The organism is Paraburkholderia sp. CI2 (assembly GCF_014201055.1).
Lineage (GTDB): Bacteria > Pseudomonadota > Gammaproteobacteria > Burkholderiales > Burkholderiaceae > Paraburkholderia > Paraburkholderia tuberum.
This window is the reverse complement of the sequence record NZ_JACHDL010000010.1, coordinates 113,359-170,324: the sequence shown is the minus strand read 5'-3', so window position 1 is coordinate 170,324 and position 56,966 is coordinate 113,359. Positions and strand designations below refer to the sequence as shown.

General features: G+C 64.6%; 50 protein-coding genes, 1 tRNA gene and 2 pseudogenes (1 of these 53 running past the window's edge). 22 read left to right on the top strand and 31 right to left on the bottom strand.

Annotated features, from left to right (window positions below):
* Positions 1–1,175: the 3' portion of a methionine adenosyltransferase gene (gene metK, locus HDG32_RS16365; protein ID WP_184068878.1), read on the top strand. The gene continues 16 nt to the left of window position 1, outside the view; 1,175 of the gene's 1,191 nt are visible here — the last part of the coding sequence; its start codon lies beyond the left edge, outside the window; it ends in the stop codon at positions 1,173–1,175.
* 233 nt (positions 1,176–1,408) lie between these two features.
* Here metK and HDG32_RS16360 read toward each other — a convergent pair whose 3' ends face one another.
* Positions 1,409–1,777, bottom strand: coding sequence for a hypothetical protein (locus HDG32_RS16360; protein ID WP_184068875.1), 369 nt, complete (start codon positions 1,775–1,777; stop codon positions 1,409–1,411).
* Positions 1,778–2,348: 571 nt separating this feature from the next.
* On the opposite strand from HDG32_RS16360, the gene HDG32_RS16355 reads away from it, so the two are divergent.
* Positions 2,349–3,110 (top strand): phytanoyl-CoA dioxygenase family protein, encoded by a 762-nt coding sequence (locus tag HDG32_RS16355; protein ID WP_184068872.1) that lies wholly within the window; start codon positions 2,349–2,351, stop codon positions 3,108–3,110.
* A gap of 31 nt (positions 3,111–3,141) precedes the next feature.
* Here HDG32_RS16355 and HDG32_RS16350 read toward each other — a convergent pair whose 3' ends face one another.
* Positions 3,142–3,348: a DUF3185 family protein gene (locus HDG32_RS16350; protein WP_018419114.1), complete on the bottom strand. Its 207-nt coding sequence runs from the start codon at positions 3,346–3,348 to the stop codon at positions 3,142–3,144.
* Between the two features lie 228 nt (positions 3,349–3,576).
* Between HDG32_RS16350 and mgrA the strand changes: the two genes are divergently transcribed.
* Positions 3,577–4,620 (top strand): L-glyceraldehyde 3-phosphate reductase, encoded by a 1,044-nt coding sequence (mgrA, locus tag HDG32_RS16345; RefSeq protein WP_184025953.1) that lies wholly within the window; start codon positions 3,577–3,579, stop codon positions 4,618–4,620.
* A 100-nt stretch (positions 4,621–4,720) separates the two neighbouring features.
* Here mgrA and HDG32_RS16340 read toward each other — a convergent pair whose 3' ends face one another.
* From HDG32_RS16340 to HDG32_RS16330, 3 genes and pseudogenes are all read right to left on the bottom strand, one after another.
* Entirely contained in the window at positions 4,721–4,903 is a 183-nt protein-coding gene (locus HDG32_RS16340; protein WP_090805541.1) for a hypothetical protein, read from the bottom strand.
* Between the two features lie 326 nt (positions 4,904–5,229).
* Positions 5,230–6,507 (bottom strand): MFS transporter, encoded by a 1,278-nt coding sequence (locus HDG32_RS16335; protein ID WP_184068869.1) that lies wholly within the window; start codon positions 6,505–6,507, stop codon positions 5,230–5,232.
* Between the two features lie 341 nt (positions 6,508–6,848).
* A pseudogene (locus HDG32_RS16330) lies at positions 6,849–8,450 on the bottom strand (efflux RND transporter permease subunit); the annotation flags it as partial.
* Positions 8,451–8,788: 338 nt separating this feature from the next.
* On the opposite strand from HDG32_RS16330, the gene HDG32_RS16325 reads away from it, so the two are divergent.
* Entirely contained in the window at positions 8,789–9,001 is a 213-nt protein-coding gene (locus tag HDG32_RS16325) for a hypothetical protein (protein ID WP_018419122.1), read from the top strand.
* A 218-nt stretch (positions 9,002–9,219) separates the two neighbouring features.
* Entirely contained in the window at positions 9,220–10,257 is a 1,038-nt protein-coding gene (locus HDG32_RS16320; protein ID WP_184068865.1) for a serine/threonine protein kinase, read from the top strand.
* Between the two features lie 11 nt (positions 10,258–10,268).
* On the opposite strand, the gene HDG32_RS16315 is transcribed toward HDG32_RS16320, so the two are convergent.
* From HDG32_RS16315 to HDG32_RS16260, 12 genes are all read right to left on the bottom strand, one after another.
* Positions 10,269–12,167, bottom strand: a complete 1,899-nt coding sequence (locus tag HDG32_RS16315) for a DUF3857 and transglutaminase domain-containing protein (protein WP_184068862.1) — start codon at positions 12,165–12,167, stop codon at positions 10,269–10,271.
* Between the two features lie 9 nt (positions 12,168–12,176).
* On the bottom strand, positions 12,177–13,199 hold the full coding sequence (locus HDG32_RS16310) for an XdhC family protein (protein WP_184002850.1): 1,023 nt from the start codon (positions 13,197–13,199) through the stop codon (positions 12,177–12,179).
* Positions 13,172–13,786, bottom strand: a complete 615-nt coding sequence (locus HDG32_RS16305) for a CoxG family protein (protein ID WP_184068859.1) — start codon at positions 13,784–13,786, stop codon at positions 13,172–13,174. Before HDG32_RS16305 ends, HDG32_RS16310 begins: the two co-directional genes overlap by 28 nt.
* Positions 13,777–15,042: a VWA domain-containing protein gene (locus HDG32_RS16300; RefSeq protein ID WP_184068856.1), complete on the bottom strand. Its 1,266-nt coding sequence runs from the start codon at positions 15,040–15,042 to the stop codon at positions 13,777–13,779. Before HDG32_RS16300 ends, HDG32_RS16305 begins: the two co-directional genes overlap by 10 nt.
* Before the next feature lie 11 nt (positions 15,043–15,053).
* Complete coding sequence (locus HDG32_RS16295) at positions 15,054–15,935, bottom strand: MoxR family ATPase (RefSeq protein WP_184068853.1); 882 nt, start codon at positions 15,933–15,935, stop codon at positions 15,054–15,056.
* Between the two features lie 168 nt (positions 15,936–16,103).
* Complete coding sequence (locus tag HDG32_RS16290) at positions 16,104–16,901, bottom strand: xanthine dehydrogenase family protein subunit M (RefSeq protein WP_184068850.1); 798 nt, start codon at positions 16,899–16,901, stop codon at positions 16,104–16,106.
* 28 nt (positions 16,902–16,929) lie between these two features.
* On the bottom strand, positions 16,930–19,311 hold the full coding sequence (locus HDG32_RS16285) for a xanthine dehydrogenase family protein molybdopterin-binding subunit (RefSeq protein WP_184068847.1): 2,382 nt from the start codon (positions 19,309–19,311) through the stop codon (positions 16,930–16,932).
* Between the two features lie 10 nt (positions 19,312–19,321).
* Positions 19,322–19,843 carry a (2Fe-2S)-binding protein gene (locus HDG32_RS16280; RefSeq protein WP_184068844.1) on the bottom strand — a complete coding sequence of 174 codons (522 nt, stop codon included), beginning with the start codon at positions 19,841–19,843 and terminating at the stop codon, positions 19,322–19,324.
* Positions 19,844–20,311: 468 nt separating this feature from the next.
* Entirely contained in the window at positions 20,312–21,703 is a 1,392-nt protein-coding gene (locus HDG32_RS16275) for an amino acid permease (RefSeq protein WP_184068842.1), read from the bottom strand.
* Positions 21,704–22,001: 298 nt separating this feature from the next.
* Positions 22,002–22,658 carry a response regulator transcription factor RqpR gene (gene rqpR, locus HDG32_RS16270; RefSeq protein WP_184068839.1) on the bottom strand — a complete coding sequence of 219 codons (657 nt, stop codon included), beginning with the start codon at positions 22,656–22,658 and terminating at the stop codon, positions 22,002–22,004.
* A 10-nt stretch (positions 22,659–22,668) separates the two neighbouring features.
* Positions 22,669–23,556, bottom strand: coding sequence for a sensor histidine kinase (locus HDG32_RS16265; RefSeq protein ID WP_184068836.1), 888 nt, complete (start codon positions 23,554–23,556; stop codon positions 22,669–22,671).
* A gap of 405 nt (positions 23,557–23,961) precedes the next feature.
* Positions 23,962–24,732, bottom strand: coding sequence for a ferredoxin--NADP reductase (locus tag HDG32_RS16260; RefSeq protein ID WP_018419136.1), 771 nt, complete (start codon positions 24,730–24,732; stop codon positions 23,962–23,964).
* Between the two features lie 548 nt (positions 24,733–25,280).
* Here HDG32_RS16260 and HDG32_RS16255 point away from each other — a divergent pair.
* A pseudogene (locus tag HDG32_RS16255) lies at positions 25,281–25,751 on the top strand (hypothetical protein); the annotation flags it as partial.
* A 196-nt stretch (positions 25,752–25,947) separates the two neighbouring features.
* Here HDG32_RS16255 and HDG32_RS16250 read toward each other — a convergent pair.
* From HDG32_RS16250 to HDG32_RS16230, 5 genes are all read right to left on the bottom strand, one after another.
* Positions 25,948–26,904, bottom strand: a complete 957-nt coding sequence (locus HDG32_RS16250) for an ABC transporter permease (RefSeq protein ID WP_184068833.1) — start codon at positions 26,902–26,904, stop codon at positions 25,948–25,950.
* A gap of 57 nt (positions 26,905–26,961) precedes the next feature.
* A complete protein-coding gene (locus HDG32_RS16245; protein ID WP_409340036.1) occupies positions 26,962–27,942 on the bottom strand; it encodes an ABC transporter permease in 981 nt (326 codons plus the stop codon).
* 64 nt (positions 27,943–28,006) lie between these two features.
* Entirely contained in the window at positions 28,007–29,572 is a 1,566-nt protein-coding gene (locus HDG32_RS16240) for a sugar ABC transporter ATP-binding protein (protein WP_221307764.1), read from the bottom strand.
* 150 nt (positions 29,573–29,722) lie between these two features.
* On the bottom strand, positions 29,723–30,742 hold the full coding sequence (locus HDG32_RS16235) for an ABC transporter substrate-binding protein (RefSeq protein WP_184068824.1): 1,020 nt from the start codon (positions 30,740–30,742) through the stop codon (positions 29,723–29,725).
* Positions 30,743–30,924: 182 nt separating this feature from the next.
* Complete coding sequence (locus HDG32_RS16230; RefSeq protein WP_184068821.1) at positions 30,925–31,977, bottom strand: LacI family DNA-binding transcriptional regulator; 1,053 nt, start codon at positions 31,975–31,977, stop codon at positions 30,925–30,927.
* 340 nt (positions 31,978–32,317) lie between these two features.
* Between HDG32_RS16230 and HDG32_RS16225 the strand changes: the two genes are divergently transcribed.
* Entirely contained in the window at positions 32,318–33,322 is a 1,005-nt protein-coding gene (locus tag HDG32_RS16225; protein ID WP_184068818.1) for an aldose 1-epimerase, read from the top strand.
* A gap of 45 nt (positions 33,323–33,367) precedes the next feature.
* Here the strand turns inward: HDG32_RS16225 and HDG32_RS16220 are convergent, their stop codons facing one another.
* Both HDG32_RS16220 and HDG32_RS16215 read right to left on the bottom strand, forming a co-directional pair.
* The gene (locus HDG32_RS16220; RefSeq protein WP_184068815.1) at positions 33,368–34,165 is read right to left on the bottom strand and encodes an endonuclease/exonuclease/phosphatase family protein; all 798 of its coding nucleotides are present in this window, start codon (positions 34,163–34,165) and stop codon (positions 33,368–33,370) included.
* A gap of 54 nt (positions 34,166–34,219) precedes the next feature.
* On the bottom strand, positions 34,220–34,780 hold the full coding sequence (locus HDG32_RS16215; protein WP_184068812.1) for a hypothetical protein: 561 nt from the start codon (positions 34,778–34,780) through the stop codon (positions 34,220–34,222).
* A gap of 270 nt (positions 34,781–35,050) precedes the next feature.
* Here HDG32_RS16215 and HDG32_RS16210 point away from each other — a divergent pair, with 270 nt between their 5' ends.
* From HDG32_RS16210 to HDG32_RS16200, 3 genes are all read left to right on the top strand, one after another.
* Positions 35,051–36,028, top strand: coding sequence for an AAA family ATPase (locus tag HDG32_RS16210; RefSeq protein ID WP_184060843.1), 978 nt, complete (start codon positions 35,051–35,053; stop codon positions 36,026–36,028).
* A gap of 355 nt (positions 36,029–36,383) precedes the next feature.
* Positions 36,384–37,490: an NAD(P)/FAD-dependent oxidoreductase gene (locus HDG32_RS16205; RefSeq protein WP_184068809.1), complete on the top strand. Its 1,107-nt coding sequence runs from the start codon at positions 36,384–36,386 to the stop codon at positions 37,488–37,490.
* Positions 37,491–37,623: 133 nt separating this feature from the next.
* Positions 37,624–37,935 carry a high-potential iron-sulfur protein gene (locus tag HDG32_RS16200; protein ID WP_184026020.1) on the top strand — a complete coding sequence of 104 codons (312 nt, stop codon included), beginning with the start codon at positions 37,624–37,626 and terminating at the stop codon, positions 37,933–37,935.
* A gap of 108 nt (positions 37,936–38,043) precedes the next feature.
* Here HDG32_RS16200 and HDG32_RS16195 read toward each other — a convergent pair whose 3' ends face one another.
* Both HDG32_RS16195 and HDG32_RS16190 read right to left on the bottom strand, forming a co-directional pair.
* The gene (locus HDG32_RS16195; RefSeq protein ID WP_221307759.1) at positions 38,044–39,600 is read right to left on the bottom strand and encodes an amidase; all 1,557 of its coding nucleotides are present in this window, start codon (positions 39,598–39,600) and stop codon (positions 38,044–38,046) included.
* Between the two features lie 241 nt (positions 39,601–39,841).
* A complete protein-coding gene (locus HDG32_RS16190) occupies positions 39,842–40,540 on the bottom strand; it encodes a dienelactone hydrolase family protein (RefSeq protein ID WP_018419150.1) in 699 nt (232 codons plus the stop codon).
* A 321-nt stretch (positions 40,541–40,861) separates the two neighbouring features.
* Between HDG32_RS16190 and HDG32_RS16185 the strand changes: the two genes are divergently transcribed.
* Together HDG32_RS16185 and HDG32_RS16180 are read left to right on the top strand one after the other, a co-directional pair.
* Complete coding sequence (locus HDG32_RS16185; RefSeq protein ID WP_184068806.1) at positions 40,862–41,965, top strand: nitronate monooxygenase family protein; 1,104 nt, start codon at positions 40,862–40,864, stop codon at positions 41,963–41,965.
* A gap of 451 nt (positions 41,966–42,416) precedes the next feature.
* Entirely contained in the window at positions 42,417–43,562 is a 1,146-nt protein-coding gene (locus tag HDG32_RS16180) for a branched-chain amino acid ABC transporter substrate-binding protein (protein WP_184026037.1), read from the top strand.
* Between the two features lie 106 nt (positions 43,563–43,668).
* On the opposite strand, the gene HDG32_RS16175 is transcribed toward HDG32_RS16180, so the two are convergent.
* Positions 43,669–44,883, bottom strand: coding sequence for an MFS transporter (locus HDG32_RS16175; RefSeq protein ID WP_184068803.1), 1,215 nt, complete (start codon positions 44,881–44,883; stop codon positions 43,669–43,671).
* A gap of 250 nt (positions 44,884–45,133) precedes the next feature.
* Here HDG32_RS16175 and HDG32_RS16170 point away from each other — a divergent pair, with 250 nt between their 5' ends.
* From HDG32_RS16170 to HDG32_RS16160, 3 genes are all read left to right on the top strand, one after another.
* Positions 45,134–45,796, top strand: coding sequence for a HugZ family protein (locus HDG32_RS16170; RefSeq protein ID WP_184068800.1), 663 nt, complete (start codon positions 45,134–45,136; stop codon positions 45,794–45,796).
* Between the two features lie 402 nt (positions 45,797–46,198).
* Positions 46,199–46,501, top strand: a complete 303-nt coding sequence (locus HDG32_RS16165) for an H-NS family nucleoid-associated regulatory protein (RefSeq protein ID WP_008921239.1) — start codon at positions 46,199–46,201, stop codon at positions 46,499–46,501.
* A 284-nt stretch (positions 46,502–46,785) separates the two neighbouring features.
* Positions 46,786–48,069 (top strand): cation diffusion facilitator family transporter, encoded by a 1,284-nt coding sequence (locus HDG32_RS16160; protein ID WP_184069045.1) that lies wholly within the window; start codon positions 46,786–46,788, stop codon positions 48,067–48,069.
* Between the two features lie 63 nt (positions 48,070–48,132).
* Here the strand turns inward: HDG32_RS16160 and HDG32_RS16155 are convergent, their stop codons facing one another.
* From HDG32_RS16155 to HDG32_RS16145, 3 genes are all read right to left on the bottom strand, one after another.
* On the bottom strand, positions 48,133–48,591 hold the full coding sequence (locus HDG32_RS16155) for an Lrp/AsnC family transcriptional regulator (RefSeq protein WP_012431468.1): 459 nt from the start codon (positions 48,589–48,591) through the stop codon (positions 48,133–48,135).
* A gap of 90 nt (positions 48,592–48,681) precedes the next feature.
* Positions 48,682–49,314: an exonuclease gene (locus HDG32_RS16150; protein ID WP_090802665.1), complete on the bottom strand. Its 633-nt coding sequence runs from the start codon at positions 49,312–49,314 to the stop codon at positions 48,682–48,684.
* On the bottom strand, positions 49,311–49,955 hold the full coding sequence (locus tag HDG32_RS16145) for an MBL fold metallo-hydrolase (protein ID WP_184068797.1): 645 nt from the start codon (positions 49,953–49,955) through the stop codon (positions 49,311–49,313). Before HDG32_RS16145 ends, HDG32_RS16150 begins: the two co-directional genes overlap by 4 nt.
* A gap of 649 nt (positions 49,956–50,604) precedes the next feature.
* Between HDG32_RS16145 and HDG32_RS16140 the strand changes: the two genes are divergently transcribed.
* Positions 50,605–51,210 carry a septal ring lytic transglycosylase RlpA family protein gene (locus tag HDG32_RS16140; protein WP_184026050.1) on the top strand — a complete coding sequence of 202 codons (606 nt, stop codon included), beginning with the start codon at positions 50,605–50,607 and terminating at the stop codon, positions 51,208–51,210.
* 120 nt (positions 51,211–51,330) lie between these two features.
* Here HDG32_RS16140 and rsmI read toward each other — a convergent pair whose 3' ends face one another.
* On the bottom strand, positions 51,331–52,215 hold the full coding sequence (rsmI, locus tag HDG32_RS16135) for a 16S rRNA (cytidine(1402)-2'-O)-methyltransferase (RefSeq protein WP_184068794.1): 885 nt from the start codon (positions 52,213–52,215) through the stop codon (positions 51,331–51,333).
* Positions 52,216–52,303: 88 nt separating this feature from the next.
* Between rsmI and HDG32_RS16130 the strand changes: the two genes are divergently transcribed.
* The 6 genes from HDG32_RS16130 (at position 52,304) to HDG32_RS16105 (ending at position 56,865) form a co-directional block, all read left to right on the top strand.
* Positions 52,304–52,726 (top strand): YraN family protein, encoded by a 423-nt coding sequence (locus HDG32_RS16130; RefSeq protein WP_260336494.1) that lies wholly within the window; start codon positions 52,304–52,306, stop codon positions 52,724–52,726.
* Positions 52,727–52,868: 142 nt separating this feature from the next.
* Complete coding sequence (locus tag HDG32_RS16125; RefSeq protein WP_184068788.1) at positions 52,869–53,456, top strand: phosphoheptose isomerase; 588 nt, start codon at positions 52,869–52,871, stop codon at positions 53,454–53,456.
* Positions 53,457–53,482: 26 nt separating this feature from the next.
* Positions 53,483–54,274, top strand: a complete 792-nt coding sequence (locus HDG32_RS16120; RefSeq protein ID WP_184026067.1) for a BON domain-containing protein — start codon at positions 53,483–53,485, stop codon at positions 54,272–54,274.
* Positions 54,274–54,627, top strand: a complete 354-nt coding sequence (locus HDG32_RS16115) for a c-type cytochrome (RefSeq protein ID WP_184068785.1) — start codon at positions 54,274–54,276, stop codon at positions 54,625–54,627. The genes HDG32_RS16120 and HDG32_RS16115 overlap by 1 nt, the downstream gene beginning before the upstream one ends.
* A 62-nt stretch (positions 54,628–54,689) precedes the next feature.
* Positions 54,690–54,765: transfer RNA gene (locus HDG32_RS16110), tRNA-Ala, on the top strand.
* 951 nt (positions 54,766–55,716) lie between these two features.
* The gene (locus tag HDG32_RS16105) at positions 55,717–56,865 is read left to right on the top strand and encodes a hypothetical protein (RefSeq protein WP_184068782.1); all 1,149 of its coding nucleotides are present in this window, start codon (positions 55,717–55,719) and stop codon (positions 56,863–56,865) included.
* The last annotated feature ends 101 nt before the right edge of the window (positions 56,866–56,966 follow it).

The window sequence follows — 56,966 nt, the reverse complement described above, 5'->3', positions numbered from 1 at the left end:
TCTTCACTTCCGAATCCGTTTCCGAAGGCCATCCCGACAAAGTCGCGGACCAGATCTCGGACGCGATCCTCGACGCCATCCTCGCTCAAGACAAGTACTCGCGTGTCGCGGCCGAAACGCTGTGCAACACGGGTCTCGTCGTGCTGGCCGGTGAAATCACCACCACCGCGAACGTCGACTACATCCAGATCGCGCGCAACACGATCAAGCGCATCGGCTACGACAACACCGACTACGGCATCGACTACCGCGGCTGCGCGGTGCTCGTCGCCTACGACAAGCAGTCGCCGGACATCGCCCAGGGCGTGGACCGCGCGCACGACAACAACCTCGATCAAGGCGCGGGCGACCAGGGCCTGATGTTCGGTTACGCGTGCGAGGAAACGCCGGAACTGATGCCGCTGCCGATCCACCTGTCGCACCGCCTCGTCGAGCGTCAGGCGAATCTGCGCCGCGACGGCCGTCTGCCCTGGCTGCGTCCGGATGCGAAGTCGCAGGTCACTGTGCGTTACGTTGACGGCAAGCCGCATGCGATCGACACCGTCGTACTGTCCACCCAGCATTCGCCGGACATCGAGCTCGACACGCTGCGCGAAGCGGTGATCGAGGAAGTGATCAAGCCGACGCTGCCGGCCGAGCTGATCAAGGGTGAGATCAAGTTCCTCGTGAACCCGACCGGTCGTTTCGTGATCGGCGGTCCGCAGGGCGATTGCGGTCTGACGGGCCGCAAGATCATCGTCGATACGTACGGCGGCGCGGCGCCGCACGGCGGCGGCGCATTCTCGGGCAAGGATCCGTCGAAGGTGGACCGCTCGGCAGCGTACGCCGGCCGTTACGTCGCCAAGAACATCGTGGCCGCGGGCCTCGCGTCGCGCTGCCTGATCCAGGTGTCGTACGCGATCGGCGTCGCCCAGCCGACCTCGGTGATGGTCAACACGTTCGGCACCGGCCGCGTGTCGGATGCGACGATCACGGAACTCGTGCGTCAGCATTTCGACCTGCGTCCGAAGGGCATCATCCAGATGCTCGACCTGCTGCGCCCGGTCTACGAGAAGAGCGCGGCGTATGGTCATTTCGGCCGCGAAGAGCCGGAATTCACGTGGGAAGCCACCGACAAGGCGCTCGCACTCGCCGAAGCGGCAGGCACTGAGCCGGTCGCGGCGCTTGCCGAATAAGGGCGAGCCGATCGCCGCTTGAAAGCAAACAAACCCCGCCGGCGTGAGCCGGCGGGGTTTTTTCCTTTGTCTATCGATGGCGTAGCGATGCCGCCGCGCGAAGCACGTCGTCGAGGCGGCGCGCTCGAAGTCTTTCGGTGCTCGAAGTCAGCCCAGCGGTGAACGGCCAGCCGGTCGGCAGATCAGCGGTCTAGCCACTCAACGCGCAACTGCAACTCACCGGCCCAGCAATCTCACCGGCTCGCAAACGCAAACGCAAACGCGAACCACCCGCCGCTGCTCGCCGACAGGCGACGCGGTCGGCGGCTCGCAGGCGTGGGCATCGCCGGCGCGCGTTTCGCGACCGCGAGGCGCAACGGTGTCGGTTTGCGCAGCAGCGTGCGCAGCGACAGACGGCGCGTGCCGCTCTGCTGGCGTAGCGCCGAGAAGAACGTATGGAACCAGGTGCGAAAGCCGTCGATGGCCTTCGCGTCGCGCCACTGCTCGCCGAGCGCGCGGGTGCGCGCGGCATGATGGCGCAGCGCCCGCATCATATGGCGGCGCGCGGGACGCGCCGCTTTCAGCGCGGCGCGGGTAAGACGGGTGCTCAAAAGAGTATGCATGGCTTCACATTTAGGCAATGAACCGCACGTCGGCGCGTGCACCGGATGTGCACGGACAAACAGCACCATATGTGCCAATGACGGGGTTGCGATGAACGGCCTGAAAGCGGGAAATTCGGTGCGGGTCGTGGCGCGGGAGATTGCGACGCGAAACACGGCGCACAGCGCAGCGAAGGTACAACGCGGAGAAACCGACGGCACGGGCCCTGACGGCCTGCGCACAACAGAAAACTGCGTAAGCGACGATCGACATGCGAGCAGGCTACATGGGAATCATGACGTCAGAAAGTCGGTTATTACCCTGCGAGACCGGATTTCTCCGCGGATCGAATCGTCGCGGATGCCAGTCTGCTGTCACCCTTTACGGGCGATTTGCGTGCGCGTTTGCCCAGCGAATGTGCGGTGCGGGCGCGCCGCGCGCCTGAAACCGGTGCATTGGCGCGCCGCGAAAAGCGAAGGCGACCGGCGCAAAAGATCAGCAGGACGCAGGAGCCTCTCGCGGTGAACCAACGCATCCCGATCGCGCCCGTTTTACAATCGAACATCAGTTAGTCGACGGTAACGGAACGCCATGTCACTCCATTCGAAGAAAGAGCAGATTCAAACGTTGCGGGAGCAGGGTTTTGTCGTCGTGCCTGGACTCGTGTCGCCCGAGCGTTGCGACGAGCTGAAGCGGATCGCGCAGCGGCAGCTGCAGGAAGCGGCGGCGCCGATCGAATTCGAAGCGGATTTGCAGTATCCGGGCGCGCCGTCATCGAAGGATGCTCTGGGCGGACATACGGTGCGGCGCCTGCTCGACGCGTACGGTCGTCACCCCGCGTTCGCGCAATGGGCGACCGCGTCCGAAATCCGTGGCTGGATGGAGCTGTATTTTGGCGAGGAGCCGCGTCTGTCGCGCGCGCATCACAACTGCATGATGACCAAGCACCCCGCGTACGGCAGTCTGACCGGCTGGCATCGCGACGTGCGCTACTGGTCGTTCGAGCGCGACGATCTGGTGTCGGTGTGGCTCGCGGTCGGCCCGGAAACCGTCGATAACGGCGCGCTGTGGTTCGTGCCGCAATCGCACGGCGCCGCGTTCACATCGGACCGCTTCGACGAAGCGAAGTTTTTCCGCGCGGATCTCGCCGAGAACGAGGCCGCGATCCGCACGGCGGTGTCGCCCGAGCTGAAGACCGGCGACGTGGTGTTCTTTCACTGCAACACTCTGCACTCGGCCGGCAAGAATCTGAGCGACCAGGTGAAGTTCTCGCTGGTGTTCACCTATCACGGCGCAAGCAATGTGCCGCTGCCCGGCACGCGCTCGGCCGCGAAGCCTGAGATCGCGTTCTAGATTATTTTGCTCGCGGGCCTCGCGCCGACGCTCAGCGCTTGCGCCCCGACATCGCGATTCCCGTCAGCCCGGCGAGCGTCGCCACCACGCCCGCGACGATCAGCACGATCGCCTTGTTGCTCGGCGAGCCGGTAAAGAAGCGCGACACGTCGCTGCTCACCGAATTGAATGCCTGCCCGCCGAAATACAGCAGCACGATACCGCCGACAATCAGCGCGATCGAAATCGCTTTCGTCATCTGCACCTCCCATCAACCTGAACCGGCCAGAGTGTAGGTGAGGCGTGCGTGCTCGTCCATCCCGCATACTGGTTGCGCTGCAAGCGCCGCGTCGATTGGCTAACATAGCGGTCTGGCCGCACCGCGGCGACACCACAACAACAAATCTCCCCAGCAGCACGCCTCCCGCAACGCGCGAATCCTCACGCCCGCCATCCTCGGGCGATCTCATCGACAAGGACACTAGCAATGGCTTACGAAGCAGCTTCAGAACGCTATTCGGACATGCAATACCGCGTCTGCGGCAAGTCGGGTCTCAAACTGCCGGCGCTGTCGCTCGGCCTGTGGCACAACTTCGGCGACACCACGCCGATCTCGACGCAGCGTGACATTCTGCGCACGGCCTTCGACCTCGGCATCACGCACTTCGATCTGGCGAACAACTACGGCCCGCCGTACGGCAGCGCGGAAACCAATTTCGGCCGTCTGTTCAAGGACGATTTCAAACCGTATCGCGACGAGTTGCTGATTTCGTCGAAGGCCGGTTGGGATATGTGGCCCGGTCCGTACGGCCAGGGCGGCGGCTCGCGCAAATATGTGCTCGCGAGTCTCGATCAGAGCCTGAGGCGCATGGGCCTCGATTACGTCGACATCTTCTATTCGCATCGCTTCGACGCGCACACGCCGCTCGAGGAAACCGCGGGCGCGCTCGCGAGCGCGGTGCAGCAGGGCAAGGCGCTGTATATCGGCATCTCGTCGTACTCGTCGGCGAAGACGCGCGAAATGGCGAAGCTGCTCGCCGAATACAAGGTGCCGCTGTTGATCCATCAGCCGTCGTACAACATGCTGAACCGCTGGATCGAACACGACCTGCTCGATACGCTCGATGAAGTCGGCGCGGGCACGATCGCGTTCACGCCGCTCGCGCAGGGATTGTTGACCGGCAAGTACCTGAACGGCGTGCCGGAAGATGCGCGCGTCAACAAGCCGGGCGGCGGTTCGCTCAAAGACGAGCATCTGAGCCCGCGGAACATCGAGCACGTGCGGAAGCTCAACGACATCGCGCAGCGCCGTGGTCAGAGCCTCGCGCAGATGGCGCTCGCGTGGGCGTTGCGCGATCCACGCGTGACCTCGGTGCTGATCGGCGCGAGCCGCGCGGAGCAGGTGCGCGAGAACGTCGGCGCGCTGAAGAAGCTCGCATTCTCGGCCGACGAACTCGCCGAAATCGATCGCTATGCGACCGAAGGCGGGATCAATCTGTGGGAAAAGCCGTCGACGGATCAGGCGATCTGATCGCGTGAGGAGCCGTCCGCGCAACAGGCGGGCGGACGCAAGGGCAAAACGAAGCCGCACGCTCAGCGTGCGGCTTTTCTGCAGGTATTTCGCCGCGCCGCTACACGAGCGCCGGCAGACCCTCGACCAGCGCCACCGCGCACATCACACCGATCAGTGCGCCCAGCACACGCAGCCCGTTGTGTCGCAACTCGGTCTTGCAGGGCAGCGCGCCGACGAATAGCGCGCCCGCCAATGCCATCGGAATGACCAGGATGAAATCGCCGATCGTAAAGTAGGTCATCTTCGTCTCCTCCCATGCGGGATGGTTGCTGTGTCGTTCCGGCAGAGGCCGCGGCTTCGAAATCATGCCGCGCCATTGCACGAATCGAGTATAGGAGACCGATCGAGCGGCGCGACGGCGCAAGCTCGCGCCTCGGCGCTTATTCGTAAGCTGCTGAACCCAGGCGCGGCGCGGCCCGCGGCGATTGGCGCGGCGCAACAAAACGCGGCGGAAAATATCAAACGTTCGCTTACGCAAGCCTTTCGTTTTGCCGCCGATCCATGCGGGTTGGCTGATTGCGGCCGGCTCGCGGTGCCCGCACCGCGCAACGCGACCGATGCGCCGGGCTATTCGCGCCCGCGCAGGCGGCTCGCCGCGATCAAGCCGATCACGAGCAGCGCACCGACTAGCCCGACGACGCCGTTCCAGCCATGACCGGCCCACACATGGCCGCCATACGAACCGACCAGGCTCGAGCCGATGTAGTACGCGAGCAGATACAGCGCAGCGGCCTGGCCTTTCGCGTCTTTCGCCAGACGCCCGACCCAGCCGCTCGCGACCGAATGCCCGGCAAAGAACCCGAACGTCACGCAGGCGATACCGGTCGCGATCGCCGCGAGCGGATGCAGCATCGTCAGCGCGAGGCCGAACACCATCAGCAGCAGGCTCCCGATCAGCACGCGTGCACGGCCGAACGTGTCGGCCATGCGCCCGGACCATGGCGACGCGACCACGCCAACCAGATAGACGATGAAAATCGCGCCGATCTCCGTCTGACTCAACCGATACGGCGGCGCGAGCAGCCGGTAGCCGATGTAGTTGTACAGCGTGACGAAGCTGCCCATCAGCACGAAGCCGAGCAGGAACAGCAGCGGCAGACCCGGTCGTGTGAACTGGCGCAACAGCAGCGTGCGGTGATGCGCGAAGCCGAGCCCGCGGCGCGGCACGAAATGGCGCGACGGTGGCAGCAGCGCGCGGAACGCGAGCATCGACAGCAGGCCGAGCACGCCGATCGTGCCGATCGCGACGCGCCACGAAAACAGATCCGCGACCACGCCGGTGATGACTCGCCCGGCCATGCCGCCGATCGCCGTGCCGCCGACGTACAGGCCCATCGCGAGGCCGAGGCCGTCGGGATGCACTTCCTCGGCGAGATAAGCCATCGCGACCGCCGGCACGCCGCCGAGCGCGAGCCCTTCGAGCGTACGCAGCACGAGCAGCTGGTGCCAGTGCGGCGCGACCGATACGCCAATCGTCAGCACCGACGACACCGTCAGCGACAGCGTCATCAGCTTGTGCCGGCTCCAACCCTCGGAGACGAAACCGGCGACGAAAATCGCGAGCGCGAGCGCAGCAGTGGATAGTGACAACGACAGACTGCTTTGCGCCGGCGTTACGTTGAACGCTTCGGAGAACGACGGCAGCAGCGGCTGCACGCAGTAGAGCAGCGAGAACGTCGCGTAGCCGGCGAACAGCAGCGCGAGGCTGGCACGCCAGTACGCGCGCGAGCCGCGTTCGAGATACGGGATGTCCGACACGGTGGTGGTGCTTGCGGGAGCAGCTGAAGCTGCGCCGCGGGAGGGAACGGCAGATGCGGTCCGCTGGGATTGCGGCGGCAGGGTCACAACAAAACTCCTTGGGTCACACGGAAACGCGCAAAAGTGTTAAGGATACGCTGAAAACGCATTTCAAGCCGGCGTCGCGGCCAACGCGGCGTGCCAATGGTGACCCGCAGCGCTCCATCCGCAGCACGTTGCGCGCCTATCTCCCGGCGCTAGCCGTGCGCCCCGGCTTCACTGCCCGGCGCCGGCGCCCGCGTCGGCCCCGAAGTCGCCGTCGACGGATGCACGAGCGCGTCGTCGCCCGGCAGTCTCGAGGTATCCCAGCCGCCGCCGAGCGCCTTCACCAGCGCGACGCTCGCGGCCATCCGGCGGCGCGCGATCGCGACCGCGTTGCGCTCGTTGGTCAGCGCGATCGTGCCGGCATCGACGGCGGGGAAAAAGTCGCGGCCGATGAACGGCAGCAACAGCAGCGACGCGCAACAGCACGCGAGAAACAGCGTGACGAACAGTCCCAATCGCGCGACTCGCGCTTCGAGATGTAAATCCGCGGGCTTGTGGTGATAGCGCAGCAGATACTTCGCGAGCGTCGGCACGAGCGTACGCGAGAAGAAGTACGACGCGAGCATCGCGAAAACCACCGCTTCGGCAAGCGGAATGAACAGATAGTGCGCGACACCGGTGAGCAGAAACATCGGCACGAACACGATACAGATCGCCAGCGTCGACACCAGCGTCGGAATCGCGATCTGATGCGCGCCGTCGAGAATCGCCTGTTCTAGCCTCTTGCCCTGTTCGAGCTGATGGCTGATGTTTTCGATCGCGACGGTCGCATCGTCGACGAGAATCCCGACCGCGAGCGCGAGCCCGCCGAGCGTCATGATGTTGATCGTCTGACCGAGCGCGGACAACGCGATGATCGACGTGATCATCGACAACGGAATCGATACTGCGATGATCAGCGTCGCGCGCCAGTTGCCGAGGAACAGCAGAATCATCAGGCCCGTCAGGCACGCGGCGATCAGCGCTTCACGCAATACGCCCTGCACGGATGCACGCACGAACAGCGATTGGTCGGCGACGGGATCGATATTCAGCGACGGCGGCACCAGATTGCGCAGCGTCGGCATCATCGTCTTGATGCGGTCGACGATATCGAGCGTGGACGTGTTGCCGCTTTTGCTGATCGTCAGCAGTGCGGCGCGCTGGCCGCTCACGCGCACGACGTTGGTCTGTGGCTGGTAGCCGTCGCGCACGTGCGCGACGTCGCGGATATAGATGGTGCCGTTTGCCGTGGTGCGGATCGGAATGTTGTTCAGGCCCGCGAGGGAATCGGGGCTGCCGTTCATTTCCACCGAGTACTCGGTCGAGCCGATCTTCGTGGTACCCGAGGGCAGGATCAGATTTTGCGCGGAGACTGCGTTGACCACGTCGATCGGCGACAGATTGCGCTCCTGCAGCTCGCGCGAATCGATGTCGACCATGATCTGCCGCTGCTTGCCGCCATACGGCAGCGGCGCGGATGCGCCCGGCACGGTGGCGAGTTGCGTCTTCAGGAAGTTATTGCCGAAGTCGTAGAGTTCCTGCTCGGTCAGCGACGCGGACGACAACGCGAGCCGCAAGATCGGCACCGTCGACGCGTTGTAGCGCGGGATGATCGGCGGCGTGATGCCGGGCGGCAGCGAGCGCACTTGTGATTGCGACAGCGCGGTGACCTGGGCGAGCGCTTCGTCGATATTCGCGCCCGGCTGGAAAAAGATCTTGATGACGGCGATGCCGTTCAGCGATGTCGATTCCGTGTGTTCGATATCGTTGACCGCCACCGACAAGCCGCGCTCGTAGTTCAGCGCGATGCGCCGCTCCATTTCGTCGGCGGGCAGGCCGTTATACGACCAGATGACCGAGAGCACCGGAATATCGATGTTCGGAAAGATGTCGGTGGGCGTGCGCAGAATGGTCAAGCGCCGCGCGGATCGGAAACGCAGGCGCACACCTCGGCGCGAAGGCAGGTGCGAAGCCGCGCGGCGCCCGCATCTGGCAGATCGTTCCGGCAGTGCACGTTTTTGATGTCTCCCCCCGCAGGGTTTATGATGGTCTGCATTACGACGTCTGACGCCGAGATCATCGGCTGTGCGCAGCGTAATGGGAATAGGGCGAAACGACGGGTGAAAGCCTTCTGTTCGCCTTCCCAAAGCCCCGCAAAGCGGGAACAATGACTCGAACCTCTTACGCGCCATGCGCGCGACAGATTAAGTGCGCACGCAACGTCAAATGCGAAGCGGCGTTTTTATCATCACCTCGACCGGCGTGAAATCATAAAGCCGGCTAAGGGAAGCGGGGAATTATCATGGAAGTCGGTTCCATTGTCCGATCGGTACATATCGCCGTGCCGCAAGGCGCGCGCGGAATCGTCATGCGCATTCTTGGCGACATGGCGATGGTGGCGTGGTACGCCGGCGAGCCCGGCGCCTCGCAGCAACTCAATACCGAACCCTTTTTCCTGGAAGATCTGATCGATACCGGCGACCTGATACGTCCGGCCGGCGCGCAGACGCATTGAACGAGAGGCTTACCGGTTGCTCATTGCCGTTGTGTGACCCGCAGGTGCGGGCTGTAGTGATGCTGTAAGCTGAGATCGGCTCGCCAGCATCGCCGTGGGCCGATGCGCGCGTCGATTCACGGCGCGTCCCAAATCAGCCCGTATTTCTAGCGATGCCACGCACGCATTGTGAGTCGTCGCCCTCGTCTTTACCCGCGGCGCGGCGCACAATGCGGGGCATGAACGACACCATTCCCGACAATTCCTATCCCGAGGCCGGCGCCGATGGCGCCGTGCCATTCGCGCGGCTCACGCCGGAAACCGTGCTCGACGCGATCGACGGCGTGCTCGCAACGAGCGGCGTGCGTACCGACGGCCGTCTGCTGCCGCTCAACAGCTACGAAAATCGCGTGTATCAGGTCGGCGTCGAAGACGGTCCGCCCGTGGTCGCGAAGTTCTATCGTCCCGAGCGCTGGAGCGACGCGGGGATTCTCGAAGAGCACGCGTTCGTCGCCGAACTCGTCGCGCGCGAGATCCCAGCCGTGCCCGCGCGCGTGCTCGATGGCCGCACGCTGCACAGCTTCGACGGATTCCGCTTCTCGGTCTTCGAGCGACGCGGCGGTCGCGCGCCGGATCTCGACCGGCGCGACACGCTGGAATGGCTGGGGCGTTTCATCGGACGCATTCATGCGATCGGGCAGACCCAGGACTACGTAGAACGTCCCACGCTAAACATCGACACTTTCGGCTACGAGCCGCGCGACTTCCTGCTCGCGCACCGTTTCGTGCCCGACGATCTGCGCACCGCGTGGGAAACCGTCGTGAATCTCGCGCTCGAAGGCGTCGCGGGTGCGTTCGAGCGGGCTGGCGAGATTCGCAGGCTGCGTCTGCACGGCGACTGTCATCCGAGCAACGTGCTGTGGACCGACGCGGGCCCGCATTTCGTCGATTTCGACGACAGCCGCATGGGGCCCGCGATTCAGGATTTGTGGCTACTGTTGCCGGGCGAGCGTGCGGAGGCGTCGCGCGCGCTGGCCGATCTGCTCGCCGGTTACGAGGATTTCTGCGAATTCGATCCGCGTGAGTTGTATCTGATCGAAGCGCTGCGCACGTTGCGGCTGATTCACTATCAGGCATGGCTCGCGCGCCGCTGGAACGATCCGGCGTTTCCGGCCGCGTTTCCGTGGTTCAACACGCAGCGCTACTGGGAAGATCGCATCCTCGAGATGCGCGAGCAGATCGGCGCGATGCAGGAAGGGCCGTTGTGGCCGGTTTGACGTGTTGACGGTCAGGGCGCCTGCGACGCCACATTCGACGACTCCACCAACGTCGATCTGACGATCACCTCCGCGCGCACGTCCCGCCCAATCGCTTCGATCGCGGGACGCATGCGCGTGAAATCGTCGGGCGTGCAGACGTCGCTGTCGAAATGGGTGGCGCCGTCGCGCGTCATCGTGACCACGTTGCTGCGCGGGTCGAACGCGTACTGCGACGTGAAATCGACGAAGCGGTCCTGCGTGCGTTGCGCCTCCGGCATGTCGAGCACGCGAAAATTGGCCGGCAGTTCGATGCGCGCGCGTTCGTGGATCGCGAGGTTGTGGCACACGAACGGCTGCGTGCGCTTGCGTTCGCCGAGCCAGTAGCGCGTGTCGGCTTCGACGCCGCCGCCGAGGCTCGTCAAGGCCGGAATCGAGGCCGTCATGCCGGTCACCACGAGACTCTCGAGCGTGCCTTTCATCGTCAGCGTGAGCGGGCCGTCGGCCGCGCTGAGGTCGCTCGTCGTCAGCGTCGCGGTGCCGCGCAGATTCGCGTTGCGTAACTCGGTCTGAATCGATTCCTCGCGTTGCGCGGGCGTTTGCGTGCGCAGCCGCGCGCGGGCCTGCTCGGCGTACGGCCCGGCATCCTGCAGCCGATACGTGAAGCTCGCCGAGCCATCCGGTTCGATCTTGATCGCGAGATCGGTGCTGCGCGACATCTGCGCGGTGGCCGGCGTTTGCGCGAGTACGCCGTCGCCGATCAGCACGGTAGGACGGTCCATGTCGGACGAAGGCAGAAAACCGAATTCGACGTTCGACGCGGTCGAATCCGCGTACATCTGCAAATCGGGCAGCCACGTGATCGCATGATTGATGACGCCGTAGCCCGGGACGCTCGGCAGCGTGTAGATCGTGCCGCTGCTGATCAACGCCGGCTCGTTGCGCACGCCGACCGCGTCGAGCAGCGCGCCGTAGAGCGCGACGTGGTCCTTGCAGTCGCCATAGCGGTTCGCGAGAATCGCGCTTGCGCTGTGCGGCACGACGGCGCCACGTCCGACGTAGATCGCGACATAGCGGATATTGCGGCGAACCCAGTCGTACAGCGTTTTGGCTTTGTCGTGTGGGGTGTGATCGTGCGCGGTCAGCTGCTGAGCGAACTGGGTGATCGCGACGTCGTGCGCGCCCGGGTCGGCCGCGGAGCTGCGATAGGAGGCGGCGAACGCGGCATAGCTCGGGAAGGTCGACACCATCAGCCGATCACCGTACGACACGTACGCGACCGAGCCGCGTTCGAGCCGGTCGAAGTGTGCCTTGTCATAGCGGAATTCGTAACGCGTGCGGCCGTCGCGCGTGACCGGTGTCACTGCGCTGAAGCCGCGCGCGTCCGCATACAGCGGCTTGTCGGCGGGCAGGTCGTAGATCAGGCGGAAGTTGCGGGTCGGCGCGAGATCGGGCGGCGTGAAGTGGCTGAATTCGCCCGGCACTATCGGTTGACGCTGCGTCTTGCGGTACGTCAGATGCACGCGCGCGCCGGGTTCGACCGCGGGGAACACGATCACCTTTTCCTGGATGTCCTGGAACATCGGCGCGTCGAACGAGCGGACTTCCTGCACGTCGCGGATCTGCTCGGGCGCAACATCGTGACGCTTGCCGTCGGCGGTGACCGTGTAGGCCTCGAGGATCTGCACGTCGGCCATGTTGCGGTTGAACCAGACGTATTGCTGAGCGACCCGCTCGACGCCGGCTTCGTTGTTCACGCGCAGCGTCATCGAATCGAGCTTCGCATACGAGCCGTCAGCGTTGACGGCGAAGGTCTGCGTCTCGCCTTCGTTGGTGTAGGGATCGTCCAGGTTGAGCGGCGCGCTCGCGCTCGCGGCGTGAATGCCGGCCAGCCAGCCGGCGGAGGCAAGGACCACGAGGCAGAGTCGCATGACGGCGGGCTACACGCTGCAAGCGGCGCCACCCGACGCCGCGATCTCCCGCGCGGCCTTCGCGCCTTCGACCTGCAATAGCGTCGGCAGCGACACGCCATTTTTCGCCGCCGTCACCTCCGCCAGAATCGACACTGCGATCTCGGGCGGCGTCCTGCTGCCGATATAAATGCCGACAGGTCCATGCAAGCGGGCCAGTTCGGCTTCGTTCAGATCGAACTCCTTCAGGCGCTCGCGTCGCGCGTGATTGTTCCTGCGCGAGCCGAGCGCGCCGACATAAAACGCCGGCGTCTTCAATGCTTCCATCAGCGCGAGATCGTCGAGCTTCGGATCGTGCGTGAGCGCGATCACCGCGCAGCGCTCGTCGAGCTTCATGTCGATCACGGTATCGTCCGGCATCGTGCGCACGATCTTCGTGCCAGGCACGTCCCATTCCTCGGTGTATTCCTCGCGCGGATCGCAGACCGTCACCTGATAATCGAGCCCCACCGCGATATGGCACAGGTAGCGAGACAACTGCCCGGCGCCGATCACTAGCATCCGGTAGCGCGGGCCGTGGATCGTCAACAGACGCTCACCATCGAAATGCACGCCGTCGGTCGCCTGCGCGTTGTCGAGCCGCACCGCGCCCGTCGTCATGTCGAGTTCGCGCGCGACGAGCCGGCCATTTTCGACCGCGTGACACAGCTCGGCGATGCCGCTTTGCCGCGTCAACGGTTCGAGCACGAGCTGGATCGTGCCGCCGCACGGCAGGCCGAAGCGATGCGCTTCCTCGGCCGTGATGCCGTACTTCACCGCCTCCGGATGTGTCTGCTCGATGCCCCGTTGCCGCACGCGATCGATCAGATCGTCTTCGATGCAGCCGCCCGACACCGAGCCCACCACGAGGCCGTCGTCGCGCACCGCGAGCATCGCGCCCTCGGGACGCGGCGACGAGCCCCACGTCTTCACGACCGTCACGAGGAGCGCGCGATGTCCGTCCGCGAGCCAGCGGGCGCTGGTTTTCAGAACTTCGAGATCCACGCTGTCCATGATTTCTTCCCTTTCTTTGCTTCGCCGCCGGACTCGCCGTCCGCGGCCTCGTTCGATTCCGTTTGCCCGGAGGCGGATGCGGCTTCGGCTTCGGTTTCGGTATGCACCGGGGCGTCGCCTTCCGCTGTTTCATGAGCGCTATTGTCTCCCGAGAGCTGGGCGCTCAAGCGCTTGAAAAACTCCCCCGCAATCTTGCGCGCCGCACCGTCGACGAGCCGCGAGCCGATCTGCGCGAGCTTGCCGCCGACCTGCGCATTGGCGGTGTAGGAGAGCTTCGTCGCGGCATCGCCGTCGGCTTCGAGCGAGACCTGCGTGTTGCCCTTGGCAAAACCCGCGGCGCCGCCCTGGCCTTCGAACACAATGGTGTAGCTGTTCGGCGCGTCGATCTCGGTCAGTTGCATGCGCCCCTTGAAGCGCGCCTTGACCGGGCCGACCGCCGCGACCAGCGTGACCAGGTACGCACTTTCGCCGTCCGGTTCGATGCTTTCGCAGCCGGGGATGCAAGCGCGCAGAATCTCGGTGTCGTTCAACGCGTCCCACGTTTGCTGCTGCGCGACCGGCAGCGTATGAGTTTCGCTCAATTCCATGACGTTGCTCCTGCGAGTGTCGTCGCGGCGACGGCGTGGCGAGGCGCGCGCGTCAGTTGCGCGAGATCGTGGCCGAACGCTGCGAGACTGTCTAGATTATGAACCGGACGATGCGCGTCGACATACGGCAGGATCGCCTGCACGCCGCGCGCCTTCGGAGTAAACCCGCTGAACCGCAGCAGCGGATTGAGCCACACGATGCGATGCGCGAAGCGTGCGAGGCGCGCCATTTCGGTATCGAGCACGTCGATCGCTTCGTGATCGAGACCGTCGGTGACGAGCAGCACCGTCGCACGACCTGTGAGCACGCGGCGCGCCCAGCGTCGGTTGAACTCGGCGAGCGCCGCGCCGATGCGCGTGCCGCCCGACCAGTCGACCACCTGATCGCTGAGCGTCGCGATCGCGACGTCCGGATCGCGTTCGCGCAATGCGCGCGTCGCGTTCGTGAGCCGCGTGCCGAACAGAAACACCTGCAGACGTTCGCGCGACTGCAACAACGCGTGGCAAAAGTAGAGCACCGCGCGCGAGTAGTTGCTCATCGAGCCGGAAATGTCGAGCAGCAGCACGAGCGGCGGCTTGCGCTCCACCCTCGCGCGATACTTCCACACGGTCCAGTCGCCACCGGCGCGCACCGCATGCCGCGCGCTCGCGCGCAAGTCCGCATGCGTGCCGTGCGATGCCGCCTTCAGGCGCCGCGTCGATTCGGTTGCGAGCGGCAGCCGCTGGCCGCGAATCAGATGCCGCAGCGTGCGCCATTCGTCGGCGTTCAGCGTGTCGAAATCGCGATGACGCAGCCGCTCTTCGGCGCTGAACGTCAACTGCGCATGCAACTCGTGCTGCTCGGTTTCCTGCGGCGCATTCAGATGCGGCGAGGGTGGCATGCGCACCGCGAGCGCATCGGCGAGACGGTTGTTGCGCTTCGGCGGTGGCAGCCCGTCGCGCACTTTCGGCAGCAGCAGTGCGCGCAGCTTGCCTTCCCAATCGGGGTCGCGCCAGAACAGATCGAACGCGGCATTGAAGAGTTCGCGTTCGTCGGGCGCGGTGACGAGCAGCGCGGCAAGCGCGGCGTGCACGTCGTCGCGGCGGCCGAGGTCGATCCACTGCAACGCGTCGAGTGCGTCGACTGCTTGTGCGGGCGACATCGGCAAGCCGGCGCCGCGCAGCACGCGCACGAAATGGACGACGTTGCGCGCGAGCGTGGGCGCAGTGTGCTGGTTCGTGTCGTCGAGCCTGCCTGAGCCGGTTCCGTTCGTCATGCCAACGACCCTCACCCGGACAGACACTGCGCGATCTGCGCGGCATCCACACGCGCGAGATCGTCCTGATACTTGAGCAGCACGCCGAGCGTGTTCTGCACCGATTGTGGATCGAGCTCCGTGACCGACAGCGCTTCGAGCGCGCGGCACCAATCGATCGTCTCGGCGATGCCGGGCGCCTTGAACAGATCCATGCCGCGCAGCCGATGCACGAAGTCGACCGCGCGCCGCTGCAATTGCGCCGACGTTTGCGGCGCGCGCGCGGCGACGATCTCCAGTTCGCGATCGCGGTCCGGATAGCCGATCCATTGATACAGACAGCGGCGCTTCAACGCGTCGTGCACTTCGCGCGTGCGGTTCGACGTCATGATGACGAGCGGCGGCTGCGTCGCGCGCACGGTGCCGTATTCGGGAATCGATACCTGGAAGTCGGACAGGAGTTCGAGCAGGAATGCCTCGAACGGTTCGTCGGCGCGGTCGATTTCGTCGATCAGCAGCACGCGCCGCGCGCCGGGATGGTTTTCGTCGGGCATCAACGCCTGCAGAAGCGGACGCTTCAGCAGGAATTCGCCACGATATAGCGTGTCGTTGTCGGGGCGCTCGCCGCTCGCTTCGGCAAGCCGCAGCGCCATGATCTGGCGCGGGTAGTCCCACTCATACAGCGCGCTCGCGGTGTCGAGGCCTTCATAGCATTGCAGGCGCAGCAACGTGGTGCCGAGCATGCCCGCCGCCGCTTTCGCGAGCTCGGTTTTGCCGACACCCGGCTCGCCTTCGACGAACAACGGCCGCTCCATGCGCAGCGCGAGATACAGTGCGGTCGCGAGCTCGCGGCTCGCGAAATAGCGTTGGGCGGCGAGTTGGGTGAGGGTGTCGTCGATCGAAGCCGGCTGCATGGTGATCCTGAATCTGCGCGACAGGCCATGGCAAAGCGTGGCGCGAGTGAAGAACGCAATGGCCGCGAGCCCGGCGTCGAACTGTCGCGCCGGCTCGCGAAGTGAACGAAGCCGGCTTGCGCGCACCGTGGTGAAGGCGCGGCAAGCCGGGGCGCCTGGCGAGGATCGCTAGGCATTTGCCTTCGTGACCGCGCGCGCGGCGAGCACCGGAATCAGATGCGCGCGATACGCGGCGCTCGCGTGCATGTCGTCGTTCAGCTCGTCGGGCGACACGCTCACTGCACGTGCCGCCTCGGGCGTGAAGTTCGTCGACAGCGCGCTTTCGAGCTCGGCCACGCGAAACACCGATGATGCCGCCCCCGTTACCGCGACGCGCACGCCGCTCGCGGACTTCGCGACGAACACGCCGACCAGCGCGAAATGCGAGGCCGGATTGCGGAATTTCTCGTATGCGGCACGCTCAGGCACCGGAAACTCGACGGCGACGATCAGCTCGTCGGGCGCGAGCGCGGTCTCGTACATGCCGACGAAGAAATCGGCCGAAGCGATGCGCCGCCGGTCCGTGACGATCGTCGCATCGAGGCCCATCGCCGCCGCCGGGTAGCACGCGGCCGGGTCGTTGTTCGCGAGCGAGCCGCCGATCGTGCCGAGCGCGCGCACCTGGCGATCGCCGATATTCGCGGCCAGCTCCGCGAGCGCGGGCAACACGCGCCGCACGTCCGCGTGTTCGGCGACGTCCGCGTGACAGACGGCTGCGCCGATCGTCACCGTGCTGGCGTCGACGGTGATCGTCCTGAGCGCGGGAATTCGCGTCACGTCGATCAGTTGCGACGGCTGCGCGAGACGCAGGCGCATCGTCGGCAGAAGGCTCTGGCCGCCGGCGAGGAACTTCGCGTCGCTGTCGGCGGTGAGGGCTGCGGCGGCCGCTTGCGGATCCGTCGCGCGTTGATACTCGAATGAATACATGTCGAATGCTCCGCTCAGGATCGTTGGGTCAGGCTTGCTTCGCGGCTTGAATCGCGGACCAGACGCGATGCGGCGTGGCCGGCATCTGCAGATTGGTCACGCCAAGCGGCGCGAGCGCGTCGATAATCGCGTTGATCACGGCCGGCGGTGAGCCGATCGCGCCCGCTTCGCCGCAGCCTTTGACGCCGAGCGGATTGTGCGTGCACGGCGTGCCCTTCGACGTTTCGACCGTGAAGTCGGGCAGGTCGGACGCATGCGGCATCGCGTAGTCCATGTAAGAGCCGGACAGCAACTGGCCGCTGTCGTTGTCGTACACGCAGCGCTCGAGCATCGCCTGACCGATGCCTTGCCCGAGCCCGCCATGCACCTGACCTTCGACGATCATCGGATTGATCACGTTGCCAAAATCGTCGACCGCGGTGAACTGCTGGATGCGGGAGACGCCGGTGTCCGGATCGACTTCGATCTCGCAGATATACGCGCCCGACGGATACGTGAAGTTGGTCGGATCGTAGAACGCGCTTTCTTCGAGCCCCGGTTCGAGCACGTCGAGCGGATAGTTGTGCGGCACGTACGCGGCGAGCGAGATCTCCGCGAACGCCTTGGTGCGGTCGGTGCCCGCGACGCGGAACACACCGTTCCTGAACTCGATGTCTTCAGCCGACGCTTCGAGCAGATGCGCGGCGATCTTCTTCGCCTTTGCTTCGATCTTGTCGAGCGCCTTCGAGATGGCCGAGCCGCCGACCGCGATCGAACGCGAACCGTACGTGCCCATGCCGAACGCGATGCGGCCGGTGTCGCCGTGCACGATCTCGACGCTTTCGAGCGGAATGCCGAGGCGGTCCGCGACGACTTGTGCGAAGGTCGTCTCATGCCCCTGGCCGTGACTGTGCGAGCCCGTGAACACGGTGACCGAGCCGGTCGGGTGCACGCGAATCTGGCCGACTTCGAACAGGCCCGCGCGCGCGCCGAGCGCGCCCGCGATGTTCGACGGCGCGAGACCGCATGCCTCGATGTAGCACGAGTAGCCGAGGCCGCGGCGCTTGCCGTTCTGTTCGGATTCCTGCCGGCGTGCGGCGAAGCCCTCGACGTCCGCGAGCGTGAGCGCGCGCGAGAGGATCGCGTTGTAGTCGCCGGTGTCGTAGGTGAGGCCGACCGGCGTCGCGTACGGGAATTGCGTGATGAAATTGCGGCGGCGGATTTCCGCGGGGTCGAGTTTCATCTCGCGCGCCGCGGCTTCCACCAGGCGCTCGACGACGAACGTCGCTTCCGGCCGGCCCGCGCCGCGATACGCATCGACGGGAACGGTGTTGGTGAAGACCGCCTGCACTTCGGCGTAGATCGCGGGCGTTGCGTATTGGCCGGCGAGCAGCGTCGCGTACAGGATCGTCGGCACGCTCGACGCGAACGTCGACAGATACGCGCCCATGTTGGCGATCGTATGCACGCGCATGGCGAGGAACTTGCCGTCGGCGTCCAGCGCAAGCTCGGCTTTGGTCACGTGATCGCGGCCGTGCGCATCGGAAAGGAACGCCTCGGAGCGCTCGGCGGTCCATTTGACCGGCCGGCCGATCTTCTTCGACGCCCAGGTGAGCGCGACGTCTTCGGCGTACAGGAAGATCTTCGAGCCGAAGCCGCCGCCGACGTCCGGCGCGATCACGCGCAGCTTCGATTCGGGCAGCGACAGCACGAACGCGGCCATCAGCAGCCGCTCGACGTGCGGGTTCTGATTCGCGACGTACAGCGTGTAGCTGTCGTCCTGCGCCGAAAAGTTCGCGTTGACCGCGCGCGGTTCGATCGCGTTCGGCACGAGGCGGTTGTTGACGATGTCGAGCGTGGTCACGTGTGCGGCTTTCGCGAACGCGGCGTCGGTCGCGGCCTTGTCGCCGTGGCCCCAGTTGTAGCAGACGTTGTCGGGCACTTCGTCGTGCACGGCCGCTTGACCCGGGTCGGCCGCATGCGCGGTATCGACGACGGCCGGCAGTTCTTCGTAATCGACTTCGATCAGTTCGGCCGCATCTTTCGCCGCCTTGATCGATTCAGCGATCACGAGCGCGACCTGATCGCCCACGTGCCGTGCTTTCGTATGCGCGATCACCGGATGCGGCGGCTCGTTCATCGGCTTGCCGTCGGTGCTGTGGATCAGCCAGCCGCACGGCAATCCGCCGACGTTGTCGGCGGCGAGATCCGCGCCGGTGAAGATCGCGATCACGCCCGGCGACTGTTTGGCCGCGCTCGTGTCGATGCTTGTGATCTTCGCGTGCGCGTGCGGTGAGCGCAGGAACACCGCGTAGGTTTGCTGCGGCAGCACGATGTCGTCGGTGTACTGGCCTTTGCCGGTCAGGAAGCGATAGTCTTCCTTGCGTTCGACGGCGGCGCCAATCAGGCTCTGTGTATCGGGTGCGTTCATCGTCGGCTCCTCAGGCGGCGGTTGCGCCGGCGGCATTCGCGCCGGCAGATGCGCTCAATGCGGCGGACTTCATACCCGCGGCGCCTTCGAGCACGGCCTTGACGATGTTGTGATAGCCCGTACAGCGGCATAGGTTGCCGTCGAGCTGCTCGCGCACCTCGTCGCCGGTCAGATCGGGTTGACGCTGCACCAGCGACACCGCGTTCATCACCATGCCCGGCGTGCAGAAGCCGCATTGCAGACCGTGGCAGTGCTTGAAGGCGGCCTGCATCGGATGCAGCGCGCCGTTGTGCGCGAGCCCTTCGATGGTCGTGACTTCCGCGCCATCGGCTTGCACGGCGAGGATGTTGCAGGACTTGATCGCGCGGCCGTTCAGATGCACGGTGCAGGCGCCGCATTGCGCCGTATCGCAGCCGACATGGGTGCCGGTCAGACGGAGTTGATCGCGCAGGAACTGGACAAGCAGGGTGCCAGGGTCGACTGAGGCGCTCACGGGCGCGCCATTGACCGTCAGACTGATGCTGATCGCCATGAAGCTGTCTCCTTTGTCGACCGCAGTTAGCGCTTCAGCGCTTACTGCGGTCCCATGCGTTTATCGCGGTCGATCGGAGCGAGCGCGTTGGCGTATCGATCCCTGCCTCGGCGCAGACCACGATCCCATGCAAGATAGTTGCTGTGGGTGAGACCGGACCTGTGATTGTTATTGCCCCCTGCTTTGCTTCGACTGCGTGCTGACTTCGATTCGCCAGGTCCGATGAGGGTACTACGGGTTTTACAAATCTGCCGAAAAGTAAAGCACAAATCGCGCGGGCGCGCTATGAGGGGAAGTGTGTCGGCGCACGCGAGCGCAGGAAGAGAACATGGCGGCCACGGAATGGGACGCCGCAAAGACAAGCGCCCCGTCTGCGGAGCATGACGGGGCGCATCGATAGATCAGCGGAAAGCGAGGCCACGCTCGCGAGCATTCAGCTCATTGGCGTGGCTTCATCGAAACGGCGCATTACTTTGCCAGTTTCGAATGACGGCGCGAGTAGCCGAAATAGATGAACATGCCGATCAGCAGCCAGATCACGAACGCGCCCCACGTGATGCCTTGCAGATTCAGCATCAGGAACAGGCACGATGCGACCGCGAGCACCGGCACGACCGGCACGCCAGGGCAACGGAACGCGCGCGGCAGCTCTGGGTGCGTCTTGCGCAGCACGAGCACCGCGATCGACACCATCGAGAACGCCGCGAGCGTGCCGATATTGATCAGCTCAGCCAACACATTGAGCGGCACCAACGCGCCGATCAGGCCGAAGAAGATGCCGACGAGCCACGTCGTGAAGAACGGCGTCGCGAAACGCGGATGCACTTTCGACAGCTTCGCGGGCAGCAGGCCGTCGCGCGACATCGCGAAGATCACCCGCGTCTGACCGTAGGCCATCACGAGAATCACGGTCAGCATGCCGAGCACGGCGCCGAGGTCGATGAAGCCCGCGACCCAGTTCTGCCCCGCGAGTTGCAGCGCGTACGACACCGGGTGCGAAATGCCCATGAACTTCCCGGACGGCACGATGCCGGTGACGACCGCGGCCACGGCCACATACAGCACCGCGCACACGCCGAGCGACGCGATGATGCCGATCGGGAGGTCGCCCTTCGGATTCTTCACTTCTTCGGCCGCCGACGACACCGAGTCGAAGCCGATGAACGCGAAGAACATCACCGCGGCCGCGCCGAACACGCCGCTCCAGCCGTGAGGCATGAACGGGTGCCAGTTGGCCGGCGTGACGTGAAACACGCCGACGCCGATCACGAGCAGCACGACGACGACCTTGATCGCAACCATGATGTTGTTGATTCGCGCGGATTCGCGCACGCCGAGCGACAGCAGCGTGGTGATCGCCATCATCACGAGGAAGGCGGGCAGGTTGAACAGCGTTTCGTGTCCGGGCACGGCGCCGGGGGCTGCGCTCAGCGCCATCGGCAGCGATACGCCGAAGCCCGACAGCAACGACTGCAGATAGCCGGACCAGCCGACCGACACCGCCGAGGTCGCGAGCCCGTACTCGAGCATCAGGTCCCAGCCGATGATCCACGCGGCCAGCTCGCCGAGCGTCGCATACGAGTACGTGTAGATCGAACCGGCGACCGGAATCGTCGATGCGAATTCAGCGTAGGCGAGCGCGGCGAAGCCGCAGGCGATCGCCGCGATCAGGAACGAGATCATCAGCGCGGGACCGGCCTGTAAGGCGCCCGTGCCGGTCAGCACGAAGATGCCGGTGCCGATGATGGCGCCGACGCCGAGGAAAGTCAGGTCGAGCGCGCCCAGCGCCTTTTTCAGGCCGGCGGTCTGAGCGCTCGCCGCAAGCATGTGCTCGACGCTCTTTTTGCGAAACAGGGACATTGGCGTGGATCTCCAGTGGTGCACGCTTGTTGCGCGCCGAATGTCGGGAAAACCCGCGATTCTAGCGGATGCGTGTCGCCGGGCTGGTTCGCGCGGCCCTTTCCGGGCCAAGGCGATGGGCGGAAACTTCTGCCAGGAGGTGATTTCGAGGAGGTCTTGCGGTGCCGGAAGCGGGGCGGCGGTGAAGCTATTTACTGAATAGTCAATTGATGAGGATGCAATCTCTCCGATTGCGCCGGCGCCACGATCGGACGACCGCGGCGCAACGCCGCAGGCACGGCTGGCGGCGCCTGCTGGGCTAGCCCGCCATCGCGGGATTCAGATCGACGAGGCGGTTGCTCATTACATAGAAGGTCAGCTCGGCGTTGTTGCGCAGCTTCATCTTGTCGAGCAGCCGCGTGCGGTACACGCTGACCGTCTTCACCGACAGCGACAGCGCGGCCGCGATATCGGTGAGACGTTTGCCGGACGCGAGCATGCACAGCGTCTGGTACTCCCGATCGGACAGCTTTTCGTGCGGCAACTGCTCGCCGTCGAACGACACGTAGTCGGCGAGCGCCTCGGCCATCTCGGGGCTCACGTACTTGCGGCCCGCCGCGACCTGCTGGATCGCGCCGATCATCTGCGCGGCATCGACCGTCTTCGACAGATAGCCGGACGCGCCGGCTTTGAGCGCGCGCACCGCGTACTGGTCCTCGCGGTACATCGAGAACATCAGCACCGCCACGCGCGGTGCCTTGCGCTTCAGACGCTTGAGCACCTCGACGCCATTCATGTCGGGCAGCGAAATGTCGAGCAGCACGACGTCGAAGCTCTGGTGGACGACCCGGTCGAGCGCTTCGGAGCCGCTTTGCGCCTCGGCGACCTCGCGCGCGACGCCGCGATCGAGCAGCAGATGGCGAACGCCCTGGCGGACCACCGCGTGATCTTCGACGATCAGGATGCGCAGGCTCATGGTCGCGGGCTCACGATTGCAGCGCGCGCCGGGCGGCGCGCGGCGTTGGGGCGGCCGCGAGCAGCGCGTGCCACGCGAAGCGGGCCTGGACCAGAGTGCCGCGCGGGGTGATGGCGGCGTTGCTGCCAGTGCCGCTGTCCTCGCCACGACCGACGCTCGTGCGCCTCGCGCTGATTCGCAGCGTGCCGTCGAATGCGGCGCAGCGCGCCTGCATGCCGGCGAGGCCGAAATGACCGCCGGTTTTTTTCTGGCCACCGCGTTCGCGCGCGCCGCGCGGCAGGCCGATGCCATCGTCGCTGACGAGGAGCCTCAGATGACGCGCACCGGTTTCGACGCGCAGGTCGGCGCAGGTCGCGCGCGCGTGCTTCGCGACGTTGTTCAGCGCTTCCTGCGCGACGCGGAACATGGCGAGCGCGGCATCGGCGGGCAGGCGCGCGAGCCGCGCGTCGCCGCTGCAGGTGAAGGTGATGCGCAAGCCGGTGCGCATGGAGAAGTCGCGGGCCCAGCACTGCAGCGCGCCGGCGAGGCCTGTCTCGAACGACGGCGCGTGCAGTTGCGCGATGGCGTCGCGATTTGCCGCCTGCACGGCGTCGAGCGAACGATTCGCGACCGCGAGCGCGGCCGCGCATTGCGGCGGCGCGTCGGCGGGCAGCCAGGTTTCGATGCCGGCGAGCGCGAAGCGCGTCGCAGTCAGCTCGGCGCCGACGCCGTCGTGCAGCTCGCGCGCGACGTGACGGCGCACGCTTTCCTGCGCGTCGACCAATTCGGCCGACAGCTCGCGTACCCGCGCGCGCAGCCGCTCGATCTCGCGCACGGCGAGCGATGGCATGTCGAAGCCATCACGCTGCGCGGACGAAGCCAGCGCAGCGTTGAACGGGACGGCAGTCGACGTATCCATGAATTTCCCTCTCAGGAGGCGGAGTGGACGGCGAAGCGGGCACGCGCAGACGGAATCAAAGCCTGCGAATCACGAGGTTTCGCGTCGGACGAAACACGATGGCCCAACGTAACGAAATTTACATTCAGTAACAACTCTGGTGGACGACGATCGGTGCATGAATTCGTCTGATCTCGCGGCGCGATGATATCTCAAAAAGATTAAAAAAGCAGTCGCACCAAGGCTTAGCGCAGAGTCTTCAGAGATTGCATGATGTTTACAGCGGACTCGTGCTGTCAGAGGAATTCTGACAGCGAAGGTGACGCAACGCGCTCCAATTTGTAACGGAGCAACAAAAAAAGGAGCCCGGAGGCTCCTTTTTTGGAATTCGCGGCGCGCGGGCCGCGAAGAAGAATGCCGGCCGGCTTAGCCGACGAAGGCCTTTTCGACCACGTAATGGCCCGGCTCGTTGTTGCTGCCTTCCTTGAAGCCCGCGTCTTCGAGCAGCTTGCGCGTGTCGCGCAGCATGTGCGGGCTTCCGCACAGCATGACGCGGTCGTCCTCGAGCGAGAAACCCGGCACGCCGAGGTCGGCGAACAGCTTTTCGGTTTCGATCAGCTCGGTGATGCGGCCGCGGTTCTGGAACGCTTCGCGCGTGACGGTCGGGTAGTACAGCAGCTTTTCCTGTACGAACTCGCCGAGGTGTTCATGCGCCGGCAGGTGCTCGGTGATGTATTCCTTGTACGCGAGTTCGTCGACGAAACGGCAGGTATGCGTGAGGACCACGCGCTCGTAGCGGTCGTAAATGTCCGGATCCTTGATGATCGACATGAACGGCGCGAGGCCCGTGCCGGTGGACAACAGCCACAGCGTCTTGCCCGGCAGCAGGTTGTCGGCCACCAGCGTGCCGACCGGCTTCTTGCCGATCAGCACTTCGTCGCCGACCTTCAGGTGCTGCAGACGCGATGTGAGCGGGCCGTCCTGCACCTTGATGCTGAGGAATTCGAGATGTTCTTCGTAGTTCGCACTGGCGAGGCTGTATGCGCGCAGCAGCGGCTTGCCCTCGACCTGCAGGCCCACCATTGTGAACTGGCCGTTTTCGAAACGGAACGACGGATCGCGCGTGCAGGTGAAGCTGAAAAGCGTATCGGTCCAGTGATGGACGCTCAGGACGGTTTGTGAATTCAGGTTGCTCATGGCTTCTTGGATAGTGCGAAAACAAAGGCGGCCAGTCGTCTGAGCCGGCCGGCACGGCAAGGGGCGATGCTGCGCTGACCCGTGGTCGGGACTCCCGCGCAATCCGTCATTTTACCGTGCCCGCCGGGGCGGGGCCGCGGCGCGGCGGTCGAGCGTGGTAAAGCGGGTTGCCAAACCGGGAAGCGGCGGCGCCGGCATGCTGGCGCCGCGAAGTACGTTGGCGTGAGTGCGGCCGTGCTTCAGCGGAGTACGGCGATTCGGCGAACGCCGCGAAGGGCGGCTGCCATTGGTTGCCCGGCAGGCGCGAAAGCGACGCGCCGCAAGGGCAACATTGTCAGGATGATACCGAAAGGCGGCGTGCGCCGCAGCATTGACCCTGCTGATAAAACTGGCAAATGGGGCGGAACCCTGCCGGCGCCATCGAGATCGCCTCGCTTTCGACTATCGTTTGCGCGCCGCGATTTTTTGGGGAATACGCCCGACGTTGCCTCGTTTACGCAGGACGCGAGTCGCGCGAAGCCAGGCGGTGCGGTGGGTGGCCGGCCGGCGTGCCGTCCTGGAGCACGCTCAAACCCGGCGATGTGGTGGTGTCGAATTTCAATGCGAAGTCGAATCTGCAGGGAACCGGTACGACGATCGTCAAGCTCGTGTCCAACAGCGATCCGGTGACGTTCTTCCAGGGAAGCAATCTCGGTCTCACGACGGCGCTCGCCGTGCTGGGAGGCGGCTTCGTGCTGGTGGGCAATGTGCCGACCACGGATGGCAAGAACGTCGTCGCGCCGGGCTCGCTGCTCGTCACCAATCTTCAGGGCGGGCTCGTCAAGGAACTGAAAGATCCCAACCTGCTGGACGGCCCCTGGGATCTCACCGTGATCGACGGGGGGCGATTCGTCCGGGTCTTCGTCTCGGATGTGTTGAACGGAAAGGTCGCGCGGATCGATCTTGCCATCGGCGAGGATGGCGTTCAGATGCTGCCTGGCTCCACGAATACGGCGACCGTCTGGACGTTGCGCACCGACAGTCAATAAGGAAACCGGGGACGACGATCGGGGACGTCGTGACGCGTCGGGGACGCGTCACGGTCACACGGTTTCGCGGCGAGTCTAACGGTACACAGAGATGGGCCGGGGGCGGCGATTGTGGCGGCAAGCCTCGGCCAAGTAAGGAAATTCTGTCCGATGGAATTGATGACGCCAATTCGCGGGTGCCGCTTGCTCACACCGCCGGCACCCGCTTTTTTCCGCGCTGTTTCAACACGCGCGCCTGCAGCACGATCACGAGTAGCAGGAACACGCCGCGAATCACCGATTGCCAGTACGCGGACAGACTGATGAACCCGAGCCCGTTCTCGAAGTTCAGCAGATTGAACACGAGCCCGAGCAGCAGCACGCCGGCAATCGTCATCACGACGGAACCCTCGCCGCCGGTCAGCAGCGTGCCGCCAAGCACGACCGCCGAAATCGCGAACAGCTCCCAACCGACGCCTTCGTTAGGCTGCCCAGCGCCGAACTGCGCGGCGAGAATCACGCCCGCCATGCCGGCGAGCAGCCCGCTGACCGCATAGGCCATCACCAGCGTGCGGTCGACATTCAGCCCCATCAGCCGCGCGGCCTCTTCGCTGCCGCCGATCGCGAGCGAGTGCCGCCCGAAGCGCGTGCTGCGCAGCGCGAGCCAGCCGGCGACCGCGGCGACGAGCGCGACGAGTCCCGGAATCGGCAGCCCGAACAGGTCGCCCTGACCGAAGTTGCCGAAGTTCGAATCGGCCGCGATCGATACCGCGTCGTTCTTGCCGAGCAACAGCGCGACGCCGTGGGCGCCGAGGCTCGTCGCGAGCGTGACGATGAACGGCAGGATCTTGAGCCGCGTGACGATGACGCCGTTCAGCACACCGACCGCGAGCCCGGCCGCGCAACCGGCCAGCACCGCGACCCAGCCGCCGAAGACGCTCGTCAACGCGGCGACCACGCTCGCGAGCGCCGCGACCGTGCCGACCGACAGATCGATGCCGCCCGTGATGATCACGAAGGCCATGCCGATGGAGATCAGCGCGAACATCGAGTTGTAGCGCCAGAACGACGTGATGTTGTACGCCGAGCCGAAGTGGTCGTAGCGCACGAGGCCAAAGACGACGAGCCCCGCGAGTGCGAGCAGGATGGGAAGATTCTTTTTCATCGCATCGAATCCGGAAAGGTTGCACGCAGATCGTGAAAATGAGCGCCAGCGCCAGAATCAGCGCGAGCGCCGCTGCACGTAAACCGCCGCGACGATGATGCCTGCCTTCACGACGAGCGCGGCGGCATCGGGAATGCCGTGCGCGAGCAGCGTATAGCGCAGCAACTGGATGATCAGCGCGCCGATCAGCGTGCCGCCGATATACGCCTTGCCGCCCGTCAGCGCCGTGCCGCCGACCGCGACCGCCGCGATCGCATCGAGTTCGACGCCAAGCCCCACGACGTTCGCATCCGACGACGAATTCACCGAGATCGAGATCAGCCCCGCGAGGCCCGCGAGCGCCGCGCATAGCGTGTACGCGATCATCTTGACGGTAGCGGTCGGCACGCCGCACAGATACGCGGCTTTTTCGTTGCCGCCGGTGATCAGCAGATGCTGGCCGAACAACGTCTTGCGCACGACCCACGCGAACGCGCCGACCAGCGCGAGCATCAGCAGCACCTGGAACGGCACGCCCGCGACCTTGCCGAGCGCGATCCACTGAAACGCTGGCGTGTCGAACGCCTGCAGGCTGCCGTCGGTGACGACCTGCGCGATGCCGCGTCCGGCGATGAACAACACCAGCGTCGCGACGATCGGCTGCACCGATAAACGAGTGACGAGCAGGCCGTTGAATACGCCGCATGCGGCCGCCGCGACTACCGGCAGCACGAACGCAAGCCCGATGCCGAGCGGCCCCGCTATGTTGAGGAACAGCATCGGCGCGAGCGCGCCCGAAATCGCCATCGACGCGCCCACCGACAGATCGATGCCGCCCGTCGCGACGACCAGCGTCATGCCGATGCCGACGATCACGATCGTCACGACCTGCGTCATGTTCACGTTGAACGTCTGCAACGACCAGAAGTGCGGCGTGAAGATCAGGTTGAACAGCACCATCGCGAGCAGCACGATCACTTCGCGTTGCATCGCGAGATGGCGCCACTTGTGCACGGTGCTCGCGGACCGTGCGGGCGGGGTATTGGTCGATTGCATCATGGTGGTGTCGGCGCCCGCCGCAGCGGCGCCCGCCGCATCGCTGCGCAGCGAATTCGAACGCAGCTTAAGCGCCATGACGGTCGCCCTCCAACGCGTCTTCGATGTGTGCCGATTGCGCGGCTTGCGCGAGCGCCGATTGGCCCTCGCTGCCGTAGGCGATCGCATCCATGATCGCGGTCTCGCTCATGTCGGCGCCGTTCAGTTCGGCGACCGTGCGGCCGTCGCGGATCACGACCGCGCGATCGGCGACCGCGGTCAACTCTTCGAGTTCGGAGGCGGACAGCAGTACCGCGAGCCCCGCGTCGCGCAACTCGCGCACGATCTTCGCGACGTCGGCTTTCGCGCCGACGTCGATGCCGCGCGTCGGCTCGTCGAGCAGCAGCAGCGCTGGCTCGGCCGCGAGCCAGCGCGCGAGCAGCACTTTCTGCTGGTTGCCGCCCGATAGCTCGCGGATCGGCTGATCGGCCGATCGCAGCTTGATGCCGAGCGACGCGATGAAGCGATCGACGATCGCCTGCTGCTTCTTCACGTCGACGATGCCGTTTTTCGCGAGCGTGCGCAGACAGACGAGCGTCAGGTTGTCGCGCACCGACAGCTCGGGAATGATGCCTTCGCCCTTGCGGTCTTCGGTCAGGTACGCGAGGCCGCGCGCGATCGCGTCCTGCGGCGACTTCAGCGCGACTTTCTCGCCGCCGATCGACAGCGCGCCTTGTGCCAGCGGATCGGCGCCGAACATCAGCCGCATCGTTTCGGTGCGGCCCGAGCCGAGCAGGCCGGCAAGGCCGACCGCCTCGCCAGCGTGCACGCCGAGCGACACGCCGTTGACTTTCGGCGGCGCGCCGAGCTGCGTCGCGCCGATCACCTGCTTGCCGCGCCTCGCGAGATTCGCTTCGCGCGCGGCCGTGTCGTCTTGCACGACGGCGCCGAGCGAGCGGCCGAGCATCGTCGTGACGAGCTGCAGCTTGTCCATCTCGGCCATCGTGCTTTGCACGACCGTCTGGCCGTCGCGCATCACGGTCACGCGATCGCACAGCGCGTACAGCTCGTCGAGCCGGTGCGAGACGAAAATCACCGCGCGGCCGTCGTCGCGCAGCTTGCGCACGACGGTGAACAGCAGTTCGACTTCGCGCTCGTCGAGCGACGACGTCGATTCGTCCATGATCACCATCTTCGCGTCCGACGACACCGCGCGCGCAAGCGCCACCATTTGCTGGATCGCGGTCGAGTAACGACCGACCGGCTTTTTCACGTCGATCTGCAAACCGAACGAATCGAGCAGCGCGGCCGCGCGCTGCTGCACCGTGCGCCAGTCGATCAGACCGAAGCGGCGCGGCTCGCGGCCGAGAAAGATGTTTTCCGCTACCGAGCGGAACGGCACCAGGTTGATCTCCTGGTAGATCGTGCTGATGCCCGCTTCGCGCGCCTGCTTGGGCGTGCGGAAATCGACCTCGCGGCCTTCGAATCTCACGCTGCCCGAGCCGCGCCGATAGGCGCCGGTCAGGATCTTGATCAGTGTCGATTTGCCGGCGCCGTTCTGGCCGATCAGCGCGTGCACTTCGCCCGCGGCGACGCTCAGGTTCGCGCCGCGCAACGCGGGCACGCCGCCGAAGCTGATGCCGATGTCCTGCATCTCGAGCAGCGGCGAACGGGTAAGGGGGGAGTGTGGCGTCTCTTTGCCAGATTCCGTCACGGGCGTTCTCCTGATGCGGATGCCCTGCTACAACGCGGAAGGGAGTCCCCGGGAAAATGATGCGCCCGGGGCGCTTCCCGATAATTGCGATCAGTAGCCGTACTGCATGTTCTGCTGCACGTTTTCCTTGTCGTAGAAGCGGTCGGACACCTTGATCCAGGTGGGGATCTTTTCACCCTTCGCATAGCGCTGCGCGACGTCGCAGGCGAGCGGGCCGAAGAACGGGCTCGACTGCACGCTCGCGCCGAGTTCGCCGGCCGCGATCGCGTCCATGCCGCCCTTGGTGCCGTCGATCGTGACGATCTGAATGTCCTTGCCCGGCTGCTTGCCGGCCGCCTTGATCGCGGCAATCGCGCCGAGCGCCATTTCGTCGTTGTGCGCGTACACGGCGGTCACGTCGGGATGCGCCTGCAACAGTGTTTCCATCACCTTGCGGCCGGTGTCGCGCGCAAAGTCGCCGCTTTGCGACGCGATGATCGTCATGCCGGGGTGCTTCGCGATGACTTCGTCGAAACCCTTCTTGCGATCGTTCGCGGCCGACGCACCCGTCGTGCCTTCGAGCTCGATGATCTTCGCCTTGCCGCCCGTCGCCTTGACGAGCCAGTCGGCGGCGCGGTGACCCTGATCGATGAAGTCCGAGCCGATGAACGTGATGTAGTCGCGGCCAGCCTTCGCCACCGATTGGTCGACGTCGCGGTCGACGAGGATCACCGGAATGCCGGCCTTCTTCGCCTGCAGCACGACCGGCGCGAGCGGCTTCTCTTCACGCGGCGGGAACACCAGCAGATCGACGTGCTGGGCGATCATGCTTTGAATGTCGGAGACCTGTTTGGAGTTGGAGCCGTTGGCGTCGGTCATCACGATCTGCCAGCCGCATTTCGCGGCGATGTCCTTGAAGCTCTTGGTTTCCGCGAGACGCCATGGGTTGTTGCTTTCGGTCTGCGCGAAGCCGACCTTCAACGGGGTCTTGGTCGGCAACTTCGGCAATGCGTCGTCCGCGTGCGCGGCCGCCGCGCCGACACCGATTGCCAGAGCCAGCAGCGAAGCTGCCAGCGGACGAATCTGCTGCTTGCGCGCGTGCATGCGCGACTGCGTATTGAGCGACGCCATGTCTTCCTCCAGTAACCGGTGACCGGTGACGGTTTATTTGCTTTTCGTGCTGCTCGGGATTGCCTCTGTCCAGCCGGGGGGCCGACGTTGGTTCGCCGGCGAGCGCGCGATTGGCGATGGCCCACCGGCGCGCTGTCTTCCCGACCCGACGTGCCGATTATTCCACTCAAAATTATTATCGGTCAATCACTAATAATATTAACTGTCGCCGGTTTTGCCTCGGTAATTACCCTCACCGAGGTGCGTTCCACCAGCGGTCCGTCGAGCTTGACCGTGCGATGGCGCACCGGCGCGCCGGCCGCGCGGTTGTGCTCTTCCTGCAGCAGCGTTTCGACGGCCCAGCGGCCGAGTTCGTAGTTGGGCAGCACCACCGTCGACAGCGGCGGATGCGTGTGGCGCGCGATTTCCTGGTCGTCGTAGCCGAGCACCGACACGTCCTCGGGCACGCGCAGGCCGAGCTGCTTGAGCGCCTCGATCGCGCCGATCGCGGTCAGGTCGTTGGCGCAGAAGATCGCGGTGGGCGGATTGGCCTCGCGCATCAGCGACAGCGTCAGCTCGAAGCCGAGGCCAGGGCTCCAGTCGCCGTCGCGCACGAGTTCGGCCGCGAAAGGCAGATCGGCGGTCGCGAGCGCGGTGCGATAGCCCTTCAGGCGGTCTTTCGCGGCGTCCTGCCACGGCTCGCCGTTGATGTAGCCGATGCGCCGGTGGCCGGCCTGCAGCAGGTACTCGGTCGCCAGATGGCCGCCCGCGACTTCGGCCGGCACCACGGACGAGAACGTGCTGTCGCCGGTGTAGCAGTTCAGCAGCACGGTCGGCACCTGCGACAGCGCGCTCGGCGGCGCGACCTTGCGCGTGTAGACGGTCGCGTAGATCACACCGAACACGTGCGGATTGGTGAGGACCGTGTCGAGTACCTGTTTTTCGATGTCGGCGTTGCCGTGCGTCGAGTAGACCGCGAGCATCTTGCCGCTCGCGTACGCGGCGTCGCGCGCGCCGTCGATGTTGACGACCGGGTGCGGGCTCGTCGAGATTTCGTCGGCCAGATAGACGATCAGGTTGCGCTCGTCGCTCGATGCCGCTACGGGCGCGCGCAGCGACAGCCGGTAGCCGAGGTCGTGCGCGGCCTTCAGCACCTTGTTGCGGGTCGCATCGGAGAATTTCGCGCCGGCCGCGTTGTTGAGCACGAGCGAAACGGTGGATTGCGACACGCCGGTGAGCTTGGCGATGTCGGTCATGGTGGGACGGCGTTGAGTCGATTTTTTCATTGTGCGGGCCGCGCCGAGGCGGCGCTGAAGCGAGGGAATGCCAGCGGCATCATGCTGCTGACGGTACCACTAATAATATGCGCGCAGCAACGCGCGCTAACCCGCCATGTGGGGATGGAGCTTACGGTCCGCTACCGGCCCTTTTTGAACGAAGTTATTACTAATAATATTGACCAATGGTGCGGTGTCGTGCGATCCTCGCTCGGGGCGGACTGAGGTGGTCCGCCGGCCGCGGGGTGCGCGGCACGTCAAAGGAGATATGAATGCACGTTGATGCCGCTTTCCGCTCGCGGTTTCGCCTCGTCTGACCATGCGCGACGTTTCCCCGAATCCTGCCCGGCCGCGCGAGGCACATGCCGCTACTCGATCGGCGACTCAACGCTCATGGCTCGACGATCCCGTGATCGCCGCGCGCCTCGTCACGTTGTCGGCCGGTGCGTTGCGAGCAGTGCTCGCGCCGGACGTTGGCGGCGCGCTCGCGGCGTTCTACGAAGTCACGCCGGAAGGTCCGTTGCACTGGCTGCGGCCGGCGCTGCCGGAAGCGTTCGAAGCGCGCGATCCGCTGCGCATGGCGAGCTTTCCGCTGTTCCCATACTGCAACCGGATTCGCGATGCGCGCTTCGCGTTCGACGGCGCGACGATCGATCTCGCCGGCAACGACCCGCGTTTCGCCCACGCGCTGCATGGCAACGCGTGGCGGCATCCGTGGCGCGTCGGCGCGCGCAGCGAAAGCGCGGTGGACTTGCACTTCGAGCACGAACCGGATGCGAGCGTGACTGGCGACTGGCCGTTTCGCTATCGCGCGCGGCAGCGTATCGAGTTGCGCGGTGGCGCGCTCCACATCACGATGTCCGCGCGGAATCTCGCCGGCCGGCCGATGCCGTTCGGCATGGGCCATCATCCGTACTATCCGCGCACCGCGTCGACGCGCATCCATGCGGACGTGCAGGCGATGTGGCACGCGGACACCGACGTGCTGCCGACGCATCTCGGCCCGCATCCCGCCGTCGACGCATTGCGCGCGGGCATGTCGCCCGATGCGTTCGATCTCGACAACAACTTTTCAAACTGGTCGCGCGTGGCGACGATCGCGTGGCCCGACGAGCGCCGCAATCTGACGATGCGTGCCGACGCGCCGTTCGATCACCTGGTCGTGTTCGCGCCGGTCAACGATCCGCAGTTATGCGTGGAACCGGTCACGAATACGACCGATTGCTTCAACGCGGTTGGTACACAAGAACACGTCGGTGGCTGCGTATTGCAGCCGGGGGAGGAGATCGAAGCGGCGTTGAGCTGGACGCCGCATCGCGAGTGAGGGGGACGCGCTTTCCGTTGGCGAAAGCTCAACCAACAGACGCGCTCACTCCAGCCGCAACTTCGCCATATACGGTAAATGATCGGACAGCCACGCGGTCTCCTGCGTCGGCTGGATCCATTCGACCGGCTGCATGTCGCGCACGAACATCTTGTCGAGCGACAGCGCCGGCGAGAACGCCGGGAACGTGCGCGCCGGTTCGCCGAGCAGCGTCGCGACTTCCTGCAAGCCATGCTCGCGAAAGAGCGGCACCGAGTCGTTGCGCCAATCGTTGAAATCGCCGGCCAGCACGAGCGGACCATCGGGGGCTTCCTTCGCGATCCAGTGCGCGATCCAGTCCATCTGCCGCAACCGCGCCGGACGCGTCAGCGCGAGATGCGCACAGAGCAACGTGACGAGTCGTCCGCCGAACGTCGCACGCGCGACCAGCAGGCCGCGCTTTTCGAAGCGGTGCGCGGAGATGTCCCAGCGGCCGCCGAGATCGAGCGGATGCGGCGACAGGATCGCATTGCCGTGCCGCCATGACGGCTTGAACACGTTCGGGCCGAGCGCGACTTCGAGTTCGAGCGCGCGCGCGATTTCGGTTGCCTGACAGTGCCATACGTCGGTCAGTGGATCGGCCATCGGCGTGCCGAAACTGCTCGCCAATACCGGCGACGGCATACGCCGCGCCATCGCTTCCTGCAGGAAGTATGCGTCCGCGTGGGTCGATTGAACCCAGCGCTGCATCGCCTGCCAGGCCTGAAAACCGAGCGGTGTGCGGCCCTTGTGCAGGTTCCAGCTCACCGCGACGAAATCGTTCGGCGCGAGGTTCTCGCGGATCAGTTCTTCTGGGTTTCGCATGCCGCGTTATCCACGTGTTCTGTTTGAGCGCGTCGGTAAGGCGCGCGGTTCCTGTCAGTTCGGATTGCTGCTGCCGGTCGCGGCGCCATTGCCGCTCATGCCGCCGTTCGTGCCGTTGCCGTTCGCACCGTTGCTCACGACGTTCGCATGCACGCGGTACACGAGGTTCGGATTGTGATCGACGATCGTCCAGCTCGCCCATTGATCCGGCGGCACCACGAGACCCGGGTGGCTCGCGCTCACCTGGCGCGGCTGCGGCGGCAGCTTGCAGCCGATGTCGGTGCGCGCCGCATTGTCGTCCTCGAGCGTTTCCTGTGTGTCGATCGAAAACATCACGCCCTCGGGATCGACGCGCAGCGGCGACACCGTGATCGTGCGTGACAGATCGATGCTGCCGGCCGGCTGGTCCTTGCAGCCGACCTCGTGTTGCACGACCTGGTGATGCGTATCCGTGCGCGCCTGGCCGACGGTGGTGGTGCCGTCGAACGAATCGATCTGCTGGCCATCTTTCACCACCTGCAGCTGCCATTGCACGACCTGCTGCGCTGGCTGTTGTTGCGCGTGGGCGAGCAACGAAGCGCCAAGCAGCATGGCCACGATACTGGTTTTCCACATAAAAAGGATCTCCGCTCACGCGTCGCTTGCGTGGGTGCCTCGTAGCAATTAGAGAGCCATCTTACCCCCGATGGCCGCAACGATTTCTGACACGGTCGACGAGGGCCGGTTCAGCAACACTCCATTCAAGATAAGGATGGGATGCCAGCGATCGTTAGCAGCAGAGCCACATGACTGCTGGCTTGCACGCGTTTGTGTCCTCGCTACACTGGACTCGAACCGGCGCTCACAAGGCGCCGCCGCTGCAGAATCAGCCAAACGGGGTGAGCGATGACGACAGCAATGGTCAAACAGGAAATCGCCGTGGCCTCGTTCAGCCGGGTGTATGACCTCGACGAGGTCGAAAGCGCGCTGAACGGTCTTGGCGAGGGCGCGAACGAGGCGCTGCGCGCGACCTACGAAAAGATGCTGAAAACCGGCAATCTGCGATTCTGCGTGAAGCCGAACCGGATGCCGTCGATCGACGATCTGATCGGCGCGCTGCCCAATTTCTCCGCACCGCTCGACGACATCCGCAAGCAGGTCGCGCTTTGCCTCGAAACCGAGGACCGGCTCGAACTGATGCCGATCCTGTTGCTCGGCGAGCCCGGCATCGGCAAGACGCATTTCGCGAAGCAGCTCGCGCGCCTGCTCGGCACCGCGTACCAATATGTCGCGATGAGTTCGCTGACGGCGGGCTGGATTCTGTCGGGCGCGTCGTCGCAATGGAAGAACGCGAAGCCGGGCAAGGTGTTCGATGCACTCGTGAACGGCAGCTACGCGAACCCGGTGATCGCCGTCGACGAAATCGACAAGGCGAGCGGCGATTCGCAATACGATCCGCTCGGCGCGTTGTACGCGCTACTCGAACACGACACCGCCCAGAGCTTCATCGACGAGTTCGCCGAGATACCGATCAACGCGGGCAACGTGATCTGGATCGCGACCGCCAACGACGAACGCGCGATCCCCGAGCCGATCCTGAACCGCATGAACGTCTACGAGATCTCGCCGCCGGACCACGCCGGCGCGCGACGCATCGCGCAGTCGATCTACGACGAGATCCGCGGCGCGCACAACTGGGGCCTGCGCTTTCCGGGGACGCTTGGCGAAGCGACCCTCGATGCGCTCAAGCGGGCGTCGCCGCGCGAGATGCGCCGCGCGATCCTGAACGGCTTCGGCGCGGCGCGCATCGCGGGACGCGACCAGATCGAGCCCGCCGATATCCGCCTCGATTACGGAAACCGGCGAAAACCGATCGGATTTTGAGGTTTTCGGTCGGTTTTTTGCACCCAAACCCCGCTTCTCTGGAATTTGGGGAGCTGTCTCGGCAAATTCGTACAGCCTGCGTGGTGAACACCGCGGCAATTATTGCTATTTTCGATGTGGAGCGCAGAATCGAGCCAGCTTGCGCCGCCATCGTCTGGTCGGCGCGCACGAACGTTTGTCACTTCTGTCTGTACCGAGTCGTACAATTTTCCGTGGTGGTGATAAAAAGACATAAGCAGACCAGCGGACAGATGCGTTCGACAACAAACGGAACGCGGCGGCGAGGTGCCGTACTTGTCTTCCTTCCATCGGCTGAACGAGGCAGCGCGCGGCCCAATGCGCCGCGTCAACGGATATGGATCAGATCGAATGTGTAGTGATCGGCGCCGGCGTGATCGGCCTCGCGACGGCGCGCGCGCTGGCGGCGCGCGGGCGCGAGGTGATCGTGCTGGAGACCGCCGACGCCATCGGCGTGGGCACGAGTTCACGCAACAGCGAAGTGATTCACGCGGGCATCTACTATCCGCGCGGATCGCTGAAGGCCACGCTGTGCGTGCGCGGCCGCGAAATGCTGTATGACTATTGCGCCGAGCGCAACGTGCCGCATTCGCGCTGCGGCAAGCTGCTCGTCGCCACGTCGCGCAACCAGATTCCGCAGCTCGAAAGCATCATGGCCAAAGGGCGCGACAACGGCGTGCTCGACCTGATGCGCGTCACCGGCGATCAGGCGCAGGCGCTCGAACCGGCGCTCGAATGCGTGGAGGCGGTGTTTTCGCCGCAGACGGGGATCGTCGATAGTCATCAGTACATGCTCGCGCTGCAAGGCGACGCCGAGCGCGACGGCGCCGTGTACGCGTTCCATGCGCCGGTCGAGGCGATCGAGGCTCACAACGGCCGTTTCACCATCGCGGTCGGCGGTGCGGCGCCCACCACGATCAGCGCTGCCTGCGTGATCAACAGCGCGGGTCTGCAGGCGAACGCACTCGCGCGCAAGATTCGCGGACTCGACTCGCGCCACGTGCCGCCGCTCTACTTCGCGCGCGGCAATTACTTCAGCATCTCGGGGCGCGCGCCGTTCAGCCGCCTGATCTATCCGATGCCGAACGAAGCCGGCCTCGGCGTGCATCTGACGCTCGACCTGGGCGGCCAGGTGCGCTTCGGCCCCGACGTCGAATGGGTCGATGCGATCAATTACGACGTCGATCCGCGTCGCGCGGAGTCGTTTTATGCGGCGATTCGCGCGTACTGGCCGGCCTTGCCCGATGGCGCGTTGCAGCCGGCGTACGCCGGTATTCGTCCGAAGTTGTCCGGCCCGGGCGAGCCCGCCGCGGACTTCATGATCCAGGGGCCGGCCGCGCATGGCGTGCGCGGGCTCGTCAATCTGTTCGGCATCGAGTCGCCGGGGTTGACGGCATCGCTTGCGATTGCGCAGCGGGTCTGCGAGCTGAGCGGGCGGCCTTGAGGCTGCGTTTGGACCGTACCGATCCGCTTATCTTTAGCATTTGGAATATCACGGGCGACGACTACGTTGCTATGCTTGGCGAACGCTGTCATCAGAACGGCGTTGATTCCCATATAAATGGAGTGCGTTCCCCATGAGATCTTCCCGTCGTACGTTTTTGATCACCAGCATCGGTGTGGCATCGACGTTCGCGCTGTCGCGCCAGGCGTTCGCCGACGCGCCGAAAGTCTCCGAAACCGATCCGACCGCGCAGGCGCTTGGCTACAAGGCGGACGCGAGCAAGGTCGACAAGGCGAAATTCGCCAAATACACGCCTGGCGAGCAATGCAGCAACTGCAGCTTCTTCCAGGGCAAGGCGGGCGATGCCTACGGCCTCTGCCCGATGTTCGCGGGCAAGCAGGTCGCGGCCACGGGATGGTGCAGCGCCTATAACAAGAAGGCCTGATCAAGCCTGCGCTTGAGGTGCTTGCAAGCGCGCACGGGATGCGCCGCAATCCCGCGGCGCATGCCGGGCCGGTTTTTCAAAGCTTCATTGCAGTGGACCGCTGGACTTTTAGCGGCGCGCATTCATCAATGGTGGCCGCCTGTCGAACCACGGCCGTGCCGCCTCGAGTTGCGCGGCGAGTCTGAACAGAGTCGCCTCGCCGCCGATACGCGCCGCGAACTGCACGCCGATCGGCAGCCCGCGCGCATTCCAGTACAAAGGCACCGACATCGCCGGCTGGCCGCTCAGGTTGAACAGCTCCGTGCATCCGGCCCACGCGAACGCCTTGTTCGACGCTTCGAACAGCAGTTTCTTCATCAATCGTTCTAGCGGCATCGTGGTGATCGCGCGCATCTGCATGCGCTCGACCGAGCTTGGTCGCATCTCGCCGATCTTGATCGGCGCGGACGCGAGCGTCGCGCACAACAGCACGTCGTAGCGGTTCAGCAGGTCGGTCAGACGCGCGGTGATGCGGCGCTGTTCGTCGAGCGCGGCCGGCAAGCCCTGCTCGCCGAGCTTGCGGCCGACGTGCGCCATCGCCCATGTCGAAATTTCGAACTCGCCGCGCGTTGGCTTGTGGCCGGTGATGCGCTCCGCGTTCAGCACGAGGTCCTCGGCGGTCACCGACCACAGCGTCAGGAACGCATGACGGACCGCCGCGAAATCGACGCCGAGCGACACCGGCTCCAGACGATGGCCGAGTGAGCTCGCGAGTTGCGCGGCGTCGTCGAGCGCGGCGCGTGCATCGGCCGATAACGACGGCGCGAGCATTGGCTCGGTCACGTAGGCGATCGTCAGCGGTTTGCACGGCTCGCGCGTCGCGCCGAGAAAGGTGCCGGGCGCGCCGCTCGGCCGCTCGGCGTTGCCGGCCAGCAGATCGAGCAGCAACGCGCTGTCGCGCACGCTGCGCGACACGGCGTGATCGATGCCGAGTTCGCCGGCGCCGGCCTGCGCCGCGCGCGGCACGCGACCGCGCGAGGGTTTCAGGCCGAACAGTCCACAGCACGACGCCGGAATCCGGATCGAGCCGCCGCCGTCCGACGCATGCGCGAGCGGTACGATGCCGGCAGCGACCGCCGCCGCCGCGCCGCCGCTCGAACCGCCCGGCGTGTGATCGATATTCCACGGATTACGGCACGCGCCAAATAGTTCGGGCTCCGTATAAGGCATCTGGCCCAGCTCGGACGTGCTGGTCTTCGCGAAGATATTCAAACCCGCCGCTTTCGCGAGCGCGACGACCGGCGCATCCTGAGTCGGAATGAAGTGGCGGTAGTGTCGGCTGCCCATTGCCATGGGCAGTCCCGCAACGGGCGCGCCGAGATCCTTGATCAGGAACGGCACGCCGGCGAGCGCGGCGTGGGCGGCGGAGTTGTCCGTTCCGTTCGTGCCGTCGACGGTATTCGCGCGATTCGCGTCTTCGTGCGACGCACGTTGGCGGGCCGCATCGTAGTCCTTCAGAACGATCGCGTTGATCGCGGGATTGACGGCCTCGGTGCGCGAGATCGCGACGTCGATCAATTCGCGCGCGCTGACCTGGCGCGTGCGCACGAGTTCGGCGAGGCCGATGGCGTCATGAGCGAGATAGTCTGATTGCACGTCGGTTGAGCCCTCGCGGTCGGTTGGCATGCTGCGTCGAATTCGTGGCCGGCCATGCACGCGCGACTGGGGCGTTTCGCTCGGCATCGCGTTGCCCCGCTCGGGCGTCGCACATGTGAAAAGACGCCGTGTCGGCCGACACGCCGTCTTGCACAGAGTACCCGAGTTGAGCGCCGACGTGACTCATGTGAATTCGAGTGCGCACTTCAAATGCGCGAGCGTGCGATCACATGCGCAACGCGGCGGTCCGACTGAATGCCGGAACCGCGGATTACATCCGCTCGCCGAGGAACGTCAGCGTGCGGCCATGCGCCAATGCCGACGCGTGCTGGTTGTACGACGCACGCTCCGAGCAGTTGAAACCGTGATCGGCGTTCGGGTAGATGTTGAATTGCACGTCGGCGCGACCCGCGAAGCGCTCCTGAATCTGGCCGATGTCCGACGGCAGAATATGCGCGTCGAGCTCGCCGTAGTGGAACTGCATCGGCACCTTGATGTTCGCGGCTTTGTCGAGATGGTTATGGATGCCGCCGCCGTAGTAGGCGACAGCGGCGTCGACCGAACCGGCCGCCGCGGCCAGATAGGCGAGACGGCCGCCGAAGCAGTAGCCGATCGCGGCGATCTTGCCGGTCACTTCCGGCAGCGCGCGCAAGGCGGCCGCAGCGGCGCCGAGGTCGGCGACCGCGTCGTCGACCTTGGTTTTCTGCATCAGCTCGATGCCCTTTTCGCGATCCTTGCCGTCATACGTCAATTCGACGCGTGGCTGCACGCGCCAGAACACGTCCGGGGCGAGCGCGACATAGCCGTCCTGCGCGTACTGATCCGCGACCGAGCGGATATGGCCGTTCACGCCGAAGATTTCCTGAATGATGATGACGGCCGGTCCCTTGCCGCCCTTCGGCAGCGCGAGGTAGCCGCCGAAACTGTCGTTGCCGGCGGGGATGTCGATCCATCGGGAAGTCGTGCTCATGCTGTTCTCCATTGACTCGCGCGACCGCCGCGCGAGGTCGGTGTGTACGAAACGCTCAAGGCCACGAGGCCCTGCAACGGGCGCTTAGTTTGCCATCAAAAGAATCGCCTTGCAGGGGGGCGGGACGGGGCCTCGCGGGTGATGCGAAGTGCTTCGATTCTCGTCAGGCGATTGAAACGATCTCGATAATTCATTTCTCCGCGATGGCGCGTCTCGGTACAGTCAGCGCGTGATGGCTCGCGCGTGTCAGCGCATCTCGCGAACATGTTGGCGAGCGCATGAATCAGCACATCGACGGCTTTGCGCCGGAAGGAAACGAACATGAATGAAGGCAGTTTCGTGACGCCGTTCGCCGAGCACTTCCAGATGCGGGTACCTGTCGTGCAGGCGCCGATGGCCGGCGGCGCGACGACGCCGGCGCTCGTCGCGGCGGTATCCAATGCGGGCGGACTTGGTTTTCTCGCGGGGGCGGCGCTCGCAGCCGAGAAGATCGCGAGCGAGGTCGCGGCGATTCGCGCGCTGACCGATCGCCCGTTCGGCGTGAATCTGTTCGTGCTCGATCCGGTCTCGCCCGATGAAGCCACCGTGCGCCGCGCGCTCGACGCAATCGATCCGCTGCGGGCCGATCTCGGCTTACCGCCGGGACAGCCGCTCGCACGCTATGCGCCTGACTTTCGCGCGCAACTGGAAACGCTGATCGAATTGCGGGTGCCGGTCGCCGGCTTTACGTTCGGACTGCTAGCAGCGGACGACGTCGAGCGTTTGCACGCGAGCGGCAGCTATGTAGTTGGGACTGCGACGCATGTTGAAGAAGGCATCGCGTGGCGCGATGCGGGCGCCGATGCCGTCGCCGCGCAAGGCGCGGAGGCGGGCGCGCATCGCGGCACGTTCATCGGCGCCTTCGAAGATGCGCTGGTCGGCACGATGGCGCTCGTGCCGCAACTGGTCGACGCGACCGGGCTGCCGGTGCTCGCGGCCGGCGGCATCATGGACGGTCGTGGCATCGTCGCGGCACTCGCGCTGGGCGCGCAAGCCGCGGTGATGGGCACCGCGTTTCTGACCACCCGCGAGAGCGCGATCCCCGAGGTATGGAAAACCCGCGTGCGCGGCATGGCAGATACCTCGACCACGGTGACGCGCGCGATCACGGGCCGCCACGCGCGCGGCATCCGCAATCCGTTGATACAACGTTTGCGCGAATCGGCGGACAGCATCGCGCCGTATCCGGTGCAAAACGCGTTGACGCAGGAGCTGCGGCAAAACGCGGCGCGTGCGCAGAACGGCGATTACCTGTCGTTGTGGGCGGGGCAGGGTGCGCCGCTTGGCCACACGCGCGACGAAGCAATCGGCGCGATCGAACTGATGGCGCAGCTCGAGCAGGAATGGCAGGCGGCCTCCGTGCGAATCGCCGCGTTCTTGCGTTGATTGCATGACCGATTTAAGGCTGATTTAAGTTTTTTACCGCACTCACAATCCTGTGCGGCACGCCACATTTTTGAGTTGAAAAACCCTTCGAATCATATGTGACAGAAGCCGGAAAATGACTAAATCCGCGCCCGCGGAGAAACTTACCAATTAGCGGAAACCCGCATGGGCTGGGGTTTTCCGGCCCGCTCGCCCAAGCCACGAGCGGTTCGCCCGGGAACTGCGCTATTAGTGTTGTTCCCACTTTCTCAAAAAATTCCCGCAAATTAATTTGATGGCCTACACTTGCGCGCAAGTACGGTTTGCCAACTGTCACAAACAGTCCGGTAAACGTACTGGCCAAGTGCATGAACGATGCAACCGGCGTGGTCGTCCACGGGACTGAGCGACACGTGTAGGGGAAGCGGGGCACAGGGCGATTACGTTGTTTTGACCGAAACTGGAGACTTACATGAACATCAAGATTCAAAAGCTGTTGCCGATCAGCGCTGCGGCGGTGCTGTTCGCGACGTTGGCAACATCGGCCGCGGCCGACACGGTCGTGAAGATCGGTCACGTCGCGCCGTTGACTGGCGGTATCGCTCACCTGGGTAAGGACAACGAAAACGGCGCGCGCCTCGCCATTGAGGAAATCAACGCGAAGGGTCTGACGATCGGCGGCCAGAAGATCACGCTGCAACTCGACGCGCAGGACGACGCGGCCGACCCCCGCACGGCCACGCAGGTTGCGCAGAAGCTCGTCGACGACAAGGTCGTCGCCGTGGTCGGCCACCTGAACTCGGGCACCTCGATCCCGGCATCGAAGATCTATAGCGATGCGGGCATCGTGCAGATCTCGCCGTCGGCAACGAACCCGGCCTACACGCAGCAAGGCTTCAAGACGACCTACCGCGTCGTCGCGACCGACGCGCAGCAAGGCCCGGCACTCGCGAACTACGCGGCGAAGGGCATGAAGGTGAAGAGCGTCGCGATCGTCGACGACTCGACCGCTTACGGCCAGGGTCTCGCGAACGAATTCGAGAAGACGGCGAAGTCGCTCGGTATGAACGTCGTGTCGCACGACGCGACGAACGACAAGGCCGTCGACTTCCGCGCGATTCTGACGAAGATCAAGGGTGAAAATCCCGACGCGATCATGTACGGCGGCATGGACGCGACCGGCGGCCCGTTCGCCAAGCAGGCGAAGCAGCTCGGCCTGCGCGCGAAGGTGCTGGCAGGTGACGGCGTGTGTACCGACAAGCTGTCGGACCTGGCCGGCGACGCAACCGACAACATCGTCTGCTCGGAAGCCGGCATGGCGCTCGAAAAGATGGCGGGCGGCAAGGCGTTCGAAACGAAGTACGAGAAGCGCTTCGGCCAGCCGATCCAGATTTACGCGCCGTTCACGTATGACGCGGTGTACATCATCGTCGACGCGATGAAGCGCGCTAACTCGACCGATCCGGCGAAGATCCTGGCAGCGATGCCGACGACCGACTACAAGGGCGTGATCGGCGAAACGACGTTCGACTCGAAGGGCGACCTGCAGCACGGCGTGATCTCGCTCTACAACTACAAGCAAGGCAAGAAGACGCTGCTCGACGTCGTGAAGATGTAAATTCGGTGTGGTCGAAGGCGGCGTCGGGCCGCACTTCGATTTGCCGCTAAAGAGGCACGTGGGCCGTCAGGCTTGCGTGCCTCTTCTTTTTGGCGTTGCGTTTGCGTCAGATCTTCAAACGCCGCAGCACCTTCGGCCCGACGAGCGCGATCATCGCGGCGCACACGGCGACGACCGACAGCCCGATCGTCAGATTGGTCACCTGCGCGACCGCACCGATGATCACCGGTCCGAGCAGCAACCCGAAATAGGCCAGCCCCGCGACGTGCGCGAGCCCCTCGGCCGCGTGGATGCCCTTCACGCTCGCGGCCGCCGCGAATAGCACCGGCATCATGTTTGCGAGGCCCAGGCCGATCAGCGCAAAGCCGGCGAGCGCGGCCACCGGATTCGGCAGCAGCAGCGCGTCGACCATCCCGGCGCAGGCGAGCGCCGCACTGATCATCACGAGTTGCGGCGCGCCGAAGCGGGCGCGCACCGCGTCGCCGGCAAAGCGCGCTGCCGCCATGCCGCCGGAAAACGCCGCGTAGGCGGCGCTGGCGAGCGCGGGCGTCGAGAGCACGACATCGCGCATATAGACCGTGGCCCAGTCGTACATCGCGCCTTCGGCGATCAGCGCGACCAGCGCCATCGTGCCGAGCGCCCACAACGCCGGCGAGCGCCAGCGGCTCGCGCGCGGCGTCGCGGCATCGGGATGCTCGGCGTGCGGCACGTGCGGCAGCACCGACGGGCACGCGAGCACCAGCACGAGCGCGCTGGCCGCCGCGGCGAGCGCGAGATGCACAGCCGGCGCCATGCCGCGCGACAGCAGCGCCCCGCCCACCGCCGCGCCGAACATGCCGCCAAGGCTGAACATTCCATGCAGCGACGACATGATCGGCTTGCCGAGCGCCTTTTCGACGGCGCTCGCTTCGGCGTTCATCGCGACGTCGAGCGTGGCCATGCCGGCGCCGAAGACGGCCAGCACGATCAGCAGGATCCAGTACGCCGGCACGACGAGGATCAGCGCGGCGCAGGCGGCCATCGCGAGGCCGCCGGTCAGGCAGGCGCGGCGCGTGCCGACCCGCGCGATCCACGACGCATTGGTCACCATCGCGCCGATCGATCCGCCCGCCACCGCGAACAACGCGAACGACAGCATCGCCGGATTCAGATGGAAGCGGTCGCGCACCGTCGGCACGTGCACGCCCCACGACGCGTACATCATGCCGGCGATGAAAAATACCGCCATCGTGGCAATGCGTGCGCGTTGCCGTGCGGTGACGGACAGATTGCGATGCGCGGCGGGCAGGACGGCGAATTCGGAGGATTGGTGATCGGGCACGGAGGTCTCGAGGCGAAGTGCGCGAGAAAGCGCATTGAAAGCGGATCTTCGATTCTATCGAAGCGTGGTGGCGAATGCTTGGAGCCGTGGGATCGGGCGCATACGATTGATAGGCTGGGGATGCAACCTGGCGGTATTGCCGGCTGTCATGCCATGGCACGCCGCAGTTGGTTTTTGCATTGCCGTGCGCGGCGGCTTTTCTGCCGCTCACCGCTTTCCGTTCATTCCTGATTCACCGAGGAACGCTCAGTTGAACATTCCGGCTCACGCTCCGCTGCATCTGCTGCACACGGCCACGGTCGGCACGCTCGCCACGCACGCTCGCCAGCCCGAGGGCTTTCCGTATCCGTCGGTGCTGCCGTTCGCGCCGGACGCGCGGCATCGTCCGACGATCCTCGTGAGCCGGCTCGCGGAGCACACGCACAACCTGCACACCGATCCGCGCGCCGGTTTTCTGGCCGTCGACGCACCCGACGGCGACGTGCTGGGCGGCCAGCGCGTCACGCTGCTTGGCCGCTTCGAGCCGGTCGGCTCGAGCCCGGAACTGGCGCGGCGCTACCTGCGCTATCACCCGGACGCGGAGCGCTACCTGATGCTGGGCGATTTCACGTTCTGGATCATGGAGGTCCAGCGGCTGCGCTACATCGGCGGCTTTGGCGCGATGGGCTGGCTCGATGGCGCCGAACTCGATCCGCTGCCGCCGCTTGCAGTCAGCGAGGAGGACGCGCTGATCGCGGAATTCGGTCACCGGCTGAGTGGCGCGGGCGGCGTCGAATTGCTGGGTGTCGACCGTTATGGCGCCGATCTGAAACGCAACGGCGTGCGCCACCGTTTCGCATTCGATGGCGCCCGGTCCGATACCGGGACATTGCACGCCGCGCTCGAAGTCTGCATCGAGCGGCATGCGGATTAAGTGTTTATCGTTTATCGAGAAAACGCGCATGCGCCAGTCGCGACGAACGGGTCTGGTCTTTGTCTCAATAGTGCGCGGCTTATCCAAGTCAAAGCTTTCATGCCGTGAAATGTTCGATGTGCAATGGACCGCTCAAGTCTCATTTCCTGATAGTTAAATGGTGTAAATATGCAGATGAGTGGACTTTTTCAGCGACATGCGAAATCAGGATTTGAAAGGCCGTAGTCCGACCCAAAAGCAGCGCAGGAAATTTTTTGAAACGAATTTGAATTAATTTTTCCCGGTTGCTTATCCAGCCTTTCTATTTTGTGTTAATCTCGCCGTCAAATTCCGAGGCATGAAACCTTCAAAGGCGAGTCGGCAAAAGACCGGCGGTCATTTATCCATACCACAAGGGAACCTATGTCTTCTTACAAGGAACTGCTCGCACAGCGCGAGAAGCTCGAAAAGCAGATTGAAGAAGCGAAGTCGCGCGAATACGCGGAAGTCTTGAATGAAATCAAGCAGAAGATGGCGGATTACGGCATTTCGCTGAGCGAACTCGGCGGCGGCCGCGCACCGAAAGGCGCTAAAGCGAGCCGGCCGCGCGCAGGCGTCGCGCCTAAATATCGCGATCCGGAAAGCGGCAGCACGTGGTCCGGTCGCGGCAAGCCGCCGCGCTGGATTGCGGGTCTTGATCGCGAAAAGTTTCTGATCCAGAAGTAATCACGATCAGGCGGGCAGTGAGGGTTGGCCGCACGTAGTACGAATAGCGGCAATCCACCGCGTTTATAGCCTGCTGCAGAATCTGAAAAAGCCGCGCACCGTTCAGGGCGCGGTTTTCGTCATTTGCGGCGCCGAGTTTTTTGTCGCATGCGCTTCAGGCAACTGGAACGCGAATGCTTTTCGTTTAGATAAGCGACTGATTTAAAAAGGTTTTTTCCGATTTTCCCTGCGCGCGCGATTCGTGGCGGGTACAATAACAATAATTGACCTTTCCGCCTTTCAGCATGCAGTCCGCCGCGATCGCCCAAACCACCGAGAAACAACGCGTTGCGCGCAAAAGTACTTTTGCGAGTATTGCGCTCAATAGCGTGTTGATGACGCTGCAAATCGCCATCGGCACGATCGCGCACTCGCAGGCGCTAGTTGCCGACGGTGTCCATTCCCTTGCCGATCTTATTTCCGATTTTGTCGTGCTGATTGCCAATCGGCACAGCGGGGCCAAGCCCGACGCGGATCACAATTACGGGCATAGCCGTTATGAGACGGTGGCGTCGTTATTTCTCGGCGCGCTGCTGATCTCGGTCGGCGTCGGCATGTTGTGGCGCGCCGGTACGCGGCTCGCCGACATGCAAAATATTCCTGCCGTCCACATGAGCGCGCTCGCGGTCGCGGCGCTCGTGCTGGTCTGCAAGGAAGCGCTGTTTCGCTACATGCTGCGCGAGGCGAAGCGCGTGCGTTCCGCGATGCTGATCGCGAACGCATGGCACGCGCGCTCTGACGCGGCGTCGTCGCTGGTGGTGGGAATCGGCGTGATCGGCAGCCTCGCCGGCTTGCGGTTGCTCGACCCGATCGCAGCGGCCATCGTCGGTTTCATGGTCGCGCGCATGGGCTGGACCTTCGGTTGGGACGCGCTGCAGGATCTGTCGGACCGCGCGCTCGACGAAACCGCCGCGGCCGACATGCGCGCATTGCTGATGGCCACCCCGGGCGTGCGTGACGTGCACGAAATGCGTACGCGCAAGATGGGCGATTTCGCGCTCGTCGACGCGCACATTCTGGTCGATCCGATGATTTCGGTATCGGAAGGGCATTACATCGCGGAGTCGGCGCGTCTGCGCGTGCTGACCGACAAGCGCGTGCTCGATGCGCTGATCCACGTCGATCCGGAAAACGATGCGCTCGCGCATCCACCGGTCGATCTGCCGCCGCGGGAGCGCGTGACCGCCGAGGTCGACGCGGCGCTGGCGGCCTGGGGCTTGCAGGCCGCTGGGATAAATCTGCACTACCTGAGCACCGGGCTCGACGTGGAGGTGGTGTTACCGGCGGCGGCGTCCGTTGAAGGGCGCGCTGCGGACGGCCCCGAGGCCGCGCGTCTGCTGGAAAGCGAGGCGCAGTCGCTTGGGCGCGTCGATCTGGAGGCGCTCAAGCGCCGTCTCGGCGCGCGCAAGCTAGACGTGCTGCTGCAACGGGATATCTCGGCCGCGCAAGGCGGTCCGGCGGCGGAACTCAAGACTGGCGTCGCCCCCGGCGGTCGGTCAATCGCCACGGAGCCTCACAACGCCGCCTGAGTCCGATGAGTTTCGGACACCCGATGCCGCGAACCTTCATGCCGCCCGCAGCGGCGGCATCCGTCACAACGGCAACTGCGTATCGAACTTGATTTCGCGCAGCACGACGCTCGTCCGTACCTGCGCGACGGCTGGAATCTTGAAAATGCGTTCGTGCAGGAAGCTGTCGTACGCCTTGATGTCCGGCGCGACGATCTTCAGGATGTAATCGGATTCACCGGTCGTGCTGTAGCACTCGGTCACTTCGGGGCAGGTGGCGATTTCCCGCTCGAACTGCTCGACGCCGCCTTCGGTGTGGCGCGTCAGATGGATATGCGCGAGCGCGCACACATGCAAGCCGAGTTTTTCGCGATCGAGCAGCGCCGTGTAGCGCTGGATCACGCCCGACTGTTCCATGTCCTTGATGCGCCGCCAGCACGGCGTGCTCGACAGCCCGACCTGGTCGGAGATTTCCTGCACGGAACGACGTGCGTCGAGCTGCAGTAGGCGCAGGATCTTCTGTGAGAACGTATCGAGTGTCAACTGCGCCTCCGTTAGCGTCGCCGTATCAACGCATGGTAGAGGGCGCGAAAACGAAACGCAATGTAAAACGGCTCTCGCGAGCGAGATTGCCTAATTTACCGGGTCGGGAGCGGCGTTTTGCCCTGAGCCGTCCCCATCATCCTTGCCGTCCCCCGGCAGCTCAGGCTGACGCGCGCGCAAGTCCTTCAGCATGTTGCAAAAGAGGGCACCCTGCTCGATCGCGTCGTCGAGCGCGACGTGCGTGTGCGGATGCTCGTCGAACCAGTGCTTCGGAAAGCGCGGCTTGATGTTCTTGCGGTACGGCAGGCCGGTCATCGCGAACGCGAGCGTCTTGATGTCGAGCGCCGACCACGAAAACGGGCAGCGGCCGACGAAGCGCATCATGTACCAGAACATATAGGTGAAGTCGAAGCCGGCCGGCATCGCGACGAACACCGGCTTGCCCGGCAGCGCCTCGACCCATTCGACATAGGCGGTCAGGGCGGCTTCGGGTTTCTGCAAGTCCTGGCGGCAGGCCGCCCATGCTTCCGGCTGGGTCTTCCACCACGCTTCCTGAACCGGATGCGGCGCTGCACCTTCGAGCAGTTCGAGATTCGCCGAGAACGTCGCGATCAGCTGCTTGTCTTCGGTGTATGCGGCGGATGCGAAGCTCAGCATCGAATGCGGGCCGGGGATCGGGCCGTCCGCTTCGACGTCGGTACTGACATAGATTTCGCTGCTCATGCGCCCACTCCGTCGGCGACGTAGGGATTCGTGCGGCGCTCGGCGCCGAACGTCGAGGTCGGGCCGTGGCCGGGCACGAACGTGACGTCGTCGCCGAGCGGCCAGAGTTTGTCGCGGATCGAGCGGATCAGGTCCGCATGATTGCCACGCGGGAAATCCGTGCGGCCGATCGAGCCGGCGAACAGCACGTCACCGACTAGTGCAAGCCGGTGCGCGCGGCTGAAGAAGACCACGTGGCCCGGCGTGTGGCCGGGGCAGTGGTAGACCTCGAGGGTTTCGTCGCCGAATTGCACGGTGTCGCCGTCTTGTAGCCAGCGGTCCGGCTCGAAGGCGTCGGCGGCCGGAAAGCCGAAGCGCGTGCTCTGGTCCGGCAACTTGTCGAGCCAGAAGCGCTCGTCGGGATGCGGACCTTCGATCGGTACGCCGTGGTGGCTGGCGAGTGTCTTCGCGCCGGCGCAATGATCGATGTGGCCGTGGGTCAGCAAGACCTTGTCGACGGTCACGTTCTGCCGCGCGATCTCGCGCTGGATCGTGTCGAGGTCGCCGCCCGGATCCACGACGGCAGCGCGCCCGGTGGCCTCGCAAACGAGCAGCGAGCAGTTCTGCTGGAACGGCGTGACGGGGATCAGGGTGACTTTCATGGCTGGACGACGCGCTGGAAAAACGTTGATTGTACCGGGCCTCGCGACAGCCTCCGCCGCCCATGCGACGGGGCCGGCTCCCGGCCCGTCTCAGTCTTTCGTATGTCCATTTTTGCGATAAATGTGAAGATTGATCAAGTTTTTGAGCAGCCCGCCATCCCAAAAAAAAGTTTTGGGTATAATGGACTTCATGCACTAGGAATTGTGCTGCCACAAGGCGATGCGTTCCCACAAAAAGGGAATGCCGCTCGCCGTTCAAGTAAGGGCTGTCGGAATGCCGACGGCCATCCAGTATCGATGCGTTCGATGCACACGTCTTGCCCAGCCAGGCGCCGCGCGCCTGCTACGGAATTAATCTCCGTGACGCTGGGTGGGGCCTACGCCGCCGTTCCTGCGCGCTGAGTTGCGCGCGCAAGAACGTGTCATTGCCACGTTCAGTTGGCGGCATGTGGGGTCTGGTCAGGCTGCCGGGGACAGGTTGCGCCAGACGTGAAAATTAACCGTGCGGTAGCGGCTGAGTGAGCCGTATCCGGGCTTTGACGTACTGCGCTTTTTCGCGCGGCGCGTTGTCGTCCCTACCGCCGGAGCCGCAAGCAACCTACCCAGCAGTTTGCGGGTGACGCGGCTCGACAATGTGATTGCACGTCTTATGAAAACTCGGCTAACCCGTGGTCTAGGGACTCTTTTTGCCTTTTTTGTACTGGCCGGCTGTGCCACGCCTCCGGGCGCGCGCGATACGTCCGCGAACGACACGCCGCCAAGTACAAAGAACACGCACCTGAGCTCTTTCGGGCCGCAATCGTTCGGTAGCGCGCCGGCCTCGAGCCCGAGCGCGTCGAACGCGCCCGCGTCGCCGCTGGCTGACGCGCAGCCGCTCACCGACGACGGCGTCGACGTCGCGGACTTCCATCAGATCGGACGCGCGTCGTGGTACGGACGCTTCTTCCACGGCCGCCGCACCGCCAATGGCGAGCGTTACGACATGCATGCCCTGACGGCCGCGCATCGCACCCTGCCGCTCGGCTCGTACGTGCGCGTGACTAATCCGGCCAATTCGCGCTCGGTGATCGTACGGATCAACGACCGCGGCCCGTACGCCCGCGGCCGCGTGATCGACCTGTCGATGGCGGCCGCCGCCATGCTCGACATGCGCCACACCGGCACCGCGCGGGTCAAGATCGAAGGGCTCACGCAGCAGGAAGCGCGCGCCGAGCTGAACGAGACGCTCGCGTCGAACTCGGATTCGAACAAGTGATGTGACGTTACGTGGCGATGATGCCGCGTCGGCTGAACCAACCGTCTGTAGAAAATCGAAGGGCCGCGACATGCGGCCCTTGTCTGTTGCCGTCAGCCTTTTACCCGCCGGGCTCGACCCTCACGTTTCGGGCTTGTCTTCCTTCAGCGCCAGCGCGCGCGCGTACAACACGTTGCGCGATGCGCCCGTGAGCGCCGCCGCGACCTTCGCCGCGCTGCTCACCGTCAATTCTTCCAGCAGGATGCCGAGCAGCGCGTCGTGATCGTGCTCGCCGGCCGCTTCGGGCGCCGCGCCTTCGACCACCAGCACGAATTCGCCACGCTGCCGGTTCGCGTCGGCAGCGAGCCACGTTGGCCCTTCGGCCAGGGTGCCCTGGTGCAGGGCTTCGTGTAACTTCGTCAGTTCCCGCGCGATCAGCAGACGGCGCGTGCCGCCGAACGCATCGGCGAGCGCCTGCACCGTCTCGACGATCCGGTGCGGCGCTTCGTAGAACACCATCGCGTGAGGATGTTGCGCGAGCGCCTGCAAGGCGGCGGCGCGCGCCTTCGGCTTCGGCGGGAGGAAGCCGAGGAACGAGAACGTCGCGACCCAGTCGCCGGTTGCGCTGAGCGCGGTGGCGAGCGCACTCGCGCCGGGCAGCGGGACCACCACGAAGCCGGCCTCGCGCACGGCATCGACGAGCTTGGCGCCGGGGTCCGAGATGCCCGGCGTGCCCGCGTCGGACACGTAGGCCACGCGCTCGCCGGCCTGCAGATACTCGATCACGCGCTGCGCGGCGGTGCGCTCGTTGTGCTGATGCACGGCGACGAGCGGCTTCGAGATGCCGTAGCGCGCGAGCAGCTGTCCGGTGTTGCGGGTGTCCTCGGCGGCGATGTGATCCGCGAGTCCGAGCACGTGCAGCGCGCGCAGCGTGATGTCGGCGATGTTGCCGATCGGCGTGGCCACCACATACAGCGCGGCGGCGGGGTACTGCTGCCCTTGCGCGAGTTCGGAGAGAGGAGTCATGACACGGAAGACACAAACAGACGGAACGAGGCCGACATTGTGCCATGTGGGCTTGCGCGAGCAGGCCGCGCCGAACACTGCGCAAAAGATGCCCATAAATGCCGGTCCAAAAACCGCCCACAACTTTTCCTGCGCTCACCAGTCCAAATCCGTCGGCGCGGCTTTTGAAGCACGCGCGCGAGAATTTTTGCAGCGCCAGCGTCTACGCTTCGTGGCGCGCAACGTCACCTGTCGGGGCGGCGAGATCGACCTCGTGATGAGTGATCGTGACGGCGCGCTGGTGTTCGTCGAAGTTCGCGCGCGTGCGCAGCGGCATTATGGCGGTGCGGCTGCGAGCATCGGTTGGCAGAAGAGACAGCGCATCGTGCGAGCGGCGCGGCACTATCTCGCGACGCGCGCCACGACGAACCGCGGCCCGCGCGACGAACCCGCGTGCCGTTTCGACGTCGTCGCGTTCGAGAGCGGCAGGCTCGTGTGGTTGCGCGATGCGTTTCGCGCCGACGAAGTCTGACTGACAGCGCAGACAACGCGCGTGAGTGCGATAAACTTGCGCTCGCGTGCCGCGCGAACTCATCGGCGGCCACAGCCTGGCAGTATGACTTCACAACACGGCCGCGCAGTGCGGTCCATTCGCGGTACAAGATAGAGACTCGATGTCAGTCGAACGCATCCAACAACACTTCCGCGACAGCGCGGCAGTCAAACTCGAAGCCCTCGAAACCCTGTCGATGCCGATCGCCGCCGCGATCGACACGATGTTCGCCGCGCTCGCCAACGGCAATCGCATCCTCGCGTGCGGCAACGGCGGTTCGGCCGCCGACGCGCAGCATTTCGCGGCCGAGCTGATCGGCCGCTTCGAGCGTGAGCGTCCAGGTCTGCCGGCCATTGCGCTCAGCACCGACACCTCCGTGCTCACCGCGATCGCCAACGACTATTCGTTCGAACAGATCTACGCGAAACAGGTCTGGGCGCTCGGTCAGCCCGGCGACGTGTTGCTCGCGATCACCACATCCGGCAATTCCGCGAACGTGCTGGCCGCGATCGAAGCCGCGCATGAGCGCGAAATGATCGTCGTTGCGCTGACCGGCAAGGGCGGCGGACGCGCGCAGCAAGTGCTGAGCGACACCGACATCCACGTGTGCGTGCCGTCCGACCGCACGGCGCGCATCCAGGAAGTGCACCTGCTGACCATCCATTGCCTGTGCGACGGCATCGATGCCATGTTGCTCGGCGAAGACTGAGACTGATTTCGAAGGAGAGCTAGTTGATGAGCGTTTTCCGCATCAAGAAGACACTGGTGAGAACCGTGCTCGTGGTCGGGGTCGCGGCGGGCCTGTCGGCGACGCTGCAAGGCTGCTTTCTCGCCGTCGGGGCCGCGGCGGGCGGCGGCGCGCTGATGGCGACCGACCGCCGCACGCTCGGCGCGCAGACCGAGGATCGCGAGATTCAGGTGAAGGCGCTGTCGCAGATCAGCCAGAATCTGCCGGACTCCGCGCACGTCAACGTCACGGTGTTCAACCGCCGCGTGCTGCTGACCGGCGAGGTCGCGGGCGAGGCGTCGAAGCAGCGTGCAGAGAGCATCGTGCGGAACATGAACAACGTGAATACGATCGTCAATGAACTGGCGATCGCGCCGGCGAGCTCGTTCTCGTCGCGCACCAACGACACCTACCTCGAAACGCGCGTGAAGACCGCTCTGATCGCCGAGAAGAACATTTCGGCGAACAATTTCAAGGTCGTGGCCGAGCGCGGCAACGTCTATCTGATGGGCCTCGTCACGATGAATGAGGGCAATATCGGCGCCGACGTCACGAGCCGCGTGCCGGGCGTCGTGCAGGTGGTCAAGGTGTTCCAGTACATCCAGCCGCAGGAAGCCGAAGCTGCTGCGGCCGCCGGTGCGACGGCGCCGGTGGCCGCCTCGCAGCCCGAGGTCAGCGAGCCGACGGTCGGCGCGATTCCCGATTCGTCGGTGAGCGCGCGGCCGCTCGATCAGCAGGCGCCTGCGCCGGTCAACTCGTCGACGTCGGTGCGGCCGGGTAATCCGAAGGCGGTGCCTTGATGCGCGGTATGACGCGTGCGGGTGTCGTGTTCGCGTTGGTGGTGGGCGCGCTCGCCGGCACGATGACGTCGGGTGCTCGCGCGGCCGAGGCGCCGCGCGGCCAGCAGGTCGCCGCCGCGAATGCGTGCATGGGCTGTCACGCGGTCGATCGCAAACTGGTTGGTCCGTCGTTCCAGCAAATCGCCACGAAGTACAAGGGCGACGCGCAGGCGCCGGCCAAACTCGCGCGCAAGGTGAAGGACGGCGGCTCCGGCGTATGGGGCATGATTCCGATGCCGGCCCATCAATCGATGAGCGATGCGGATATCCGCGCGGTGGTCGACTGGGTGCTCGCGGGCGCGCCGTCCAGATGAGGTTTTCCCGGGGCTGGAGGCTTGGTAAAAGGGAAAATGGCTGTGCTAGAATTATTTTTGTTGGGGGGGTAGCTCAGCTGGGAGAGCGTCGCGTTCGCAATGCGAAGGTCGGGAGTTCGATCCTCCTCCTCTCCACCATAAATTGTTTTAAAAACAACGCACTACGTCTTTCGATGTAGTGCGTTGTTTTGCATTGAGAAGCACCTCCAAAACTTCGGCGGCGTCACCGATCCGTTCCTTTATGTGCGATCCACACGCGGGGGAATCACGCTGAGGCACGGCGTCGCTTACTCCCTTCGCCGCTTGTGTACACTGGTGCAGCAAATGTCGCGCACCCGCTGGGTCGAGCATATTAGGGCTAGTCGGCGTAACCACGCCATCCTCGGTGACGCGGACGACTTGGCGGACTTCCTGTTTTGCGCCTCGCGTCAGTCACTGACCATCGTTGGTGCACAGTTGCGTAAGCTGGACGGCCCTCATTGCTTCTACTGTGGGCGCGGAGTTACCGAGGCCGACGTCGATCACTTTGTCCAATTTTCGCTGTATCAAAGGGACCAAGCTCACAATTTTGTGCTCGCGCACCCGCCTGCAATCGCAGTAAATCGGACACGCTTGCTGCTAAGCCTCACCTCGAACCTTGGCTTGAAAGACTCATGACCCGAGCTGGCGAGCTGGATGAAATCGGCGCGTTAGCGGGCATGGCGAGTGATGGCATTACCGCACACAGAGTAGCGGTGTGGGGCTACACGAACGCCAGTGTCACGGGCGGCCGCGCATGGCTGTCTGCGTCGAGTTATGAGCGGGTGAGTACCGACTACCTTGGTCTTTTCGCAGACTAGACTTTGCTTGGCGCGGCGCTGCAACGGTGGTCTGCCACCATGACATTCCGGGTTCGGCCAATGAGGAGTCTTCCGCGTAACCGACTCCGAGCGACTGATCGACCTTCTGTTGCAGACACCCATAAGCGTCCACTAAATTCGGTGCGATTCTTAATCGCTGCCTCAACTGTAGCCGTTAGTATAGTTAGTATATTTATCCAGCGTTACTGCGTCCGTCACTTGACCTTGCCCGAACCCCACCCATAACCCAATGACCTACTTCGTTGATATTTTCTCGGTAGATACATTCGAGGGCTTTTCAAATACCCCCAAGAATACTGCAGGTTTCCACCCCAACCGCAAGGCTTGGGTTACCAAAATCAAACCCGGCGACAAAATTCTTTGCTACCTTAAGGGGCTGTCCTGCTGGGTAGGCATATTAGAGGTCATGGGGCCGATGGCGGAGGCGGCGCCGAGCAGCGAAATCCTCAGCGAGTACACGCTGCAATTCCCCGTGAAGCCGATCGTTTGGTTGACGAAAGGCGCACTTCTTCCCATTAAGCGTTCCGACGTTTGGGCCGCCCTATCCTTCACGAAGGACGTAACGCCCGGGGCCGGCGGGTGGAATGCCATCCTGCGTAGCAGTGGCGTTCGATTACGGGAACCCGACGGTCAGAAAGTGGAGGAGCTACTTTCTCACCAGTCCCAGCATCCGACTCCTGATGATATCGCTGACGAGACTTGGGAAAAGCACCGCAGCCTGAAGATGATTAATGCCGTGGGAAAGCTTGTGGCGGTGCAGATTCCCCTTGATGAGCAAGAGGCCGAAGCTCCTCAGCCTGAGACGCTTACTCCGAAACCATGCGACATACCAGACCCTGCAAATCTCCCGCCGCAGGTCCGAACTTCCCACAAGATGCAGGCGTTGCTCGCCGACATTGGGATCGCCATGGGATTTGAGGTCTGGATACCGAAGGCTGACAAGGAGGCTGTTCTTTCAGAGATGGGTAACCACGAGCTGTTGGCGGCCCTCCCCTACACGCAGCTTTCCGAACCGGCCATCAAGACGGTCGAACAGATTGATGTGCTCTGGCTACAAAAGAAGACCATCGTGCGTGCCTTTGAAGTCGAGCACACAACCGCGGTCTACTCAGGGATCTTACGCATGGCGGACCTACTGGCGCTGCAGCCCAACTTCCACACGAGGCTGCACATCGTGGCGCCGGAAGAACGGCGCAAAAAGGTGTTTCAGGAGCTGATGCGGCCGGCGTTCTCGATTTTCCCGCAGGGGCCATTGTCAGCGCTTTGCAGCTACCTACCATATGAGAAGGTGCAGGACCTGGCCGCTAACCCCACTTTGGAATATCTCAAGCAGGAAGTGCTGGACAAATACGAGGAATTTGCGGAGGAAGCGGAGTGAATTGCCCCGGGCTTGCTAGGCACTCCCTACAATCTTCGTTTGAAGAGGCGCTGCCCGTCAATCCTAGCTAGGAAGCGGCGGCTCTCCATTACAGACAGTCT

Bases quoted from the DNA above. Each gene is read 5' to 3' on its own strand.
- HDG32_RS16360 (WP_184068875.1), bottom strand. From the start codon at position 1,777: ATGCATACTCTTTTGAGCACCCGTCTTACCCGCGCCGCGCTGAAAGCG.
- HDG32_RS16355 (WP_184068872.1), top strand. From the start codon at position 2,349: ATGTCACTCCATTCGAAGAAAGAGCAGATTCAAACGTTGCGGGAGCAG.
- HDG32_RS16350 (WP_018419114.1), bottom strand. From the start codon at position 3,348: ATGACGAAAGCGATTTCGATCGCGCTGATTGTCGGCGGTATCGTGCTG.
- mgrA (WP_184025953.1), top strand. From the start codon at position 3,577: ATGGCTTACGAAGCAGCTTCAGAACGCTATTCGGACATGCAATACCGC.
- HDG32_RS16340 (WP_090805541.1), bottom strand. From the start codon at position 4,903: ATGACCTACTTTACGATCGGCGATTTCATCCTGGTCATTCCGATGGCA.
- HDG32_RS16325 (WP_018419122.1), top strand. From the start codon at position 8,789: ATGGAAGTCGGTTCCATTGTCCGATCGGTACATATCGCCGTGCCGCAA.
- HDG32_RS16320 (WP_184068865.1), top strand. From the start codon at position 9,220: ATGAACGACACCATTCCCGACAATTCCTATCCCGAGGCCGGCGCCGAT.
- HDG32_RS16315 (WP_184068862.1), bottom strand. From the start codon at position 12,167: ATGCGACTCTGCCTCGTGGTCCTTGCCTCCGCCGGCTGGCTGGCCGGC.
- HDG32_RS16310 (WP_184002850.1), bottom strand. From the start codon at position 13,199: ATGGACAGCGTGGATCTCGAAGTTCTGAAAACCAGCGCCCGCTGGCTC.
- HDG32_RS16305 (WP_184068859.1), bottom strand. From the start codon at position 13,786: ATGGAATTGAGCGAAACTCATACGCTGCCGGTCGCGCAGCAGCAAACG.
- HDG32_RS16300 (WP_184068856.1), bottom strand. From the start codon at position 15,042: ATGACGAACGGAACCGGCTCAGGCAGGCTCGACGACACGAACCAGCAC.
- HDG32_RS16295 (WP_184068853.1), bottom strand. From the start codon at position 15,935: ATGCAGCCGGCTTCGATCGACGACACCCTCACCCAACTCGCCGCCCAA.
- HDG32_RS16290 (WP_184068850.1), bottom strand. From the start codon at position 16,901: ATGTATTCATTCGAGTATCAACGCGCGACGGATCCGCAAGCGGCCGCC.
- HDG32_RS16285 (WP_184068847.1), bottom strand. From the start codon at position 19,311: ATGAACGCACCCGATACACAGAGCCTGATTGGCGCCGCCGTCGAACGC.
- HDG32_RS16280 (WP_184068844.1), bottom strand. From the start codon at position 19,843: ATGGCGATCAGCATCAGTCTGACGGTCAATGGCGCGCCCGTGAGCGCC.
- HDG32_RS16275 (WP_184068842.1), bottom strand. From the start codon at position 21,703: ATGTCCCTGTTTCGCAAAAAGAGCGTCGAGCACATGCTTGCGGCGAGC.
- rqpR (WP_184068839.1), bottom strand. From the start codon at position 22,658: ATGAGCCTGCGCATCCTGATCGTCGAAGATCACGCGGTGGTCCGCCAG.
- HDG32_RS16265 (WP_184068836.1), bottom strand. From the start codon at position 23,556: ATGGATACGTCGACTGCCGTCCCGTTCAACGCTGCGCTGGCTTCGTCC.
- HDG32_RS16260 (WP_018419136.1), bottom strand. From the start codon at position 24,732: ATGAGCAACCTGAATTCACAAACCGTCCTGAGCGTCCATCACTGGACC.
- HDG32_RS16250 (WP_184068833.1), bottom strand. From the start codon at position 26,904: ATGAAAAAGAATCTTCCCATCCTGCTCGCACTCGCGGGGCTCGTCGTC.
- HDG32_RS16245 (WP_409340036.1), bottom strand. From the start codon at position 27,942: ATGATGCAATCGACCAATACCCCGCCCGCACGGTCCGCGAGCACCGTG.
- HDG32_RS16240 (WP_221307764.1), bottom strand. From the start codon at position 29,572: ATGCAGGACATCGGCATCAGCTTCGGCGGCGTGCCCGCGTTGCGCGGC.
- HDG32_RS16235 (WP_184068824.1), bottom strand. From the start codon at position 30,742: ATGGCGTCGCTCAATACGCAGTCGCGCATGCACGCGCGCAAGCAGCAG.
- HDG32_RS16230 (WP_184068821.1), bottom strand. From the start codon at position 31,977: ATGACCGACATCGCCAAGCTCACCGGCGTGTCGCAATCCACCGTTTCG.
- HDG32_RS16225 (WP_184068818.1), top strand. From the start codon at position 32,318: ATGCGCGACGTTTCCCCGAATCCTGCCCGGCCGCGCGAGGCACATGCC.
- HDG32_RS16220 (WP_184068815.1), bottom strand. From the start codon at position 34,165: ATGCGAAACCCAGAAGAACTGATCCGCGAGAACCTCGCGCCGAACGAT.
- HDG32_RS16215 (WP_184068812.1), bottom strand. From the start codon at position 34,780: ATGTGGAAAACCAGTATCGTGGCCATGCTGCTTGGCGCTTCGTTGCTC.
- HDG32_RS16210 (WP_184060843.1), top strand. From the start codon at position 35,051: ATGACGACAGCAATGGTCAAACAGGAAATCGCCGTGGCCTCGTTCAGC.
- HDG32_RS16205 (WP_184068809.1), top strand. From the start codon at position 36,384: ATGGATCAGATCGAATGTGTAGTGATCGGCGCCGGCGTGATCGGCCTC.
- HDG32_RS16200 (WP_184026020.1), top strand. From the start codon at position 37,624: ATGAGATCTTCCCGTCGTACGTTTTTGATCACCAGCATCGGTGTGGCA.
- HDG32_RS16195 (WP_221307759.1), bottom strand. From the start codon at position 39,600: ATGCCAACCGACCGCGAGGGCTCAACCGACGTGCAATCAGACTATCTC.
- HDG32_RS16190 (WP_018419150.1), bottom strand. From the start codon at position 40,540: ATGAGCACGACTTCCCGATGGATCGACATCCCCGCCGGCAACGACAGT.
- HDG32_RS16185 (WP_184068806.1), top strand. From the start codon at position 40,862: ATGAATGAAGGCAGTTTCGTGACGCCGTTCGCCGAGCACTTCCAGATG.
- HDG32_RS16180 (WP_184026037.1), top strand. From the start codon at position 42,417: ATGAACATCAAGATTCAAAAGCTGTTGCCGATCAGCGCTGCGGCGGTG.
- HDG32_RS16165 (WP_008921239.1), top strand. From the start codon at position 46,199: ATGTCTTCTTACAAGGAACTGCTCGCACAGCGCGAGAAGCTCGAAAAG.
- HDG32_RS16160 (WP_184069045.1), top strand. From the start codon at position 46,786: ATGCAGTCCGCCGCGATCGCCCAAACCACCGAGAAACAACGCGTTGCG.
- HDG32_RS16150 (WP_090802665.1), bottom strand. From the start codon at position 49,314: ATGAGCAGCGAAATCTATGTCAGTACCGACGTCGAAGCGGACGGCCCG.
- HDG32_RS16145 (WP_184068797.1), bottom strand. From the start codon at position 49,955: ATGAAAGTCACCCTGATCCCCGTCACGCCGTTCCAGCAGAACTGCTCG.
- HDG32_RS16140 (WP_184026050.1), top strand. From the start codon at position 50,605: ATGAAAACTCGGCTAACCCGTGGTCTAGGGACTCTTTTTGCCTTTTTT.
- rsmI (WP_184068794.1), bottom strand. From the start codon at position 52,215: ATGACTCCTCTCTCCGAACTCGCGCAAGGGCAGCAGTACCCCGCCGCC.
- HDG32_RS16130 (WP_260336494.1), top strand. From the start codon at position 52,304: ATGCCCATAAATGCCGGTCCAAAAACCGCCCACAACTTTTCCTGCGCT.
- HDG32_RS16125 (WP_184068788.1), top strand. From the start codon at position 52,869: ATGTCAGTCGAACGCATCCAACAACACTTCCGCGACAGCGCGGCAGTC.
- HDG32_RS16120 (WP_184026067.1), top strand. From the start codon at position 53,483: ATGAGCGTTTTCCGCATCAAGAAGACACTGGTGAGAACCGTGCTCGTG.
- HDG32_RS16115 (WP_184068785.1), top strand. From the start codon at position 54,274: ATGCGCGGTATGACGCGTGCGGGTGTCGTGTTCGCGTTGGTGGTGGGC.
- HDG32_RS16105 (WP_184068782.1), top strand. From the start codon at position 55,717: ATGACCTACTTCGTTGATATTTTCTCGGTAGATACATTCGAGGGCTTT.